Source organism: Streptomyces sp. NPDC006294 (assembly GCF_042870895.1).
Lineage (GTDB): Bacteria > Actinomycetota > Actinomycetes > Streptomycetales > Streptomycetaceae > Streptomyces.
In genome coordinates, this window is sequence record NZ_JBIAHV010000007.1 from 338,337 (window position 1) to 387,721 (window position 49,385).

General features: G+C 70.9%; 46 protein-coding genes and 3 pseudogenes (1 of these 49 only partly in view). 18 read left to right on the top strand and 31 right to left on the bottom strand.

What is annotated here, in order from left to right; genetic code table 11:
- From ACFYOP_RS15130 to ACFYOP_RS15140, 3 genes are all read left to right on the top strand, one after another.
- Positions 1-841: the 3' portion of a carbohydrate ABC transporter permease gene (locus tag ACFYOP_RS15130; protein WP_356892239.1), read on the top strand. Its footprint begins 74 nt before the window's first position; only the last 841 of its 915 coding nucleotides appear in the window; its start codon lies off the left edge, out of view; its stop codon occupies positions 839-841.
- Positions 842-850: 9 nt separating this feature from the next.
- Complete coding sequence (locus ACFYOP_RS15135; protein WP_356892237.1) at positions 851-2,410, top strand: glycoside hydrolase family 3 protein; 1,560 nt, start codon at positions 851-853, stop codon at positions 2,408-2,410.
- Between the two features lie 423 nt (positions 2,411-2,833).
- Positions 2,834-4,309 (top strand): PAS domain-containing sensor histidine kinase, encoded by a 1,476-nt coding sequence (locus ACFYOP_RS15140; protein WP_356892560.1) that lies wholly within the window; start codon positions 2,834-2,836, stop codon positions 4,307-4,309.
- 185 nt (positions 4,310-4,494) lie between these two features.
- Here ACFYOP_RS15140 and ACFYOP_RS15145 read toward each other — a convergent pair whose 3' ends face one another.
- The 6 genes from ACFYOP_RS15145 to ACFYOP_RS15170 all read right to left on the bottom strand — a co-directional run bounded on the left by ACFYOP_RS15145 (position 4,495) and on the right by ACFYOP_RS15170 (position 9,150).
- Positions 4,495-4,752, bottom strand: a complete 258-nt coding sequence (locus ACFYOP_RS15145; RefSeq protein WP_003953983.1) for a WhiB family transcriptional regulator — start codon at positions 4,750-4,752, stop codon at positions 4,495-4,497.
- Between the two features lie 319 nt (positions 4,753-5,071).
- Complete coding sequence (locus ACFYOP_RS15150) at positions 5,072-6,040, bottom strand: diacylglycerol kinase family protein (protein ID WP_356892235.1); 969 nt, start codon at positions 6,038-6,040, stop codon at positions 5,072-5,074.
- A 93-nt stretch (positions 6,041-6,133) separates the two neighbouring features.
- Complete coding sequence (locus ACFYOP_RS15155; RefSeq protein ID WP_356892233.1) at positions 6,134-6,559, bottom strand: hypothetical protein; 426 nt, start codon at positions 6,557-6,559, stop codon at positions 6,134-6,136.
- Between the two features lie 736 nt (positions 6,560-7,295).
- Positions 7,296-8,237 carry an RNA polymerase sigma factor SigF gene (locus tag ACFYOP_RS15160; protein WP_388451598.1) on the bottom strand — a complete coding sequence of 314 codons (942 nt, stop codon included), beginning with the start codon at positions 8,235-8,237 and terminating at the stop codon, positions 7,296-7,298.
- On the bottom strand, positions 8,234-8,647 hold the full coding sequence (locus ACFYOP_RS15165) for an anti-sigma regulatory factor (RefSeq protein WP_356892230.1): 414 nt from the start codon (positions 8,645-8,647) through the stop codon (positions 8,234-8,236). The genes ACFYOP_RS15160 and ACFYOP_RS15165 overlap by 4 nt, the downstream gene beginning before the upstream one ends.
- 242 nt (positions 8,648-8,889) lie before the next feature.
- Positions 8,890-9,150, bottom strand: a complete 261-nt coding sequence (locus tag ACFYOP_RS15170; RefSeq protein ID WP_356892228.1) for a UBP-type zinc finger domain-containing protein — start codon at positions 9,148-9,150, stop codon at positions 8,890-8,892.
- A gap of 40 nt (positions 9,151-9,190) precedes the next feature.
- Here ACFYOP_RS15170 and ACFYOP_RS15175 point away from each other — a divergent pair.
- Positions 9,191-10,788, top strand: a pseudogene (locus tag ACFYOP_RS15175) (Na+/H+ antiporter).
- A gap of 4 nt (positions 10,789-10,792) precedes the next feature.
- On the opposite strand, the gene ACFYOP_RS15180 reads toward ACFYOP_RS15175, so the two are convergent.
- On the bottom strand, positions 10,793-11,722 hold the full coding sequence (locus ACFYOP_RS15180) for a pyridoxal-phosphate dependent enzyme (RefSeq protein WP_356892226.1): 930 nt from the start codon (positions 11,720-11,722) through the stop codon (positions 10,793-10,795).
- Between the two features lie 148 nt (positions 11,723-11,870).
- Between ACFYOP_RS15180 and ACFYOP_RS15185 the strand changes: the two genes are divergently transcribed.
- The 5 genes from ACFYOP_RS15185 (at position 11,871) to ACFYOP_RS15205 (ending at position 16,007) form a co-directional block, all read left to right on the top strand.
- Positions 11,871-13,289, top strand: a complete 1,419-nt coding sequence (locus ACFYOP_RS15185; protein WP_356892224.1) for a family 2B encapsulin nanocompartment shell protein — start codon at positions 11,871-11,873, stop codon at positions 13,287-13,289.
- Between the two features lie 100 nt (positions 13,290-13,389).
- The gene (locus tag ACFYOP_RS15190) at positions 13,390-14,421 is read left to right on the top strand and encodes a family 2 encapsulin nanocompartment cargo protein polyprenyl transferase (RefSeq protein ID WP_356892556.1); all 1,032 of its coding nucleotides are present in this window, start codon (positions 13,390-13,392) and stop codon (positions 14,419-14,421) included.
- A 152-nt stretch (positions 14,422-14,573) separates the two neighbouring features.
- Complete coding sequence (locus ACFYOP_RS15195; protein ID WP_356892222.1) at positions 14,574-15,155, top strand: dihydrofolate reductase family protein; 582 nt, start codon at positions 14,574-14,576, stop codon at positions 15,153-15,155.
- A 49-nt stretch (positions 15,156-15,204) separates the two neighbouring features.
- Positions 15,205-15,456 carry a hypothetical protein gene (locus ACFYOP_RS15200; RefSeq protein WP_356892220.1) on the top strand — a complete coding sequence of 84 codons (252 nt, stop codon included), beginning with the start codon at positions 15,205-15,207 and terminating at the stop codon, positions 15,454-15,456.
- A 104-nt stretch (positions 15,457-15,560) separates the two neighbouring features.
- Positions 15,561-16,007 carry a DUF6304 family protein gene (locus tag ACFYOP_RS15205; protein WP_356892218.1) on the top strand — a complete coding sequence of 149 codons (447 nt, stop codon included), beginning with the start codon at positions 15,561-15,563 and terminating at the stop codon, positions 16,005-16,007.
- 132 nt (positions 16,008-16,139) lie between these two features.
- Here the strand turns inward: ACFYOP_RS15205 and snpA are convergent, their stop codons facing one another.
- A complete protein-coding gene (gene snpA / locus ACFYOP_RS15210) occupies positions 16,140-16,811 on the bottom strand; it encodes a snapalysin (RefSeq protein ID WP_356892216.1) in 672 nt (223 codons plus the stop codon).
- A 195-nt stretch (positions 16,812-17,006) separates the two neighbouring features.
- Between snpA and ACFYOP_RS15215 the strand changes: the two genes are divergently transcribed.
- The gene (locus tag ACFYOP_RS15215) at positions 17,007-17,987 is read left to right on the top strand and encodes a LysR family transcriptional regulator (protein ID WP_356892214.1); all 981 of its coding nucleotides are present in this window, start codon (positions 17,007-17,009) and stop codon (positions 17,985-17,987) included.
- Positions 17,988-18,011: 24 nt separating this feature from the next.
- On the opposite strand, the gene ACFYOP_RS15220 is transcribed toward ACFYOP_RS15215, so the two are convergent.
- Positions 18,012-19,511: a glycosyltransferase family 39 protein gene (locus ACFYOP_RS15220; protein WP_356892212.1), complete on the bottom strand. Its 1,500-nt coding sequence runs from the start codon at positions 19,509-19,511 to the stop codon at positions 18,012-18,014.
- Positions 19,512-19,679: 168 nt separating this feature from the next.
- The gene (gene sodN / locus ACFYOP_RS15225; RefSeq protein WP_100109020.1) at positions 19,680-20,075 is read right to left on the bottom strand and encodes a superoxide dismutase, Ni; all 396 of its coding nucleotides are present in this window, start codon (positions 20,073-20,075) and stop codon (positions 19,680-19,682) included.
- Between the two features lie 76 nt (positions 20,076-20,151).
- Here sodN and sodX point away from each other — a divergent pair, with 76 nt between their 5' ends.
- Positions 20,152-20,646, top strand: a complete 495-nt coding sequence (gene sodX / locus ACFYOP_RS15230; protein WP_356892210.1) for a nickel-type superoxide dismutase maturation protease — start codon at positions 20,152-20,154, stop codon at positions 20,644-20,646.
- On the opposite strand, the gene ACFYOP_RS15235 is transcribed toward sodX, so the two are convergent.
- Positions 20,550-21,179: a CGNR zinc finger domain-containing protein gene (locus ACFYOP_RS15235; RefSeq protein ID WP_356892208.1), complete on the bottom strand. Its 630-nt coding sequence runs from the start codon at positions 21,177-21,179 to the stop codon at positions 20,550-20,552. The two genes, sodX and ACFYOP_RS15235, sit on opposite strands and share 97 nt — an antisense overlap.
- A gap of 78 nt (positions 21,180-21,257) precedes the next feature.
- Here ACFYOP_RS15235 and ACFYOP_RS15240 point away from each other — a divergent pair, with 78 nt between their 5' ends.
- Positions 21,258-22,049, top strand: coding sequence for a class I SAM-dependent methyltransferase (locus tag ACFYOP_RS15240; RefSeq protein ID WP_388451603.1), 792 nt, complete (start codon positions 21,258-21,260; stop codon positions 22,047-22,049).
- 96 nt (positions 22,050-22,145) lie between these two features.
- Here the strand turns inward: ACFYOP_RS15240 and ACFYOP_RS15245 are convergent, their stop codons facing one another.
- Genes ACFYOP_RS15245 through ACFYOP_RS15255 form a run of 3 tightly spaced genes read right to left on the bottom strand, consistent with a single transcriptional unit; the run spans position 22,146 to position 24,891 of the window.
- On the bottom strand, positions 22,146-22,898 hold the full coding sequence (locus ACFYOP_RS15245) for an amino acid ABC transporter ATP-binding protein (RefSeq protein WP_356892552.1): 753 nt from the start codon (positions 22,896-22,898) through the stop codon (positions 22,146-22,148).
- Between the two features lie 20 nt (positions 22,899-22,918).
- Complete coding sequence (locus tag ACFYOP_RS15250; RefSeq protein WP_356892206.1) at positions 22,919-23,899, bottom strand: amino acid ABC transporter permease; 981 nt, start codon at positions 23,897-23,899, stop codon at positions 22,919-22,921.
- 44 nt (positions 23,900-23,943) lie between these two features.
- Positions 23,944-24,891 carry an ABC transporter substrate-binding protein gene (locus ACFYOP_RS15255; RefSeq protein WP_356892204.1) on the bottom strand — a complete coding sequence of 316 codons (948 nt, stop codon included), beginning with the start codon at positions 24,889-24,891 and terminating at the stop codon, positions 23,944-23,946.
- Between the two features lie 523 nt (positions 24,892-25,414).
- Between ACFYOP_RS15255 and ACFYOP_RS15260 the strand changes: the two genes are divergently transcribed.
- Together ACFYOP_RS15260 and ACFYOP_RS15265 are read left to right on the top strand one after the other, a co-directional pair.
- Positions 25,415-26,626, top strand: coding sequence for an NADP-dependent malic enzyme (locus tag ACFYOP_RS15260; RefSeq protein WP_356892202.1), 1,212 nt, complete (start codon positions 25,415-25,417; stop codon positions 26,624-26,626).
- Between the two features lie 126 nt (positions 26,627-26,752).
- A pseudogene (locus ACFYOP_RS15265) lies at positions 26,753-27,042 on the top strand (ATP-binding protein); the annotation flags it as partial.
- Between the two features lie 403 nt (positions 27,043-27,445).
- On the opposite strand, the gene ACFYOP_RS15270 reads toward ACFYOP_RS15265, so the two are convergent.
- The 4 genes from ACFYOP_RS15270 to ACFYOP_RS15285 are packed head-to-tail and all read right to left on the bottom strand — an operon-like array spanning position 27,446 to position 30,431.
- Entirely contained in the window at positions 27,446-28,003 is a 558-nt protein-coding gene (locus ACFYOP_RS15270; protein WP_356892200.1) for a hypothetical protein, read from the bottom strand.
- 29 nt (positions 28,004-28,032) lie between these two features.
- Positions 28,033-29,709, bottom strand: a complete 1,677-nt coding sequence (locus tag ACFYOP_RS15275) for an RNase A-like domain-containing protein (protein ID WP_356892198.1) — start codon at positions 29,707-29,709, stop codon at positions 28,033-28,035.
- Positions 29,709-30,014, bottom strand: coding sequence for a WXG100 family type VII secretion target (locus ACFYOP_RS15280; protein ID WP_356892196.1), 306 nt, complete (start codon positions 30,012-30,014; stop codon positions 29,709-29,711). Before ACFYOP_RS15280 ends, ACFYOP_RS15275 begins: the two co-directional genes overlap by 1 nt.
- Before the next feature lie 12 nt (positions 30,015-30,026).
- A complete protein-coding gene (locus tag ACFYOP_RS15285) occupies positions 30,027-30,431 on the bottom strand; it encodes a WXG100 family type VII secretion target (RefSeq protein ID WP_356892194.1) in 405 nt (134 codons plus the stop codon).
- Positions 30,432-30,692: 261 nt separating this feature from the next.
- Between ACFYOP_RS15285 and ACFYOP_RS15290 the strand changes: the two genes are divergently transcribed.
- The 3 genes from ACFYOP_RS15290 (at position 30,693) to ACFYOP_RS15300 (ending at position 33,655) form a co-directional block, all read left to right on the top strand.
- Positions 30,693-31,658, top strand: coding sequence for a zinc-binding dehydrogenase (locus ACFYOP_RS15290; protein WP_356892192.1), 966 nt, complete (start codon positions 30,693-30,695; stop codon positions 31,656-31,658).
- Between the two features lie 63 nt (positions 31,659-31,721).
- Positions 31,722-33,116, top strand: coding sequence for a cellulase family glycosylhydrolase (locus ACFYOP_RS15295; protein ID WP_356892188.1), 1,395 nt, complete (start codon positions 31,722-31,724; stop codon positions 33,114-33,116).
- 356 nt (positions 33,117-33,472) lie between these two features.
- Positions 33,473-33,655, top strand: coding sequence for a Clp protease N-terminal domain-containing protein (locus tag ACFYOP_RS15300; RefSeq protein WP_388451608.1), 183 nt, complete (start codon positions 33,473-33,475; stop codon positions 33,653-33,655).
- A gap of 46 nt (positions 33,656-33,701) precedes the next feature.
- On the opposite strand, the gene ACFYOP_RS15305 is transcribed toward ACFYOP_RS15300, so the two are convergent.
- A complete protein-coding gene (locus ACFYOP_RS15305) occupies positions 33,702-34,694 on the bottom strand; it encodes a helix-turn-helix transcriptional regulator (protein ID WP_356892186.1) in 993 nt (330 codons plus the stop codon).
- Between the two features lies 1 nt (position 34,695).
- Positions 34,696-35,568 carry a hypothetical protein gene (locus tag ACFYOP_RS15310; RefSeq protein ID WP_356892184.1) on the bottom strand — a complete coding sequence of 291 codons (873 nt, stop codon included), beginning with the start codon at positions 35,566-35,568 and terminating at the stop codon, positions 34,696-34,698.
- 172 nt (positions 35,569-35,740) lie between these two features.
- Here ACFYOP_RS15310 and ACFYOP_RS15315 point away from each other — a divergent pair, with 172 nt between their 5' ends.
- Positions 35,741-36,514: a hypothetical protein gene (locus ACFYOP_RS15315; protein WP_356892182.1), complete on the top strand. Its 774-nt coding sequence runs from the start codon at positions 35,741-35,743 to the stop codon at positions 36,512-36,514.
- A gap of 444 nt (positions 36,515-36,958) precedes the next feature.
- Here the strand turns inward: ACFYOP_RS15315 and ACFYOP_RS15320 are convergent, their stop codons facing one another.
- The 11 genes and pseudogenes from ACFYOP_RS15320 to ACFYOP_RS15370 form a co-directional block, all read right to left on the bottom strand.
- Positions 36,959-37,141 (bottom strand): DUF6104 family protein, encoded by a 183-nt coding sequence (locus ACFYOP_RS15320; RefSeq protein ID WP_356892180.1) that lies wholly within the window; start codon positions 37,139-37,141, stop codon positions 36,959-36,961.
- Positions 37,142-37,220: 79 nt separating this feature from the next.
- Positions 37,221-41,030 carry a multifunctional oxoglutarate decarboxylase/oxoglutarate dehydrogenase thiamine pyrophosphate-binding subunit/dihydrolipoyllysine-residue succinyltransferase subunit gene (locus tag ACFYOP_RS15325; RefSeq protein ID WP_356892178.1) on the bottom strand — a complete coding sequence of 1,270 codons (3,810 nt, stop codon included), beginning with the start codon at positions 41,028-41,030 and terminating at the stop codon, positions 37,221-37,223.
- A 323-nt stretch (positions 41,031-41,353) separates the two neighbouring features.
- Positions 41,354-42,460, bottom strand: coding sequence for a HAMP domain-containing sensor histidine kinase (locus tag ACFYOP_RS15330; RefSeq protein WP_356892176.1), 1,107 nt, complete (start codon positions 42,458-42,460; stop codon positions 41,354-41,356).
- Complete coding sequence (locus ACFYOP_RS15335; RefSeq protein ID WP_356892550.1) at positions 42,457-43,194, bottom strand: response regulator transcription factor; 738 nt, start codon at positions 43,192-43,194, stop codon at positions 42,457-42,459. The genes ACFYOP_RS15330 and ACFYOP_RS15335 overlap by 4 nt, the downstream gene beginning before the upstream one ends.
- Before the next feature lie 104 nt (positions 43,195-43,298).
- The gene (locus ACFYOP_RS15340; protein ID WP_356892174.1) at positions 43,299-43,994 is read right to left on the bottom strand and encodes a spermidine synthase; all 696 of its coding nucleotides are present in this window, start codon (positions 43,992-43,994) and stop codon (positions 43,299-43,301) included.
- Positions 43,995-44,109: 115 nt separating this feature from the next.
- A complete protein-coding gene (locus ACFYOP_RS15345; RefSeq protein WP_356892172.1) occupies positions 44,110-45,114 on the bottom strand; it encodes a DUF3626 domain-containing protein in 1,005 nt (334 codons plus the stop codon).
- Between the two features lie 56 nt (positions 45,115-45,170).
- Positions 45,171-45,815 (bottom strand): GNAT family N-acetyltransferase, encoded by a 645-nt coding sequence (locus tag ACFYOP_RS15350; RefSeq protein WP_356892170.1) that lies wholly within the window; start codon positions 45,813-45,815, stop codon positions 45,171-45,173.
- A gap of 120 nt (positions 45,816-45,935) precedes the next feature.
- Positions 45,936-46,742, bottom strand: coding sequence for a nucleotidyltransferase domain-containing protein (locus tag ACFYOP_RS15355; protein WP_356892168.1), 807 nt, complete (start codon positions 46,740-46,742; stop codon positions 45,936-45,938).
- A 181-nt stretch (positions 46,743-46,923) separates the two neighbouring features.
- Positions 46,924-47,508 (bottom strand): SMI1/KNR4 family protein, encoded by a 585-nt coding sequence (locus ACFYOP_RS15360; RefSeq protein ID WP_356892166.1) that lies wholly within the window; start codon positions 47,506-47,508, stop codon positions 46,924-46,926.
- A gap of 429 nt (positions 47,509-47,937) precedes the next feature.
- Complete coding sequence (locus ACFYOP_RS15365; RefSeq protein ID WP_388451632.1) at positions 47,938-49,092, bottom strand: TnsA-like heteromeric transposase endonuclease subunit; 1,155 nt, start codon at positions 49,090-49,092, stop codon at positions 47,938-47,940.
- A 48-nt stretch (positions 49,093-49,140) separates the two neighbouring features.
- Positions 49,141-49,385, bottom strand: a pseudogene (locus ACFYOP_RS15370) (hypothetical protein); the annotation flags it as partial.

Here is a 49,385-nt window from a genome sequence, read left to right on the forward strand (position 1 = left end):
ACAGGAACTGCGGCCCGACCGCAGACGCACCCGCTGGCACTACGACATCATCGGCCTGTTCGCCGCGGTGCTGATGGCCTTCCCGGTCTACTGGCTCGTCATCAGCTCCCTGCGCCCCAACCACGAGATCCGGTCCTACGACCAGACGCTGTGGCCCTCGTCGCTCACCTTCGACAACTTCGCCCGCGCGGTGGAGCAGGAGAACTTCGCGACCGCGGTCCAGTCGAGCCTCGTCGTGTCGGTCACCGCCGTCGTCGGCGGCATGATCATCGCGACCCTCGCGGCCCTCGCCATCGGCCGGTTCCGCTTCTTCGGCCGCAAGGCGCTGCTGATGGTGCTGATCCTGGTCCAGATGCTGCCGCCGACCGCGATGCTCATCCCCATCTACGCCCAGCTCAACGCCATCGGCGGACTGGACGAGTACTGGGGCCTCATCGTCGTCTACCTGGTGTCCACCCTGCCCTTCGCGGTCGTCATGATCCGCGGCTTCGTGGTGAACATCCCGGTGGAGCTCGAGGAGTCGGCGATGGTCGACGGTTGCACGCGGATGGGGGCCTTCCGCCGGGTGATCTTCCCGCTGCTCGCCCCGGGACTGGCCGCCGCGTCCATCTTCGCGCTGGTCAACGCGTGGAACGAGTACCTCTTCGCCTACATCCTGATCAACGACAACTCCAAGTACACGCTCAATGTGTGGCTGATGACCTTCACCACCGAGCGGGGTACGGACTACGGCGCGCTGATGGCCGCCTCCACCCTCATCGCCCTGCCCGTCGTGGTCTTCTTCATGATCATCCAGAAGAAGATGGCCGCGGGCCTCACCTCCGGCGCCGTGAAGGGATAACGCCACCTCATGACGACTCTGGTACGCGGAGCGGCAGGCACCCTGACCCGTGACGCGCTCACCGTCCTCCAGCCCGGTTTCGTCGGCACCAGCGCCCCGGACTGGGTGCTGAGGCGGATCGGCGAAGGGCTCTCGTCCGTCGGCCTGTTCGGCCGCAACATCACCTCGCCCGGCCAGCTGGCCGCCCTCACCGAGCGGTTGCGCGCGGAGAGGGACGACGTCCTCGTCGCCATCGACGAGGAGGGCGGTGACGTCACCCGGCTCGAAGTGACCCACGGCTCCTCGTTCCCCGGCAACTACGCGCTGGGCCGCGTGGACGACGTGGAGCTCACCCGCGCCGTGGCGAACGAAATGGGGCGCCGGCTCGCCGAGTGCGGGGTGGACCTCAACTGGGCGCCGTCCGCCGACGTCAACTCCAACCCGGACAACCCGGTCATCGGTGTCCGGTCGTTCGGCGCCGGCACCGCGCTCGCCGCCCGGCACACCGTCGCCTACGTCGAGGGCCTCCAGGCCGCCGGCGTCGCCGCCTGCACCAAGCACTTCCCCGGGCACGGCGACACCAATGTGGACTCGCACCACGCGCTGCCCCGCATCGATGTGGACCTGGACACACTGCACGCCCGTGAGCTGGCACCTTTCCGCGCCGCCATCGCCGCGGGTTCCAAAGCGGTCATGAGTGCGCATATTCTGCTGCCCGCGCTCGATCCCGACCGTCCCGCGACGCTGAGCCCGCAGATCCTCACCGGTCTGCTGCGCGAGGAGCTGGGCTATCAGGGACTGATCGTCACGGACGGCATGGAGATGCAGGCCATCTCGTCCACGTACGGCATCGAGCGCGGCTCGGTCCTCGCGATCGCCGCCGGAGCCGACGCCATCTGCGTCGGCGGCGGCCTGGCCGACGAGGAGACCGTACTGCGGCTGCGCGACGCGCTGGTCGATGCGGTGCGCGGTGGAGACCTGCCCGAGGAGCGGCTGGCCGACGCGGCGGCGCGGGTGCGCGCCCTCGCGGACTGGACGCGCCGGGCCAGGGGGGCTGCAGCAGAGCCGGGCGCGGCTTCACAGGAGGGGACCGCGCCCGGCTCCGACACGGAGATCGGCCTGGTCGCGGCGCGCCGCGCGGTGCGGGTCACCGTCGGTGACCGGCCGTACGAGCCGGTCACGAAGGCACCGTACGTCGCCACCTTCTCCGCGGCCGCCAACATCGCCGTCGGCGACGAGACGCCGTGGGGCGTGGCCGCGGAACTGGCCGCGCTGCTGCCCGGCACCGGGACCGGCACGTACGCCGACGGCGCCGGCACGCCCGGTCTGGTGTCCCGGGTGCTGGGGGCGGCGGGCGACCGCAGGATCGTCGCCGTGGTGCGCGACGTCCACCGCCACCCGTGGATGGCGAACGCCCTCGACGCGCTCCTCGCGGCGCGTCCCGACACGGTCGTCGTCGAGATGGGCCTGAACCGGGCGGCGCCCGCCGGAGCCCTGCACATCGCTACTCACGGCGCCGCCCGCGTCTGCGGGCGCGCCGCCGCGGAGGTCATCACCGGCGGAGCCACGGAGGCCGTGGCCGGGGGATGAGGCCAGGGCCCCGTCGCGGAGCGCCGCGCTCCGCTTCGGGGCCCGGAGTGCGGGCCGGACCGCGGGAACCGTGATCGCGACGGGCGGGTGTGATGAGGGGCCCGCCCGTCGTTCACGAACCGGTACCCGGGCCGGCTTCATACTTCGCCGATTCATAAGTATGGTGGCGGAACTAAACTCAGCCGAAGCATGGACAGCCCGAATGGTCTAGTCCACAATTGAGTTTGCACAAGCCTCCGCCCTCCCCGCACAGGAGGGTGGAACGAGGTCCCCGGCGCTCTCTGCCCTGACTGCGCCGAGACCTCCACGGCCGACCGGGACCGCACACCCTTCGGCCGCGCAACTCCGGGCTGCGGTGCCGGACGGGTCGAGGGTCCCGTCGCGGCGCCGCGGCCCGCGGGTACCCTCGCTGACGTGCCCTCCATGAACGAGCTCGTCCGCCAGCACACCGCTCTGAGTGAGTCCGACCTCGAGTGGCTCCACCTGCTGGTCTCGGAGTGGCAGCTGCTCTCCGACCTCTCCTTCGCCGACCTCGTGCTGTGGGTCCCCACCCGCGACGGCACGCGGTACGTCTCCGTCGCCCAGATGCGGCCCAACACGGGCCCCACCTCGTACCAGGACGACATGGTCGGCCACCTCGTCCCGCGCGGCCGGCGCCCGCTGCTGGACGCCGCGCTGGACGAGGGCCGGATCGTGCGCGAGGGCGACCCCGAGTGGCGCGAGGAGGTGCCCGTACGGGTCGAGTCCATCCCCGTGCGGCGGGAGGGCCGGGTGCTCGGCGTCATCGCTCGCAACACCAATCTGCTCACCGTGCGCACCCCGTCACGGCTGGAGCTCACCTATCTCCAGTCCGCCTCCGACCTCGCGCAGATGATCGCTGCCGGAACGTTTCCCTTCCCGGAGGAGCAGGTCGAGATGGACTCCTCCCCGCGCGCCGGGGACGGGCTCATCCGCCTCGACGCGGACGGCATCGTCCAGTACGCCAGCCCCAACGGCCTCTCCGCCTACCACCGGCTGGGCCTCGCCTCCGACCTGGTCGGCCAGCACCTGGGCCGACTCACCGCCGAACTCGCGCCCTCCCGCGGCCCGGTCGACGAGGCCCTGGCCAAGATCGCCAGCGGCTACGCGCCGCGCGAGACGGAGGTCGAGGGCAACGGCGGGGTCATCCAGCTCCGGGCGATCCCGCTCAAGCCCAAGGGCGTACGGATCGGTTCGCTGGTGCTGCTCCGGGACGTCACCGAACTGCGCCGCCGCGAGCGCGAGTTGATCACCAAGGACGCGACCATCCGGGAGATCCATCACCGGGTCAAGAACAACCTCCAGACGGTCGCAGCCCTGTTGCGCCTCCAGTCGCGCCGGATGGACTCCGTCCGCGGCCGTGAAGCCCTCAACGAGGCGGTCCGGCGCGTCGGTTCCATCGCCATCGTGCATGAGACGCTGTCCCAGAATCTGGACGAGCGGGTGGAGTTCGACGACATCGCGGACCGGGTGATCGCGATGGTGGCGGAGATCTCACCCGGCAAGGTCGACTGCCGGCGCACGGGCCGCTTCGGCATCCTCGACGCCGAGATCGCCACACCGCTGTCCATGGTCCTCACCGAGATCCTGCAGAACGCCCTCGAGCACGGCTTCGCCCAGGGGGAGTCGGGCTCGGTGGAGGTCGCGGCGGTCCGCGGCGAGACGCGCGCGCAGGGCTCCCGGCTGCTGATCACCGTCCAGGACGACGGGGCGGGCCTGCCGGAGGGCTTCGACCCGCAGCGGGCCGGCAATCTGGGGCTCCAGATCGTCAGGACCCTGGTCGAGGGGGAGTTGGGCGGCTCGTTCGACATGCTCCGGGTCCCGGCGCCGGGGCGCGGCACCCGGGTCGTGCTGGACGTCCCCGTACCCGAGAAGCGCTGACCCGGGCGGCGGGTCCTGCTCCTGTGCACAGCGAAGAGCCCCGGACCGTGTGGAACGGTCCGGGGCTCGAAGCTCACGTGCTCGCATGTGCGATGCGCATTGGGGGTACTGCGCGCTGCGGCTCGAAGGCGGTGAGTGCGTACTCGCTGTACGCGCCGCCGGCGGAGGCCGGTAGCGGGGTGGCGTCAGGCGCTGGCGTTACGCGCCCGGTTGCGAGCGGCGCGGCGCTTCATCGCGCGGCGCTCGTCCTCGCTGAGGCCACCCCAGACGCCGGAGTCCTGGCCGGACTCGAGCGCCCACTGCAGGCACTGCTCCATGACGGGGCAGCGACGGCAGACGGCCTTGGCTTCCTCGATCTGCAGCAGCGCAGGACCGGTGTTGCCGATGGGGAAGAACAGCTCGGGGTCTTCCTCGCGGCAAACGGCGTTGTGACGCCAGTCCATGGCTGCTACCTCTCCTTGGTATTACGTTCAGGTTGCTTGTGAATGTGAACGCTTTCACGAATCCCCCCGTGAGGGAAGGGCCGATCGCCAGTTGCCCGGCGTTGGGTCCTGGATTCGTGGAAGGGGTTCCGGCGGTCTGTGGGGCCGATGTTGCGGGCCGTCCCGATCGCCATGTAGAGATTCGCAAACCTCGGCGGCGGATACAACCCCTTCCGGAAAGTTTTTTTTGATTCCTCGGTGTCGACTAGGTCACAGCCGTACTTCTATGGGGTGGACCGCAGTCCATACGTTCGAGATAAAGGACTTTCGGTCCTTCTGGTCACACAATCACACGCAGTGCACGGCGTACGCCTGTGAACGCGACGCTCGTACGCAGCCCCAGGTGGTCGCCGTCCATCTGGAAGGGCAACGGGACCTTTGAATGCAAGGTGAAGTCGGTCTGGTCGTGAAGTGTAAGTGCGTGCTTTCCGCGCGGGCCGCGCTCCGGGCTCGAAGTCAGCAGCTGAGTCCCGTAACGGGCCACCGCGGGGGTCGACATCTTCGTCAGACCGAGCACGTCGAGAGCCGTGTCGAAGGAGGCCTTCGGGGACGCGTAGACCGGGCGATTGCCCAGGTAGGTCCAGGGGGAGGTGTTGCAGACTATGGACAGCACCAGGCCCGCCACGGGGTCCGCGCCGGGCCGCTCCAGGGTGATCGTTCCGTGGCGGCGGTGCGGGTCGTCGAGGAACTGGCGCAGCACCTGCCGGACGTAGAGCGAATGCGTCGAACGCTTTCCGCGTTCGCGGTGCTGTTCGACCCGGCCGACGACACCGGCGTCGAAGCCGAGCCCGGCGCAGAAGGTGAACCAGCGCGGCGGGACGCCCTCGTCCTCGGTCCCGGGCACGCCGGCCGCCAGCCCGAGACCGACCGTCTGCTCCGTCCGGTCGCGCAGCGCGTCCAGGATCGCGCCGGTCGCCTCGACGGCGTCGTTCGGCAGCCCGAGCGCACGGGCGAACACGTTCGTGGAGCCGCCCGGGACGACGGCGAGCCGGGGGAGCCGGTCGGGGTCCGGACCGTTGTGGAGCAGTCCGTTCACGACCTCGTTGACCGTGCCGTCGCCGCCGAGGGCGACGACGAGGTCGATGTCACTGGACTCCGCGGCGCGGCGGCCGAGGTCGCGGGCGTGGCCGCGGTACTCCGTCGTGACCGCCTCGATCTTCATCTCGCTCGCGAGCGCGTGGATCAGCACGTCGCGCGTGCGGGCACTGGTGGTGGTTGCTGCCGGATTGACCACGAGAAGTGCGCGCATGCGATGCAGCGTACCTACTGGGGGGTACCTGGCCCAGCCCGGGCCTTATGGGGCCGGCGCCGTCGGAACTGCGCGCGGCCGCGGATTGCGGGGCTAAGCGCGGCCGCGGATGCCGAGGGCTTCCGCCGTCGTCGGGTTCACCAGCAGCACCAGGCCCGTCACCGCGACCGCCGCCAGCACCACGCCCAGCGGGATCAGCCCGCCCGACGCGCGCAGCAGCGTCCATGCCGGGATCAGCGCGATGAGCTGCGTGATGATCGCCGGTCCGCGGCTCCAGCTGCGCTGCCGCAGCAGCCCGCGCGCGGCGGCGAGCGGGATCACGCCGAGCGCCATGAGCGTCAGGCCGCCCATCTCCGCCTGCGAGGCGCTGTCGGACCGCCCGAGCACCCCCATCACCAGCATGTACACGCCCCCGACCTCCAGCGCCAGCGCCTCGGCGGCGCACACCGCGGCGGCGGCGGTCAGGCGGGGTGGCCGGGAGGGGAGGTCGGGGTGGGATGTCTGGTCGTCACTGCTCACCCCTGCAGGGTAGCCGTCCCACGAGGGCACCCCGCGGGCCCCCGGCCTGGCCTGCGCCTGGTCCGGTCCGGCCCGGCGTGCGCCTGCGCCTGGTCCGGTCCGGCTCGGCCTGGTCCGGCTCGGCCTGGTCTGCCCGGCATGGCCCGGCCCGGCCCGGTCTGCGCGGGCGGCCGGCCCCGGGGCGGCGGCCTGGCTCTGCGGGTGGGTGGTGCGGGGGCCGGGGCCTCCGGAGGGGGGTGTCCGGAATGGCTGGCCTCACCGCGCTTCGCGCGAGCTGCGACGCTTTACTTCCGGACACCCCCTCCCGCGACCCCGACTCCCTCATGCCGGTCCTGCCCGTTTCGCCCGGTGGTCGCCCCACGGGGCCGGTGGCTCTTTCCCCGCCAGGGTCGGCCCACGCCGGTTTCCGTCCGACGGGGGTCCTCTCAAGGGCTGAGCCCGGCCCGGGTTCACAGCCCGCGGTGCAGTGGTGCGCGTCGGGGGGCGTGTGCCTGCGGGGTCCGGGGCGCAGCCCCGGTTCCGGGAAGGGGCGGGGTGGGGGCATCTCCCCACCCGCACCCATCCCACCGGTGGGGGGCGAAAACCGCCGCCCCGGGCCAGGGGATGCGCAGGGGGTGTTCGGGACGTGAGGCGTCGTTGGAACAGGGACCGGCAGGTACGGGAAAGCGGTCCCGGACGCCAGCACACAGGACCGGGCCGGGCCCGGGCACGTAACCGGGCCCGGCCCGGAAGCCGGTTACTCCTCGACGAGGAGGCGTTCGCGGAGTTGCGCCAGCGTCCGCGCCAGCAGCCGCGAGACGTGCATCTGCGAGATGCCGACCTCCTGCGCGATCTGGGACTGGGTCATGTTCCCGAAGAACCGCAGCAGCAGGATCCGCTTCTCACGCGGCGGCAGGTCCTCCAGCAGCGGCTTGAGGGACTCCCGGTACTCGACGCCCTCCAGCGCCTCGTCCTCCGCCCCCAGCGTGTCCGCCACGGCGGGGGACTCGTCGTCGGTGTCGGGGACGTCCAGGGACAGCGTGGAGTACGCGTTGGCGGACTCCAGGCCCTCCAGGACCTCTTCCTCCGAGATGCCGAGGCGCTCGGCGAGCTCGTGCACGGTCGGGGAACGGCCGTGCTGCTGGGAGAGCTCCGCGGTGGCCGTGGTCAGCGAGAGCCGCAGCTCCTGCAGGCGGCGCGGCACCCGCACCGCCCACCCCTTGTCGCGGAAGTGGCGCTTGATCTCGCCGACCACGGTCGGTGTCGCGTACGTCGAGAACTCGACGCCGCGGTCCGGGTCGAACCGGTCCACCGACTTGATCAGACCGATCGTCGCGACCTGCGTGAGGTCGTCCAGCGGTTCGCCGCGGTTGCGGAAACGCCGCGCCAGGTGCTCGACCAGCGGCAGATGCATCCGGACCAGCTGGTTGCGCAGCTCCGCCCGCTCGGGCGACCCGTCGGGCAGGGTCCGCAGGGCGATGAACATCGCCCGCGCGCCGCTGCGGTCATGGGGGTCCGGGTGCTGCTGGTGCTCGCTCATACGGTCCGCCCGCTCTGCCGAGGCCGTACGGCCCTCAGGTTCGTCCACCACCGGGTGCGGCCGCGCCTGTTGCTCCGGGATGCCGGCAGACGTGCTCAGCGCCCTGGGGCTCCGCTCCTCGTCCTCCCGCATCGAACCGTCCCCGTTTCCGCTGCTCACGCCGGCCCGGGTCCCGCGCCGCGCTGTTTGTACAGGCTGATGGCCACCGTACGGTCCTCGGCGACCGTGGAGTCGACCTTGCCGGCCAGTGCCGAGAGCACCGTCCAGGCGAACGTGTCGCGCTCAGGCGCCCGGCCGTCGGTGGTGGGTGCGGAGACCGTCACCTCCAGTGAGTCGTCGACGAGCCGGAACACACAGCTCAGAACGGATCCGGGGACGGCTTGCTGCAGCAGGATCGCGCACGCCTCGTCCACCGCGATCCGCAGGTCCTCGATCTCGTCGAGGGTGAAGTCCAAGCGCGCTGCGAGGCCGGCGGTGGCCGTTCGCAGCACGGACAGGTAGGCACCCGCAGCGGGCAGCCGGACTTCCACGAAGTCCTGGGTCCCGGGCTCGCCTGCGATATGGGACACCCTCACCTCCAAGGTGGCACAAGCTCTCTCCGGGCCGGGGGCGATGGCCCGCGGCCGTGCGTTACGTGGTCGATCACGCAGCCAGGTCTGGCCTGGCGACGCTATCGCGATCCATGGTGCCGTGTCGCCAGGACCCCATGGTGATGGCTGTCACTCAATGTAAACCGATGAACACACACAGTGGCTAGTGGTCTGCGCCTGCCAATTGCGCGGATGCGGGGGATGGTTGACGTACCCAGGCGTTACACGATCGAACCGTCCACGAAGCACCATCGCCACGGCTGTCCCGGCTCGAAACTGCGCATCACCGGGTGTGCGGTCTCCCGGAAGTGCGCGCTCGCGTGCTGCCACGGCGAGGAGTCGCAGCAGCCGACGTGACCGCACTCCAGGCAGAGCCGCAGTTGGACGGGGTGGCTGCCGGTCGCCAGGCACTCCGTACAGGTCTCGGTCAGCGGCGGCGGCTCGGGGCGCGGCAGTTCGGCTACGTGCGGGCACTCGCTCATGATTGCCAGATTACGACGTAGCCGGAGCGAGGTCGGTGTGGTGGAAGCATTGCCGCTGGTGGGGCTGATCGCCGTGAGCGCCGCGGTGGCCGGGGCGGCCCGCAGGACCCCGGTGCCGGCCCCGCTGCTGCTGGTGGCGGCGGGGCTGGTCGCCTCGTACGTACCGGGCGTCCCCGACTACCACCTCGACCCGCACATCGTGCTGCCCCTCGTGCTGCCGCCGCTGCTGCACATGGCCGCCCTGGAGAGCTCGTACCTCGACCTGCGGGCCAACATCCGTCCCGTCGCGCTGCTCTCGGTCGGCTATGTCCTGTTCGCGACGGTCGCGGTCGGCTGCCTCGCGTACCTCCTGGTGCCCGATCTGCCGCTGCCCACCGCCCTGGTGCTCGGCGCGGTGATCGCGCCCCCGGACGCCGTCGCCGCCACGGCCATCGCGCGGCGGCTCGGGCTGCCCGGCCGGATCACCACGATCCTCCAGGGCGAATCCCTGGTGAACGACGCCACCGCGATCACCGCCTACAAGGTGGCGCTGGCGGCCGCCGTCGGCGCCGGCGCGAGCTGGGGCAGCGGTCTCGAGGAGTTCGCGCTCGCCGCGCTCGGCGGTGTGGGCGTCGGCCTGGCGCTGATGCTGCCCATCCACTGGCTGCGCAGACATCTGAAGGAGGCGCTGCTGCAGAACACGCTGTCGCTGCTCATTCCGTTCATCGCCTACGCCGCCGCGGAGCAGGTCCACGCGTCCGGGGTGCTCGCGGTGGTCGTCGTCGCGCTGTACCTGGGCCATCACTCCTGGCAGGTCGACTTCGCGACCAGGCTCCAGGAGGAGGCGGTCTGGAAGATGGTCGCCTTCGTCCTGGAGTCCGCCGTCTTCGCGCTGATCGGCCTGCAACTGGCGTTCGTGGTGGAGGGACTGGGGGACTACGGCGTCGGCGAGGCGCTGCTGTACGCGGCCGGGGTGTTCGCCGCCGTGGTCGTCGTGCGGTTCGTCTGGGTGTATCCGGCGACGTTTCTGCCGCGCATGGTGTCCCGGCGGATCAGGGAACGTGAGCCGGACACCGGCTGGACCGCTCCGCTGATCGTCGGCTGGGCCGGGATGCGCGGCGTCGTGTCCCTCGCCATCGCCTTCTCCATCCCTTTGTCGACACCGGACGGCGACGCCTTCCCCGCCCGCAATCTGGTCCTGTTCCTCACCTTCACGACGGTCATCGGGACGCTGGTGGTGCAGGGACTGACACTGCCGTCGCTGATCCGCGCGCTCAGGATTCCGGGACGGGACGTCCACGCGGAGACGCTGGCCGAGGCGCAGGCCCAGAGCAAGGCGTCCGCGGCGGCCGAGCAGCGGCTGGACGAACTGCTCGACGACGAACGCAACAGGCTGCCGGAGCCGCTGGCGGACCGGCTGCGGGCGGTGCTGGCGCGCCGCAGGAACGCCGTCTGGGAAGCCTCGGCACGGTCGACGCCGCGACGGGGGAGAGCGCGGACGACACGTACCGGCGGCTGGCCAGGGAGATGATCTCCACGGAGCGCGACGTCTTCGTCGAACTGCGCGACCGGCGGGAGATCGACGACGAGATGATGCGGACCCTGCTGCGCCGGCTCGACCTGGAGGAGGCCGCCGCGTACCGGGAGGAGACGGCCTGATCCGTCACCCGGTGCGGTCGGGGGCCGATCCGTCCTCCTGGCCGGTGACGACCGCCGCGACGGCCGTACCGGGCGCGAAGGCGCCCTTCGCGGCGAGCTCCACCAGTCCGTAGAGCATCTTGGCGACGTAGACGCGCTCCACGGGCAGCCCGTGGCGGGCCCGGAAGTCCGCCGCGAACCGGTCGAGCGCCGGAGTCGTACGGGCGTATCCGCCGAAGTGGAACCGCTCGTCCAGCGACCAGTCGCCGGCCGGGCCTGCGAAGGCCGCGTCCTGGAGGGTGCGCACCGCCCCGGCCAGGAAGCCGCCCCTCAGGACCGGGAAGCCGACGGCCCGCTGTCCGTCGTCCAGGCCGGCGGCCAGCCCTGCGAGGGTGCCGCCCGTGCCGCAGGCGACGGCCACCACGTCGGCGCGGCCGCGCAGTTCGCGGCCGAGTTCGGCGCAGCCGGTGGCGGCGAGCGTGTTGCTGCCCCCCTCGGGGACCACGTACACGTCGTCCGTCGCCGCCCGCCCGAGTATCCGGGCCAGTGTTCGGGGGTCGTCCTTGGCGCGGTAGGTCGTGCGGTCCACGAACAGCAGCCGCATACCGTCGGCGGCGCACCGGGCCAGGGAGGGGTTCAGGGGGCGCGTGGCGAGTTCGTCGCCCCGTACGACGCCGATGGTGGGGAAGCCGAGGAGCCGGCCCGCGGCGGCCGTCGCGCGCAGATGGTTGGAGTAGGCGCCGCCGAACGTCAGCACCGGCCGGCCGGCGGCGGCCCGCAGATTCGGGGCCAGCTTCCGCCACTTGTTGCCCGGCAGGTCCGGGTGGATCAGGTCGTCGCGCTTGAGGAGCAGCCGCACCCCGTGCCGCGAGAAACGATCGTCCTCGACCGGCTGCAGCGGTGACGGCAGCCGGGGCCGCAGCACGGCGGCGGGCTCGGGCGGTCTGTGCGGCATGGAGTCATTCTGGCCGGACAGGCGAACGAGTCCCACTGCTGCCCAGGTCCACGGTGATTCAGTCACACTCATTTGTGTAATGGCGTACTTACAGACCGCGATGACAGGCTCTCTTCTGCAGGTCAGCACATGATCGAGAGGGAGTCTCATGACGGTTGGTCCGGTCGTTTCCGTAGGCGAGGACGTGCGTGACCCGTCACCCCAGCAGAGTCTCGGCACCGCCGCGGCACGGAATCTCGCAACCACCACCAAGTCCGTCCCGCAGATGCAGGAGATCAGCTCGCGGTGGCTGCTGCGGATGCTGCCGTGGGTGCAGGTCCAGGGCGGCACCTACCGGGTGAACCGCCGCCTCAGCTATGCGGTCGGCGACGGGCGGGTCACCTTCGTCCAGACCGGGGACCGGGTCCAGGTGATCCCCGCGGAGCTCGGGGAGCTGCCCGCGCTGCGGCACTTCGACGACGAGGCGGCGCTCGCCGAGCTCGCGCAGCGGTGCGAGCAGCGGGAGTTCGAGGCGGGGCAGGTTCTGGCGACCGGCGGGGAGGCGGCGGACAAGGTCTTCCTCCTCGCCCACGGCAGGGTGGAGAAGGTCGGCGAGGGGCCCTACGGGGACGAGGCGGTGGTCGAAGTCCTCGCCGACGGTTCCTACTTCGGCGATCAGGCGCTGCTGGACGGCGACGCTGTCTGGCAGTACACCGCACGTGCCGCGACCGCGTGTACGGCCCTGGTCCTGACCAGGGCCGACGTGCTCAACCTCGCGGAGCGGGCGGAGTCGCTGCGCACCCATCTGGCGCACCTGGCCTCGATCCCCCACCAGCGGACGAACAAGTACGGCGAGGCGGAGATCGACCTGTCGGCCGGCCATGTCGGCGAAGCCGTCGTGCCGCACACCTACGTGGACTACGAGGCGGCGCCGCGGGAGTACGAACTGAGCGTCGCCCAGACCGTGCTGAAGGTGCACAGCCGGGTCGCGGACCTCTACAACCAGCCGATGAACCAGACGGAGCAGCAGCTGCGGCTGACCGTCGAGGCACTGCGCGAGCGGCAGGAGCACGAGCTGGTCAACAACCGCGAGTTCGGCCTGCTCAACAACTGCGACTACGGGCAGCGGCTGCAGCCGCACGACGGTGTGCCCAGCCCCGACGACATGGACGAACTGCTCTCGCGGCGCCGCGGTTCGAAGCTCTTCCTCGCCCACCCGCGCGCCATCGCCGCCTTCGGCCGCGAGTGCAACAGGCGCGGACTGGTCCCCGAGAGCGTGGACGTCGGGGGTACCAAGGTGCCCGCCTGGCGCGGTGTGCCGATCTTCCCGTGCAACAAGATCCCGGTCTCCGACGCCCGGACGACCTCGATCATCTGCATGCGTACGGGTGAGGAGGAGCAGGGTGTCGTCGGGCTCCAGCAGAGCGGCATCCCGGACGAGATCGAGCCGAGCCTGTCGGTGCGCTTCATGGGCATCGACGAGCAGGCGATCATCTCGTACCTGGTCACGGCCTACTACTCGGCGGCCGTGCTCGTCCCGGACGCGCTCGGCGTCCTGGAGAACGTGGAGGTGAGCCGCTGGCAGTGACGTGCCCGCCACGACGTGACCTCCGGGGGCGCGGCCACGCCGCCGCGTTCCCGCCCGCGAGGAGCGGAGCCGCCATCGCGAAAGGACTGCCCAGTTGACCATGCCGGACACCGTCGAGGGCCGTGACGCCGCCGACCTCCTCGAGCGCAGCCGCAGTGCCGTCGACCCCCGACTCCGCTCCGCCGTCGCGTCGCTGCCCGCGTCCCTGCGGCGGGTCGCGAGCTACCACTTCGGCTGGGAGCTGGCCGACGGCACCCCGGCCACCGGGCCCGCCGGCAAGGCCGTCAGGCCGGCGCTGGTGTTCGCCGCCGGCCGGGCACTCGGCGGTGACCCGCGACAGGCGGTGGGGGCGGCCGCCGCCGTGGAGCTCGTGCACAACTTCAGCCTGCTGCACGACGACGTGATCGACGAGGACCCCAGTCGCAGGCACCGGCCCACCGCGTGGAGCGTCTTCGGCGTCCCCGACGCCATCGTCGCCGGGGACGCCATGTCGGCGCTCGCGCTCGGACTGCTCGCCGGCGACGGGCACCCGGCCGCCGCGGCGGCCTCGGTGCGGCTGAGCGCGTGCGTCATCGAACTGTGCGCGGGGCAGCAGGCCGACTGCGCCTTCGAGGAGCGCCTGCCGCAGGAGGTCACGCTGGAGGAGTGCCTGGCGATGGCGACGGCCAAGACCGGGGCCCTGCTCGGCTGCGCCTGTGCGCTCGGCGCGCTGTACGCGGGCGCGGGGGACGAGGAGGCCGCGGCGATGGACGCCTTCGGCCGGGAGGCGGGCCTGGCCTTCCAGCTCATCGACGATCTCATCGGAATCTGGGGGGACCCGGAGCGGACGGGCAAACCGGCCGGCGCGGATCTCGCCGCGCACAAGAAGTCCCTCCCGGTCGTCGCTGCCCTGACCTCGGGCACCGCGGCCGGCGCCGAGCTGGCCGAGCTGTACCGGGGCCCGATGAACGCGTCGGCGGTCCGCCGCGCCGCCGAAGCCGTGGAGCGGGCCGGCGGCCGGGACTGGGCCCAGCTGCAGGCCGGGGACCGGATGTCCAGGGCGGTCGGTGAGCTGGCACGGGCGGTGCCCGACCTGGCGGCGGCGGGGGACCTGTTGTCGCTGGCCGAGTTCGTCACCCGCCGGGACCGCTGAGGAGTCGCCGGACCTCCGTGTTCCTCCGCGGTCCTCCGCGCAAAACCACTTGCGTGACGACTGCAGCCGAAGCACTATGACCGAAGTGGTCAGCGCCCGGTTCGCAGGGCCGTCGACCGCCTCATCGGTATCCCGACGGACAGAGGATCAGAGTGCGAAAGCTCAGCTACTTCATGGCGGCCTCCATCGACGGCTTCATCGGGGCGCCCGACGGTGAGGCGGACTTCTTCACCCGGCTCGCGACCGGCGACTTCCTGGAGTACCTCAGGAGCGAGTGCCCCGACACTCTGCCCACCGCGGCCCGCCGCGCCCTGGGTGTCGACGACGTTCCCAACAGCAGGTACGACACGGTCATCCAGGGGCGCGCCAGCTACGACCTGGCGCTGAAGGCCGGCATAGCCAGCCCGTACGCGCACCTGCGTGAATATGTGGCGTCGGCCTCCATCCAGGAGTCGCCGGACCCCAACGTGCGCATCGTCTCCGGCGATGTGGTGGACGCGGTCCGCGAGCTCAAGAAGGAGGAGGGTCTCGACATCTACCTCTGCGGGGGCGCCAGCCTCGCGGGTCAGCTCATCGGTGAGGTCGACGAGCTCGTCATCAAGACCTACCCGGTCGTGCTCGGGTCCGGCATGCCCATGTTCGCGTCGCCGTTCCAGATCGCCGACTTCTCGCTGGACTCGGTGCGGGCCTTCGACAACGGCGTGATCGTCAGGCAGTACGGCCGGAAGGGCTGACGGGCGGGCCGCGCCGCCGGAGCGGAGCGTACGGGCATATTCTGGACTTATGGGCAGCAAGAAAGCACCTGAACCGTCTGGTACCAGTCATGACCCCGAGCACTTGTACAAGTGCCCCGAATGCGGTCAGCCGGTGGTCGCGGTGGCGAAGCGGCACAAGACGCTGGGGACGTATGTCCCGGTGTGGAAGCCGGGCCCCTGCCGCAACCCCGACTGCCCGCGCTATGTGCCGCCGGAGGCCGGCGACGCGTCCTCCGGAAACCCGGGCGACCCGGCCGGCCGGGAGTCGGGAACATCCTGAAGGCGTGTCCGGCCGGTGGGCGACGCAACGTCCGGAGAGCCTGACAAGCGACTGAGGGGGCACCTGGGGCGCGGCCCGCGCGGCCGTACCGCTACAGTCCGCGCATGTCATCGGAGTCTACGGAAGCCTGGGCGGGCTGGTACCGCGACCGGCAGGGCGCGGAATCGGTCACCATATCGGCGAGCGCCGGCCAACTGCGCACAAGCATCAGGGGTGTTGATTACGAAGGGGCGACCTTCGCCGCTCTCACGGCGGTGGGCGCGTCCGACGTGTTGGCCTCGTGTGTCCTGGAGTGGGACATGCCGCTGCCCGTCCGCACCACGGACGGCGCGGTCCAGCAGGCCACGCTCAGCTGCCTGCTGACACTGGGTGAGCCCACCGCGGGCGACCCGCCCCTCGACCGGGCGGACCTCAACCTCACGCTGCACTACGGCGGCGCCGCGTACGAGGCGGGCGTCGGGGACGGAGACTTCAACGACGCGCTCAGCCGCATCGGCCGCCAACTGCCGCCCGGCGCCCGTATGGGGCAGCGCGAGCCGGCGGGAACCTGACCGGGGCCGGTACCCCGCAATCCCGGTCCGGCCCAGCACGCGCCCTTGAGCCGCGAGCCGGGCGGCACCTGGACGCGACGGAGCGCCCCGCCGTGCACTGCGGGGCGCCCCCGGACCGCGGCCCGGCCGGTGTCAGGAGACCTTGGCGATCGCGGCCGCGAGCCCGTTGGCCCACAGCTGGTTCACCCGGGAACGCTCCTGGGAGTCCGGGTAGGCGTTCTGGCAGGACGTGCCGGGGCCGCCGCCCGACATCAGCTCGCTGCACGGACCCGAGTAATGGTCCGGCAGCCCGAGCACGTGCCCGGTCTCATGGGCCGTGACGCGGGTGGAGTTGTACTGCTGGTTCTGCCGGTAGTCCAGGAAGATGTAGCCGCGGCCGTGCCCGTCGGTGCTGGCGTACGAGCCGCGTGAGTCGTTGCCCTCGTAGTAGGCGAAGTCGGCGCCCGAGCCCTCGACCAGCCGGACATTGCTGACCGAGCTGTTCCAGATCTGGGTGCTGCGCGATATCTGGGTGCGGAAGCTGGGCGCGTTCCTCGCGTTGTAGACGACGGTCACTGCCTGCGCGCCCGACGGCTTGGCGGCGCGCTTCTCGGCGACCGACTTCACGACGGCGTCGAAGAAGGCCCGGGTGGCCCTCGCGTCCTCCGCGGAGCCTTCGTACGCGGCGTACGAGGCGGGCGCGGAGTGCGAGGAGGATGTCACCGCGGCCGCGGGGGAGTTGGCGGCGGTGGCGGGTGCGGTGCCGAGGGCGGCGGCAAGGCCGAGGCCGAGGGCGGCGGAGATCAACGCTCTGGGGTGACGCATGGGGGGCTCCTACTCGTCCGTTGAACGAACTTCGGTAGCCCAGAGTCTTGGGGCGGGTGTGCCCCCGGCGGATGATGCCAGTGGCCGATAGCGCGAGCGCATCCCCCACGGCGACACGGCCTGTCCCGATCCGCCCCGTCCTGCCCCGACTAGGGTGTCTGGTGTGGCAGTTGATGCGGCCCTACGCTCGGCTGCATGGAGCTCGAGGTGAGGCATCTGCGCGCGCTGTGCGCCATCGCCGACACCGGCAGCGTGCACAAGGCAGCCCGGCAGCTCGGCGTCAGTCAGCCGTCCTTGACGACCCAGCTGCGCCGTATCGAGAACTTCCTGGGCGCCGCGCTGTTCGCCCGGGAGCGCACCGGCTGCCGGCCGACGCCGCTCGGCCGTGCCGTACTGAGCCGGGCCCGGCCGCTCGTCGCGGAGATGAGCGCCCTCGTCGTGGAGGCGAAGGCCGCCGCGGCGGGGGAGGGTGGCCCGCTGCTGCGCATCGGCTCGACCGCGAGCCGGGCGCTCGCCGGCTGGCTGCGCCGGCTGCGCCAGCGGCTGCCGGGCACCGACATCTCGCTCCACGTGGACGTGTCCGCCAACGCGCTGCTGCGGATGGTCGCCGCCGGCCAGCTCGACGTCGCCTTCGTGCACGAGGTGGAGGGGTACCCCCTGCTGGTGCCCGACGGGCTGGTGTTACGCGTACTCGTCGAGCGCGAACCGCAGTTCGTCTGCCTGGCGCGCGACCACCCGGCCGCCGCGGCCGCCGTCGTGGACGTCACCGACTTGGCGCGCGACCGCTGGATGGTCGATCCGACCGTGGACGGCGAGTGGGACGGGCTGCGCCGGGTGCTGTGCGCCGCGGACATCGATCCGCCCGTCCTGCACGGCGATTACCACACCGCGGCCTCGCTGATCGCCGTCGGCGAGGCGGTCGCTCTCTGCCAGCCGACGTCCCTGCCGCGCGACGACACGGCCGTCCGCCCGCTGCGCGGCGACCCCATCGCCGTACGGCTGCTGCTGTACTCCAGACCGGGGCCGTCCGCCGAGCTGTACGAGGCGGTGTACGCGGACCTGACCGCCGCGTACCGCGAGGCGGCGCTGCGGGCGGCCGCGTACCGGCAGTGGCTGCTGCGGCACAAGAGCCCGCTCCTCGCGGCGACGGCGTCCGCCCCGATACCGGCCGCGTGACCCGCGGGGCACGGCGCGGGTCGACTACCCGACCGGGCAGGTCCCCGACCGGACGTAGAGCGTGACCTGAGCACCCTTCAGCAGGGTTCGCGAGCACGCCCGGAACCGGGTGCGCAGCACCTCGCGTTTGACCGCCTCCTGCTCGACGGCGTCCTCCGGCTGGTCCGGGGGATCGCTCAGCACCACGATCCGGTCCATGGACTGCATACGGCGGCGGATCTCCGCGGCCGGCAGCTCCTCGCCCTGGAGCGAAGCCGAGGCGGTGGGTCCGGACTTCAGGGCGAGATCCACCAGGCCCGCGTACTCGGCGGGGTAGGACAGCCGCCACTCGCGCCGGCGTGAGGGGGTGAAGACGACGCCGTCACCCGGCGCGGAGACCCGTTCCACCTCCTCGGCGACGGCCGTCACGTCGTCCTTCCGGCTGTCCGGTGTGCGCATCTGCAGCGTCACCGGGGTGAGCGCGACCAGAACCGCGGCCGCCACCGCGCCGACTGCCGCGGCGCGCGGAAGCCGGCGGCGCAGCGGCGCGAGGGCCGACACCCGCGTGCGGAGCCGGCTGATCGCGGCGCCGACGAGCAGGGAGACGCCGACCTGGGTGAAGAGGACGTACCGGTCGACGTACAGGGGCTCGTGGACGGCGGCCAGCAGGAGCAGGCCCGTCGGCAGGACCGCCAGGGGCAGCGCCAGCCGGTGCACGGTCCCCGGACCGGGGCCGGAGCCCCGGGGGTCGGTGCCTGCGCCGGAGGCGGTGTGCTTGGCGCACAGGACGGCGAGGAGGGCCACGCCCGTGATCTCCAGCCACTCCCGGGGCTTGGGCCCGCCGATCCAGGACACCTGGCCGGACTGGCCCGCGCTCCACACGACGAGCGGCGCCACACCGATCGCCACGGCCCCGGCCGCCCCCGCCCACCAGCGCCTGATCCGCGGGCTGGTACGGGCCGACGCCACGGTCACCCCGTGCGCCAGCAGCGCGAGCACGGCGAACTCGTGCAGCCAGGCCGCCCCGAGAAGGGCGAGCGGGTACACGATCCGGCCGGGCCGCCCGGACGATCCGGTCAGCGCGCGGGCGAGGAGATACGTGGCGAGCGCGACCAGGGCGCAGACCATCGCGTAGGAGCGCCCCTCCTGCGCGTACATCTGCACCTCCGGGGTGAGCGCGAACACCAGCCCGCTGACCACCCCCGCCCGGCGTCCGGCGATCCGGGACGCCGTCAGCCCGACCAGCCCGGCGGCCGCCGCCACGGCCAGGACCGACGGCAGCCGGAGCGTGACGAGCCCGCCCTCCCAGACGGAGTAGAGGGCGTGCATGACGAAGTAGTAGAGCCCGTGCACCGCGTCGGCGTTGCCCAGTAGCGCCCAGATCTCGGCCGGGCCGCGATGGGCGACCTGGTAGGTGACGGACTCGTCGCGCCACATCGTGCCCTGCCGGGTGATGCCCCACAGCCCGAGCGCCAGGGCGAGCACGGCCGGGGCGAGAAAGGCCGCCGCCCCGCCCCGCCTCTCCGGTCCGGCCGGCGGCGCCACCGCCGACCGGCCCCCGACCGGGACCTGCTCCTGAAGCTCGATGGCTCCTCCTCCACCGCCCCGGCACCGGAGTGCGCACGTCCCGTTGTTGCCCCATACGACCGCACCCGGCCCGCAGGGACTCCGGTGAGGAGTCTCGCGGGCCGGGTGCGGGAAGCCGACGTGGTGTCAGGCCTTCTTGGTCTCCCAGAAGATCTTGTCGATCTGGGCGATGTAGTCCAGAGCCTTCTGGCCGGTCGCCGGGTCGGTCGACCCCTTGGCGGCCGAGAGCGCCTTCAGCGTGTCGTTGATGAGCTGGTGCAGCTCGGGGTACTTCTCGAAGTGCGGCGGCTTGAAGTAGTCGCTCCACAGCACCGAGACGTGGTGCTTGGCGAGCTCCGCGCGCTGCTCCTTGATGACCGTGGCGCGGGCGCGGAAGTGCGGGTCCTCGTTGGCCTGGTACTTCTCCTGGACGGCCTTGACCGACTCCGCCTCGATGCGGGCCTGGGCCGGGTCGTACACACCGCAGGGCAGGTCGCAGTGGGCGCTGACCTTCACCTTGGGGGCAAACAGGCGGGAGAGCATTGAGCTGTCCTTCCTCGTGATCGTCTTCTCAGGTGGGACATTACTCCGTAGGGGACCGGTTTTGGCGGGTGCCCCCATGGGCTTAGGTCAAAAGTCCGGGGTCCGTGTCGGGCGGGTGGCCGAACATACAGTGGGGAGCCGGAGGTGGCTGATGACTGAGCAGTGGCAGGAGCCGAGGGCGCGATTCGGGTTCGCCGAGGTGACGGGGCCCTCGATGGTGCCGACGCTGGTGCACGGGGACCAGCTGCTGGTCGACTACCGCGCCGCGTTCCGCGCGGGCGACGTCGCGGTGCTCCGCCACCCGCTCCAGCAGGATCTCCTCATCGTCAAGCGGCTGGCCGAGCGGCGCGACGAGGGCTGGTGGGTGCTCGGCGACAACCCCGGCGCGGACGGTGACAGCCGGGTGTTCGGAGTGGTGCCGCCCGAGCTGCTGCTCGGGCGGGTGCGCAGCCGGTTCCGGCCGCTCGGCCCGGATCAGCGGTCGGTGCTCGGCGTCGTCGTCTGGCTGGCGTCGGCCGTGCGGCCCGTGCTCGCCGACCGCTCGGTCTCCAGGCGTTTGCGCGCGCGGTAGGCGGCCACGTTGGCACGGGTCGCGCAGCGGTCGGAGCAGTAGCGGCGCGAGCGGTTGGTGGACGTGTCGAGGTAGGCGTTGCGGCAGGGGGTCGCCTCGCACAGGCCGAGGCGGTCGACGCCGTACTCGGTGAGGTGGAAGGCGAGTCCCATCGCGGCGATCGCGGCGTACCCCGCCGTCGCGTTGGAGGGGTGGTCGGCGAGGTGCATGTGCCACTTGGGCCGGCCGTCGTCGTCGCGGTAGTCGTGCCCGGAGATCTGCGGGCTGACGGGGAACTCCAGCAGCAGCGAGTTGAGCAGGTCGACGGCCTGGGTCTCCTCGCCCGCGTCCGCCGCGGCGAAGACCGCGCGCAGCCGGCCGCGTACCGACCGGAAGCGGGTGACGTCGGAGTCGCCTACGCGGCGTGCGGCCTGGGTCGACTCGCCGAAGAGCTCGCGGACGGACTCGACCGAGGTGAGGGAGTCCTTGTTGCGAGCCGGCTCCTCGGTGTTGACCAGGCGCACGGCGTAGTCCGAGTAATAGGCCAGTTCCACTTGTAGTCCTTACCGCAGACATTCTAGGCTGGTAACGGCTGCTTTTGCTTCGAGGGTATTACGGACGGGAGGGTTCCGGTGAGTACGACCGAGACGGGAACGGGTGCTGGGGCGGATGCCGCGGCCGGCGCCGACTGGGCGGCCTGGCAGCAGAGCTGGGACCGCCAGCAGGAGTGGTACATGCCCGACCGCGAGGAGCGGTTCCGGGTGATGCTCGACATGATCGGGGCCACGGTCGGCCCCGAGCCGCGGGTGCTGGACCTCGCCTGCGGTACGGGAAGTATCACGGACCGGCTGCTGAGGCGGTTCCCGAAGGCCACGAGCACCGGGGTGGACCTCGACCCCGCGCTGCTGACCATCGCCCGGGGCCACTTCGCCGGGGACGAGCGCGTCACCTTCGTCACCGCCGACCTCAAGGACCCGGCCTGGACGGCGACCCTGCCGCACGCCGAGTACGACGCGGTGCTCACCGCCACCGCCCTGCACTGGCTGCACAGCGAACCGCTCGCCGTCCTCTACGGGCAGCTCGCCGCCCTGGTGCGTGACGGCGGCGTCTTCATGAACGCCGACCACATGAAGGACGAGTCCACACCGCGCATCAACGCCGCCGAGCGCGCCCACCGGCACGACGGCATGGAGCGGGCGAAGGCGGCCGGCGCCCTCGACTGGGCCGAATGGTGGGCGCTCGCCGCCGAGGACCCGGCCCTCGCGGAGCCCACCGCGGAACGGTTCCGCATCTACGGCGAGCACGCCGACGGCGACACCCCCTCCGCCCGGTGGCACGCCGAGACCCTGCGCGCGGCCGGCTTCGACGAGGCCCGCCCGGTGTGGGCGTCGCCGAGCGACGCGCTGGTGCTGGCGCTGAAGTAGCCCGCCGCAGCGGACGGCAGGGCGGGAACGGAAGAAGGGGCGGTACGGACATGAGATCCGTACCGCCCCTTCACCGTCACCCGCGGCGCCTCGTGCCTACAGCACCTTCGACAGGAACGACTTCGTCCGCTCGTGCTGCGGGTTGCCGAGCACGTCCCGCGGGTGGCCGGACTCGACCACCACGCCGTCGTCCATGAAGACGAGCGCGTCACCGACCTCGCGGGCGAAGCCCATCTCGTGGGTCACGACGATCATCGTCATGCCGTCCTCCGCCAGGCCGCGCATCACATCGAGGACCTCGCCCACCAGCTCGGGGTCGAGGGCCGACGTCGGCTCGTCGAAGAGCATCAGCTTCGGCTCCATCGCCAGCGCACGGGCGATGGCGACACGCTGCTGCTGGCCGCCGGAGAGCTGGGTCGGGTAGTTCCCGGCCTTGTCGGCCAGGCCCACCCGGTCCAGCAGCTTGAGCGCACGCTCGCGCGCGACGGCCCTGGACTCGCCCTTGACCTGGACCGGAGCCTCCATGACGTTCGCGAGAGCCGTCATGTGCGGGAAGAGGTTGAAGCGCTGGAAGACCATGCCGATGTCCCTGCGCTGCGCCGCGACCTCCCGCTCCTTCAGCTCGTAGAGCTTGTCGCCCTTCTCGCGGTAGCCCACCAGCTGCCCGTCGACCGAGAGCCGGCCGCCGTTGATCTGCTCCAGGTGGTTGATGCACCGCAGGAAGGTGGACTTGCCGGAACCGGACGGGCCGACCAGGCAGAACACCTCACGGTGCGCGACCTCGAGATCGATGCCCTTGAGCACCTTCAGATGGCCGAACGACTTGTGGACGTTCTCGGCCTGCACCATCGGCTGCGTCGACTGGGACTTCATACCTTCACGCCTCCGACGTTGCTCTGCACACGGAACGAGGACAGCTGCTTGCGCAGACGCTGCAGCGGCGTCGGCGGAAGCGAGCGGCTCGAACCGCGGGCGTAATGCCGCTCCAGGTAGTACTGGCCGATGCTGAACACGGTCGTCAGCGCCAGGTACCAGAGCGAGATCACGATGTAGCCCTCCATGATGGCGAGCGTCCGGGAGCCGAATTCACGGCCCCGCAGGAACAGCTCGCCGTACCCGATGGCGAACGCCAGCGAGGAGGTCTTGAGCATGTTGATGAACTCGTTGCCGGTCGGCGGGATGATCACCCGCATGGCCTGCGGCAGCACGATGCGGCGCATCGTCTTGCCGCCCTTCATGCCCAGCGCCTGCGCCGCCTCGGTCTGACCCGAGTCGACCGACTGGATGCCGGCGCGGCAGATCTCGGCCATGTACGCGGCCTCGTTCAGGCCGAGGGCCAGCAACGCCGCCACGAACGGCGTCATCACCTGGTTCATCTCGTCCTTGTAGATGAAACCGAGGTCGAGATAGCCGAAGACCAGCGAGAGGTTGAACCACAGCAGGATCTGCACCAGCACCGGAGTGCCGCGGAAGAACCAGATGTAGCCATAGGCCACGCCGGCGAGCACCGGGTTCGGGGAGAGCCTCATCACCGCGAGGATCGCGCCGAGGACCACACCGATCACCATCGAGTAGACGGTGATCTTCAGGGTCTCCCAGGCGCCCCAGGCGAACGTGCCGTTGGTGATCTGGTCACCGACCACGCTCCACTGGATCTCGGCGTCCGCGAACGCGCGCACCAGCAGGGCGAGGAGGCCCAGCACCACGACGGCGCCGATCCAGCGTCCGTAGTGGCGTACGGGGACGGCCTTGATGGGTCCCGGGTGAGCGGCGGGGACCTTACGGGGGGAGCCGCCCTGGCCGCCGTCCGGTGGAACGTCGGCCGGCGCCTTGTCGAGGGGGTCAGTCACAGGGTTGCTGCCTTACATGGGGAGGTGGTGGCGAGGAGTGGCCGTCACTTGCCGGCGTTGATCGTGGCCTTCTCGATGGCGCCGCTCTCGGCCTTCCACTCCTTCAGCACCTCGGCGTACGAGCCGTCGTCGATGATCTTCTGGACGGCGGCCTGGAGAGCGTCGCGCAGCTCCGGGTTCTTCTTGCTGACCGCGATGCCGTACGGCGCGGCGTCGATCTGCTCGCCCACGACCTCGAAGAGCTTGCCGCCACCGGCGTTCAGCTCGTTGTAGAGGGCGACCGGGAAGTCGGTGATCACGGCGTCGGCACGCTTGGTCTGGAGCTGCGTGATCGAGTCGCTGTCCTGGTCGGAGACGAACGGCTTGATCTTGTCGGCGCCGCACTTCTTCTGCGTCTGGTTCAGCAGCGTCTCGTTGGCCGTGCCGCGCTGGGCGGCGACCGTCAGGCCGCACAGGTCGTCCAGCGTGGTGATCTTCTCGGGGTTGCCCTTCTGGACCAGGATCGCCGAGCCGGCGCGGAAGTAGTTCACGAAGTCGGCGCCGCCCTTGGCGTCGTCCGTCGCGCCCTGCTGACGCTCCTTGGTGTCCGTCATCGAGGACATGACGATGTCGGTGCGGCCGTTGTTCATACCCAGCACGAGCTGGTCGAACGTGGCGTTCTCGAACTTGAACTCGACGCCCAGGACCTTGCCCAGCGCCTTGGCGATGTCGATGTCGACACCGGCCGGCTTGTTGTTCTCGTCCATGAACTCCATCGGCGCGTACGCGATGTCGGAGCCGACGTTTACGACGCCCTTGTCACGGATGTTCTTGGGGAGCTTGTCGTGGAGCGGCGCGGTGGACGCGTTGCCCTTGGTCTCCGACTCCTTGGATCCGCTTTCCGTCTGGTCGCCACAGGCGGTCAGCAGCATGGCGCCGGCGACCGCGATGGCGCTGACCGCCGCGATCCGGGACTTCACGGCGGTCGTACGGCGCGTGGTGCTTGCGGTCATGATCGGAGTCCTCCGGCGGGTGAGGTGGGTGTTACCAGGTCGTATGCGCTCGTCTTCGAGTGTCGCCGACCTTGCGTGTTTTCGGCATCTTGCCATTCGGACGAGCCCATTCAGGGGGCCACGCATGTCAAAATCGGGTAACGGGTCACCCCCGAACCCCCGCGGGCCGGTACACCAGGGCCGGACCATTCGCGGGAAAGCCTTCTTCCCGCCGGAAGATCTTCGGCCGTCTCGGCTTCTGGACGGGTACCACCGCAGCTGGTGGGCTTGTCCGGGTTTGTGGCTATGAGCCGTGTCACCGCGCGCATATGGACTCGTCCGCGGTGCGGTCGGTCCGGTAAGAAGGACCCTTACACCCCTCATCCGGGGCTCAGGGCGCGTGTGCGGCGCGCCCGCGCGTACGTACCTCCCCTGCCGGTGGCGGGCCAACCGCCTGGTGCAGGAACGGACGCGGTGCCCGCCCACCCCTCCTCAACCAGGAGTGGCCACCCTCAACCTTGAAGACTTAAGGGGTCAACGAAAAATGGCAGCGGAGATCGTCAATCCTCACAGCGACAGCGCCGACACGGAGAGCGCCGACGAGCCCTTCGATCCGGCGTTCGCGCTGCACCGCGGCGGCAAGATGGCCGTCCAGGCCACCGTGCCGGTGCGGAACAAGGACGACCTGTCCCTCGCTTACACACCCGGTGTCGCCAAGGTGTGCACCGCCATCGCCGAGAATCCCGAGCTCGTCCACGACTACACATGGAAGTCGCAGGTCGTCGCCGTCGTCACCGACGGCACGGCGGTGCTCGGCCTCGGTGACATCGGACCGGAGGCGTCGCTCCCGGTCATGGAGGGGAAGGCGATCCTCTTCAAGCAGTTCGGCGGCGTCGACGCGGTCCCGATCGCCCTCGCGACGACCGACGCCGACGAGATCGTCGAGACCGTCGTGCGGCTGGCGCCGTCCTTCGGCGGCGTGAACCTCGAGGACATCTCGGCGCCCCGGTGCTTCGAGATCGAGCGCAAGCTCCAGGAGCGCCTCGACATCCCCGTCTTCCACGACGACCAGCACGGCACCGCCGTCGTGACCCTCGCCGCCCTGCGCAACGCCGCGAAGCTGACCGGGCGCACGCTGGGTGACCTGCGCGCCGTCATCTCCGGCGCCGGCGCGGCCGGTGTGGCCATCGCGAAGTTCCTGCTGGAGGCCGGTCTCGGTGACGTGGCCGTCGCCGACCGCAAGGGCATCGTCAGCCGTGACCGCGAGGACCTGACCCCGGTCAAGCGCGAGCTCGCCGAGCTCACCAACCGGGCCGGGCTTTCCGGATCCCTGGAGACCGCGCTCGCCGGCGCGGACGTCTTCATCGGCGTTTCCGGCGGCACGGTGGCAGAGGCGGCCGTCGCGTCGATGGCGCCGGGCGCGTTCGTCTTCGCCATGGCGAACCCGAACCCCGAGGTCCACCCCGACATCGCGCACAAGTACGCGGCGGTCGTGGCCACCGGCCGTTCGGACTACCCCAACCAGATCAACAACGTCCTCGCCTTCCCGGGCATCTTCGCGGGCGCCCTCCAGGTGCGGGCCTCCCGCATCACCGAGGGCATGAAGATCGCGGCGGCGGACGCGCTGGCGGACGTCGTCGGCGACGCGCTCTCGGCGGACTACGTGATCCCGTCGCCCTTCGACGAGCGGGTCGCCCCCGCGGTCACCGCGGCCGTCGCCGCGGCGGCGCGGGCGGAGGGCGTGGCCCGGCGCTGATCCGCCGCGGTTCCCTGACGGGCCGCGCTGTCCCCGTGCGGGGGGCGGCGCGGCCCGTTCGCGTTGCGGGCGAGGGCGTGGCTGCGGGGCGGGGGTAGGCTCGTCAAGGTCGAAACCGCCGTCGGGCTCGCCGCCGAGTTCCCCCCGGAGCTCCAGGCCCGGACCGTCCTGACGGCCATCGGCAGCGGTGAGCGCACCTCCACAACATCGCCCGCCCGGCAGGACCTGTCCGGTACCTTGCTCCAGCGATCACTGTCCTCACTGACCGAGAGGCGGCTGGTTGCCGCCGATCTCCCGCTGTCCCCCGCCCTTCGAAGGACGGGCGCTCCTGGGTCGTCGACCCGTACCTGCGCTTCTGGCTGAAGCTGCTCGGCCCCGCCCTGCCGGAGATCGAACGTCGCCGCGGCCGCCTGACGGCCCCGGCCCGGGTCTGACCCTCACGTGCGGGCGGCGCGCACCCGGGGACCGCTCGCCGGGTGTGCTGCGGTATGCCTTCGTACCCACCCGGACCGCTGTGCAGGAGGCGTGTGTCACTGATCCTTGCCGTACTCGGGCCTTGCTGCGGCCAGGTGATCGGCCACCCACTCGAGCCCAGCGGCCGACCGAGAACGCAGCGGGCGGTTCCACCTTCATGCCGAGTTCGGCGACACCGATCGCGTAATCGTGCTCCTCGAGGTCCAGCGCCAGCAACTCGCGGCGCGTTTTCTGGGCCAGCCAGCGGTGAACACCCTGCTCGTTGCGGGTGATGACCTGCTGGGTGCACCACTGTGCGGTCGCGCGGTCGGGATAGGTGGCGGAACGGGTACGCACGGGAAATCCTCAGTCGATCGTGAAGCCCCAGAAGATGCCGACTTCCGTGGCGGAGACAGCGATTACACCACAGTCCATTACGTGGCCGGTGAAACCCTCATAAACACCCTCTCGGCGAAACATGTCGGCGTGGGGATCCTCGCGCGCCGTCGCCGCGTTGGTGAAGAACAGTGCGTCGGCTCCGAACCTTTTCAGGATCACGTGCGCGTGGGAGGTGAGTTCCGCCTCTCGCGCAGCAAAATCGGGGATATCCTCCACCTGGAACCAATCCCCCTGGAGTGTTACCAGAATTTGTTCCGCCCCCGCGCGGGACACGGGGAAAGCTCCGTTGAAGTCGCCCGGCGTGACAGCGCTGAACGAATTCTCCGGTCCGGTTCCGTAGTCACCTGTTTCCGACGCCACGGCAAGCCTCGGCCAGCCACGTGGATCGTCCGTCCGCAACTGCATGACGTCGAGGGCGTCCATGCGCCAGTCAGCGTGCCGCCGCCCGCCCACGGCCGCGAACATGTCGTCCCCGAACAGCGCCCGCAGGGAACGGCTCCACGAGGCTTTGTCGATCTGATTCACGGGCTGTGTCCCCATGTCCAAAGAGTGCACTACGGGTGTTGGGTCTTATCAGTAGGCATCGAGGTGAGTACCACGAACGGCGGCGTGTTCCCCGGGTTGGGCCGCAGGACGACCCACACGTTGGTCACATCACGCGCTACGGTGTCGCCCCGGTCCCAGGACCGCCCCACGGTGTCGTTCGTCGTCAGGAGAAGTGAGCGCGACGAGTTCGGCCCGGGATTGCCCGAGAGCCAATTGTCGATCTTCCTTTGATTCGACGGTTCGTCCAGAGCCGCCTGAGTCCACCGCTGGGCGTCCGCGAGGTTCCCGAAGGACGAAACGGCCTCGGGCCGGATTCCGTTGGGTCTGACGATCTGCTGGTCCCTCAGCCGCTGCTCCAATTGCTCGTCCGTCTTGCCCACGTGCTTGTCCACGACGTGCGACCCGGCCATGCCCTCCTGATTCGCGAGGTCGATCGGGTATTTGTGATTGCTTTCGTCGTCCCCGGCCACGGTGTAAAGGGGATGGTCCGTGAATTCTGTCAGGGCTCGCGCGCCGAAGGACTCTGCCCGTGCCGACTCCGCGTTGAAGGTGGGAGCGCTGAGATACGCCTCATCCAGGGCGGCATGCAGCTTGTTGAGCTCGGTGACCTGTCGGTGGACCCGATTGTTGTACGCTTCGACCGCAGCGTTCATCGCTGCCTGGTCGACCTCCAGAGCGAACCCCTTGGCGAAGCCCTTCCCGATATTGAGTAGGCCCTTGCCGATGCTCTTGAGGTCTTTCATACCGAGACCGTCGCTGGTGTCGATGTGCGGTAGCGCTTTGATGACGGCTTCGTAGAAGAGCCGACGAAGATCGTCCCGTACGTCCTTTGCGGCGGCTGCCCAAGCGCGCAGAGCATCGCTCACGACATCACAGGTCTTGAGTAGTACGTCCATGACGGGGTGGTCGATGCGTCGATTGGGCTGAGCCGTGTCGTGTCGCCAGCCGTAACCCTCGCGGTCGTTGCCCCAGGCACTCGTGCCCCAGACCGCGCTGCAGAACTTGCGCATCGCCACGTGCCACTCGCCGTTGGACCGGTCGGTGTAGTTGTGGAGTGCGCTGCTGAGGTTGCCATCGGTACTGCTGACCGCCATGCCTGCCTGAACCCACCCGATCGAGATGTTGTCCAGGCCGTGGTAGTCAGGCAGCGGTACGATCTCCGCAGCCTTGCCGAACCGGAAGGCGTCCTCGAGCAGCGGCCTGATGATGGACAGAAGGCCGGCCTCCACCGCTTCCAGCGCCACTTGGAAGATGTCCTGGCTCTGGTCGATGTCCGACCACTTCAGGTCTGTGACGGGCCGGTAGTTCGGCGGGGTGTCGATGACGGCCGGCGGCGACTGGGTCTGTGCGGGGGCGCCCGAGGGGTCCGTGGCGGCATCGGCGGTGACGTAGTTGTTGGCGGTCATCGTGAAGCCGACGGCGGCGCCCCCGACACTCGCGACCGACTTGGCCCACACCTCGATGAAACGGTCGCCGACCTTCTTGTAGGCAGCGGCGAATTCCCAGGCGGCGGTCCCGTACCCCCCGCAGTCCGGATACCGGCCGATTTCGTCGAGGAACTGGTTGGCTTCCTTGTGAAGCGCGTCCTGGAGGTGTGCGACGTAGCCGGAAAGTGTGTAGAGCGCAGTCGGAGTGACGTCGATCTCGCCGTCCTTCATGGGCGGCGGCGGTGGCGGCGTGGTCATCAGGACCCTCCCCAGCCCCGCAGTACAGCGGCGTGAGCGGCCGCGTAGTTGGTGTGGCCCGTTGTGACGATGCCGTGGAGCCAGGCCTGTGTCGCTTGAAGGTCCTGAGCGGCTCTGTCCCACTCGTCAAGCTTGTCGATGAACGCTTCACGCGTCTCGCCTTCCCAGGTGAGAACCACCTTCTCGACGCGGCCGTGCAGAGCGTGGACCTTCTCGTTCAGTGTCTTGAGGATGTCCTCCAGCTGCCCTGACAGAAGCTGAAGGGTGGCAAAGTCGACCGCTATGTGGTCGTCGCTGTCAGTCACGTGTTCCTGCTGTCAGAGTCCGAGAATGCGACTGGCACGGGGGCCGGCGAGATCTGTAGCGGTATTGGGGGTCGACAGTTCGGCAGCTTCCTTGCCCACATCCACAGCCACTTGGATCCGCTTGAAGGCGGCGAGCGTGTCGAGCTCCTGCTCGGTGAACCCGTCGCGGCTCATCCGGACGGCCGCTTCGATCAGCTTCATGAGCTCGCGGATGCGAACCGCGTCCTTGGCTGCTTCGCGATGCTGTCGGCGGTAGGCCTTGGCCGCGGGCCCCCGCCAGCGGGCCTCGATCGCATCGACGACGGTGTCCATGCGTTTGACCTGTTCGTCCAGGTAGCGCTGCATGTCGTCGAGATCGTTGGCGAGCTTGGTCAAGGTCTCGCCGCTGGCCGCCAGATCGGGATCGGTTGTTGTCATGTCGCCCACCCCCATAAGCGATTGTCGATCAGTTGTGATCGCCGCGATGACTCTAACAAGCGGGTACGACAGGTAGCAGGTGCAACAGCGCCAGTCGTAGTGGCGCTTTCTGCCGAGGCTGACGTCCTTTCCGCCACCACCGGCTCGTACGAGGACCCCGCGACGAAGAACTCGCCCGCCCAGTGGCGGAGGGAGTAGCGGGACGCGTGTCACACCGGTGCGTGGTTCCGCCACGCACCGGCCCGGCCTAATCTCATGGTCATGTTCGCCGCCTATGCCGCCCGCATCGACCGTGACCAGCCGCTGAACGGCCTCGAACTGGGCGAACGCCCGGCGCCCGAGGCGCGACCGGGCTGGACGACCGTGACCGTCAGGGCCGCCTCGCTCAACCACCACGACCTCTGGTCGCTGCGCGGTGTCGGTCTCGCAGAGGACAAGCTGCCGATGATCCTCGGCTGCGACGCCGCGGGCGTCGACCAGGACGGGAACGAGGTGGTGCTGCACTCCGTCATCGGCCAGAGCGGCCACGGTGTCGGCCCCGACGAGCCCCGCTCCATCCTCACCGAGCGCTACCAGGGCACCTTCGCCGAGCAGGTCAGCGTCCCCACGTGGAACGTGCTGCCGAAGCCGAAGGAGCTCACTTTCGAGCAGGCCGCCTGCCTGCCGACCGCCTGGCTGACGGCCTACCGGATGCTGTTCACCAACGCCGGGGTCCGCCCGGGCGATTCGGTCCTGGTCCAGGGTGCCGGCGGCGGTGTGGCAACCGCCGCCATCGTGCTGGGCAAGGCCGCCGGCCTGCGGATGTACGCCACCAGCCGGGACGAGGCCAAGCGCCGGCGCGCCGTCGAGCTGGGCGCGGAGGAGGCGTACGAGCCGGGGGCGCGGCTGCCGCGGCGGGTGGACGCCGTCATCGAGACGGTCGGGGCGGCCACCTGGTCGCACTCGGTCAAGTCGCTGCGCCCGGGCGGCACCCTGGTCATCTCCGGCGCGACCAGCGGCGACCGGCCCTCGCACGCCGAGCTGACCCGGATCTTCTTCCTCGAACTCAAGGTCGTCGGCTCCACGATGGGCTCGAAGGACGAACTGGAGGACCTGCTCTCGTTCTGCGCGGCCACGGGTGTGCGGCCGGTGATCGACGAGGTGCTGCCGCTGGACCGGGCCCGGGAGGGCTTCGAGAAGATCGCCTCGGGTGAGCTGTTCGGAAAGATTGTCCTGACGCACTCTTGATGGGCCGTCAGTTCTGCTGATGGGATCTCCGGCACCGCGTCCACGACCGTGCCGGAGGTCTTCATGCACCGCCGACTGCTCGCCGTCCTCGTCTGCGCCGCCCTGCTGCTCTGCGCCGCGCCAGCCCGAGCGCACGCCGGTGAAGCGCCGGACGGCATCCCCCGGCTGACCGACGACCGCGGCCGGGTCCTCACCCTGCGCGGCTGGAACGTCGAGGACAAGACCCACCGCGGCGAGGCCGCCCTCTCCGCGATCACCGAGCGGCACTTCCGTGAGCTGCGCGCCCACGGCTTCAACTTCGCCCGGCTGCTCGTCTTCTGGGACGACCTCGAGCCGGTGCGCGGCCGCTACAGCGAGCGGTATCTGCGCAAGATCGAGCAGGTGCTGGACTGGGCGCACACCCATCGCGTCCATGTGCTGATCGACGCCCACCAGGACGTCTTCGGCCCGGCCTTCGGCCACCGCGGCATCCCCGAGTGGGCGACCAGGACCGACGGGCTGCCGTTCACCCCGCACCCCGACGACTGGTTCTCCGAGTACTTCGAGCCCGCCGTCCAGCGCGCCTTCACCCATCTCTACGAGGACCCCGATCTGCGGCTCGCCCAGGCGCGGATGTGGCGGGTGCTGGCCGACCGCTTCGAGGACCATCCCGCTGTCATCGGCTACGACCTGGTCAACGAGCCGATGGGGGAGATCCGGGACGACGAGGACCTGGCGACCGCGGCCCGGCGCATCGAGGCCGAGCAGCTCACGCCGATGTACAACCGGCTGGCGGACGCGGTCCGCTCGGTGGACCGGGACGCCTGGCTCTTCGTCGAGCCGACGCCGATCGTCGGCGAGGGAGTGCCGACCGGGCTGGGCGGGATCGAGGACCCGAAAGCCGTCTACGCCCCGCACTTCTACAACACCGCCATGGAGGCGGGCGCCGACTACGACCCGTCGGCGGGCTGGATCGAGGCGTACGAGCGGGCCGTGACCGAGTATCCCGCGCGCCACCGGATGCCCGTCGTGGTCGGCGAGTGGGGCCCGCTCAACAACTCCCTGCCGAACATGGGCCGCTTCTACCGTGAGGCGCTCGCCTCCCTGAACCGCTACAGCTCCGGCTGGGCCGGATACGTCTGGTGCTACGGCGGCGGGTACTGCGCCGTCGACGCGGAGGGCCGGTTCCGCACCAACAAGGAGCAGACGGCCGCCCCGTACGCGCCGGCCGTGGCGGGCAGGGTGGCGGCGGAGGGGTACGAACCGGACAGCGGGACGTACCGGCTGGCGTACCGATCGGCGCGCGGCGTCAGCGAGATCTCGGTGCCGCCCTCCGCGAGCGGCTGGCGGATCGAGGTGACCGGCCGGGCCCGCCCGCAGACCCGTACCGTCGCGCCCGGCCGGACGGCCACGGTCCGCGTCCACGCCCGGCCGGGCGAGCACGTCACGGTCGCCGTCAGTCCTCGTACACCACGATGAAGTCACCGCTCGGGCCCTGACGGCGGGCGAGCACGTCGCGCAGCCGGCGCAGACGGTCCGGCGCCAGCTCGAGCGGCCCCTCGTCCGGCTGATGGGTCGTGCCGCGCGGGGTAGTCCTGGTCGGGGGTGCGGGTCATCTCGATGTGGCAGCCGAGGACCCCGGGTCACCGGGGCCGTCCCGCAGAACGCCAGCAGGCGGTGGACCGTGGCGGTGAAGGCGGGCACGTCGCTGACGTAGAGGCGGCCCGGGTGGAGCGGCTCCTGGGGGAGCCGGCGCGCGACTCGCGCGACTGCCCGAAGGCCGCCGTACTCGGCGGCGACGACGTCACCAACGCGCTGACGGAGGAGCACCGTCCGTGGGAGGTGTTCGCCGGGCTGGCAGGCGCGACCGGACCATCGGCGCCGAGCACATCCTGCTGGCGCTGACCGCCGTGCCCGGCGTGGTCGCCGAGACCCTGGCCGACCACGGCGCGACCTACGCGGCGCTGGAGCGGGCCATGTTCGGCGACGTGGGCGGCGCTACGGCGAAGGCCGGCTGAGCCCGGCGGGCAGGGCGGCCGGGGGCCTCGCGGCCCCCGGCCCCCGTCACTCCTTGGGGGTGCGCAGCAGGGCGGTGATGTGGGCCGCCGCCGTCGACAGATGGCGCCGGGCCTCGCCCAACTGGTCCGCTGTCACGCCGTGGTCGCGCGCCGTGTCCCGTACGTCGTCGCGGAAGCGGTCCAGCAGCCGCTCCAGATCACGCGCCGGGTCGGCGGAAGCGCCCGCCTCGACGGTGTCCTTCGCCCAGTCCGGGTCGGCGTCCGCCGCGTCCGGCTTCACGTACGGCGGCCATGCCGTGCCCCGTGCCAGCCCGCCGAGCTGGGTGGTCAGCTCCGACAGGCCCTCGCGGACGCCGGTCGGCCAGTCGCCGCGGGTGAAGTGGTCCTGGACCTGCTCCTGCACCTGCCGGGCGATGCGCTGCATCTCGGCGCGGGCGTTCTCGCGCGCCTCCTGCGCCTGGCGGCGCGCCTGCTGGGCGTCCTCGCGGGCCCGCCGCGACTCGTCCTTCGCGCGGCGCGTCTGCTCCTTCCACTCCTGCTTGGCGCGCTTGAACTCCTCCTTCGCGGCGCGCCACGACTCCGTGTCCGTGAAGTCGCCCAGGTCCCCGAAGCCCAGCGGGCCGGGGCCCCGGTCGCCGGCGGCGGAATCCTTGCGGGTCCGGCCGGCCGCGGCGCGCATCTCGCTGCGCAGCTTGCCCGCCGCGCCTCGGACGTCGTCGCGGATCTCGGCGGCCAGTTCGGAGACGGACTCGCGGATCTCCAGCTCAAGGTCGGCCAGTTCACCGCTGCGTCCGGCGAGCTCCGCACGGCCCGCGTCGGTGATCGAGTACACCTTGCGGCCACCCTCGGTGGCGTGGGTGACGAGGCCCTCGGCCTCCAGCTTGGCCAGTCGCGGGTAGACGGTGCCGGCGCTCGGGGCGTACAGGCCCTGGAAGCGCTCCTCGAGGAGGCGGATCACCTCGTAGCCGTGGCGCGGGGCCTCGTCGAGCAGCTTCAGCAGATACAGGCGCAGCCGGCCGTGGGCGAAGACGGGGGGCATGTCAGAGCACCTTCCCACTCGGGTTGTCCGCGGGTGATTCCTCGTACGGGTCGTCCTCCGCGGGTGGCCGGCGCAGCAGGGCGATGGCCCCGGAGACGGTGGTCGCCTTGAGGCTGCCGGTGCCCGCGCCGAGGGTTCCGGTGATGCGCTTCGCGCCCCACTGGCCGCCGACCCGCAGGTCGTCGAAGGCGTTGGACACGGCGCCGCCGGCGGTGTTCGCGTCGACCCGGGCGTCCGCCGGGTGCGGGAGCCGGACGGCGACCTCGCCGGAGACCGTGGTCAGCCGGATGTCCGTCGGCCTTCCCCCGCCAGGACCGAGGTCGACGACCATGTCGCCGCTGACGGAGTCGGCCTTCACCGAGGCGCCCGCGCCGTCGATCACGGTCAGGTCGCCGGAGACCGAGTGGTACGTCAGATCGCCGGTCACCGACTGGGCCTCCAGGCTGCCGGTGACGGTGTCCGCGCGGACGTCGCCCGACAGGCCGACGAGCGTGGTGTCCCCGCTGACGCCGCGCACCACGGTCGCGCCCCGTACGCCGGACACGACCGCGCCGGCGCTGACGACGCCGACCTCGACGGCCGCCGCCGCCGGCACCGCGACGGACACGACGGCGCTGCGCCGGGGGCCCTTGGGGCCGAGCCACTCGAGGAAGCCCTGCCAGGGCAGGTCCTCGTAGGCGACGGTCAGCGTCGACCCCTTTCTGGTGACGACGAGGGGCGGGCCGTCGATCTCGGAGATCTCCAGCCGGGTGGAACCTTCGTCCGTGCCCACGACGTTGACCGTTCCACCGACGATCCGGACGTTGAGCGTGGTCAGGGGATCGTCGAAGGTGAGCTTCTGGGGCTCGGCGACTTCCCACGTCGTCACTGCCATGGTGCTGACCTCCCGGGCCGGCCACGACGCAACATATCGCGTCTCGTGGAGAACACGATATATCGCGGTGATGGGTTGTCAAGGGAGGCGCCGGCTCGTCGGTACGGGCCGGGTGCCGGGCGACGCGCCGCATTGGCGGCGATTACGGGGCGAATTGCCCTAGCGTGGGGACATGAACGCGACACCCGCGGGAGCCGTGCTGCTCTGCCGGGCCGACCCGGCGGCCGTACGGACCCCGGCCGCGCATCTGCTGCCCGAACGGACGCTCCTCGCCCCGGCCGGCGACGGCTGGAGCCTGCTCGTCCCCGAGGGCGGGCCGTGGCTGGACGGCGGCGAACCGGTCGACGCGGTGCTGGGCGGCTGGGCCGCGGCCCTCTCGATCGGCGCGGGCCGGCCGGTCCTCGCCCTGTGGTGGGACGACGACGGGTCCGGCCTCACCCTGGCCTCCGGCTACCGCCGCCCGGTCGGATACGTCTGGCTGGCCGACGGCACCCCGGCGGGCGAGGACGAGGCGATGCGGACGTTCGCCGCGCGGCTGGGGCTCGACCCGGTCCTCGACGTGCAGGCTCTGGAACCCTTGACGACGCCGGACCCCGACTCGGACGCCCGCGCCAGGCTGGTCGGCCTGACGGCCGTCCTCGCCCGCACGGGCCTCGCCCTCCCGGCGGGCCTGACTCCGGGCGCGCCGGCGCGCGGCCTGCGCACCGCCGCGCGGGCGGCGTCCGCCGAGGAACTCACCCCCGCCGACGACCGCCACGGCGCGCCCGCCCCGGAGCCACCGCCCCGCCCCTCCTGGCTCCGCGCGGCGGCCACGGCCGAACTGGCGGCGGGCCTGGCCCTCCTGGCCTGGAGCCTGCACCGGCGCAGCGGAGCCTGGCTGACAGCGGGAGCGATCCTCACCGCCCACGGCCTGACCCCCCTGGCCCGCCCGCACCTGCACCCATAGCCCCCGCGACGCCGGGCCGCGCTCGCCGAGGCCACGCTCCAGCGCGGCGCGGCGCGGTGCCGCCCGGGCCGCGCCCCCTGCCCGACGAGGTCCGAAGGCTCTCCCCGCCCCCGTGGCCGGACTTCGCACGGTCGTGTGCCCGGAGGCGCGTGGTTTGCCCTCGGTGCGCCGGCGGCGCACTCGGCGCGGTGCCGCGCTGCGCTCGGGAGTTGACCGTGTCCTGCGGTTGCGCGCTGCGCCCCGAACGCGTTGGGCGTCGCTCGTCGCAGGGAGGCGCGACTGCGCCGGCCGTGCCCACGGGGCTGGGGGCGTGCCCCGCAGTCGTGCGCGGTGTTCCGCCGGTGCGAGGCTCGGCAGCGAGCCGTTCCCACAGGCCGCCCCTGTGGCCGTGCGACGCGGGCGGCTCCCAGGGACCCCCGGAGCCGCCCCCGCCGCGCGATCCGGCTAGTCGTCCTCGTCCTCGTCGTCCAGGCGGGCCAGCCACGTGGCCAGGCGTTCGACGGGGACCTCGAAGTCCGGGTTGAGGTCGACGAAGGTGCGGAGCTGGTCGGCGAGCCACTCGAAGGTGACTTCCTCCTCGCCGCGTCGCTTCTCCAGCTCCTCGATACCGCGATCGGTGAAGTACATATGGACAGAATATGGCCCGGCCTCGCGATCGGATCGCGGGGCCGGGCCCGGTGCTACGTCACGCGGCGGCGCAGCCGCCTCACGCGTCGAAGACCTCGTTGACCAGCGCCTGCTGCTCCGCCTGGTGGCGCTTCGCGGAGCCCACTGCCGGGGACGAGCTGTGCGGGCGCGAGATGCGCCGCAGGCGCTCGCCGTGCGGGATGTCCGCGCCGACGGCCAGGTCGAGGTGGTCGATCAGGTTGAGCGCGATGAACGGCCAGGCGCCCTGGTTCGCCGGCTCCTCCTGCGTCCACAGGTACTTCGCCGCGTTCGGGTACTTGGCGATCTCGGCCTGGATCTCCTTGCCCGGCAGCGGGTAGAGCCGCTCGAGGCGGATGATCGCCGTTTCCTTGTCGCCGCGCTTCTGACGCTCGGCGTCCAGGTCGTAGTAGACCTTGCCGGTGCAGAAGACGACCTTGCGGACGGCCGCCGGGTCGACGGAGTCGTCGCCGATCACCGGGCGGAAGCCGCCGGTGGTGAACTCCTCCGCCTTCGACGCCGCGGCCTTCAGGCGCAGCATCGACTTCGGGGTGAAGACGATCAGCGGCTTGTGGTGCGGGTTGTGGACCTGCCAGCGCAGCAGGTGGAAGTAGTTCGACGGCAGGGTCGGCATGGCGACCGTCATGTTGTCCTGCGCGCACATCTGCAGGAACCGCTCGGGACGCGCGGACGAGTGGTCCGGGCCCTGGCCCTCGTAGCCGTGCGGCAGGAGCAGCGTGACGCCGGAGTGCTGGCCCCACTTCTGCTCGGCGGAGGAGATGAACTCGTCGACGACGGTCTGCGCGCCGTTGACGAAGTCACCGAACTGCGCCTCCCACATGACCAGCGCGTTCGGGCGGGCCAGCGAGTAGCCGTACTCGAAGCCCATCGCCGCGTACTCGCTGAGCAGCGAGTCGTAGACGTTGTAGCGGGCCTGGTCCTCGGACAGGTAGAGCAGCGGGGTGTAGTCCTCGTTGGTCTCCTGGTCCACCAGCACCGCGTGGCGCTGGCCGAACGTGCCGCGGCGGGTGTCCTGGCCCGAGAGACGGACCGGGGTGCCCTCCATCAGCAGGGAGCCGATGGCGAGGGTCTCGCCCATGCCCCAGTCGATGGTCCCGTCCTCCACCGAGGCCGCGCGGCGCTGCATCTGCGGCATCAGGCGCGGGTGCACGGTGATGTGGTCGGGGATGTTGACCTGGGACTCGGCGATCCGCTTGACGACCTCCTGGGAGACCGCGGTGCTGATCGCGACCGGGAACTCGGCCTCGACGTCCGGGACATGGGCCGGGGCCGGGTGGCTGGTGGCCTCGCGGACCTCCGCGAACACCTTCTCGAGCTGGCCCTGGAAGTCCTGGAGCGCCTGCTCGGCCTCTTCCAGCGTGATGTCGCCGCGACCGATGAGCGACTCGGTGTAGAGCTTGCGCACCGAGCGCTTCTTGTCGATCAGGCTCACCATCTGCGGGTTGGTGAACTGCGGGTTGTCGCCCTCGTTGTGACCGCGGCGGCGGTAGCAGATGAGGTCGATCACGACGTCCTTGTTGAACGCCTGGCGGAACTCGAAGGCGAGCCGCGCCACGCGGACGCACGCCTCCGGGTCGTCGCCGTTCACGTGGAAGATCGGGGCCTCGATCATGCGGGCCACGTCGGTCGCGTACATCGAGGAACGCGAGGACTCCGGCGCCGCCGTGAAGCCGACCTGGTTGTTGATGACGACGTGGACCGTGCCGCCGGTGCGGTAGCCGCGCAGCTGCGACATGTTCAGCGTCTCGGCGACGACACCCTGGCCGGCGAAGGCCGCGTCACCGTGCAGGGCGATCGGCAGGACCGTGAAGTCCGTGCCGCCCTTGTTGATGACGTCCTGCTTGGCGCGGGCGACACCCTCGAGAACCGGGTCGACGGCCTCCAGGTGGGACGGGTTGGCGACCAGCGAGACCTTGATCTGCTCGCCGTCGAGACCGGTGAAGGTCCCCTCGGCGCCCAGGTGGTACTTCACGTCGCCGGAGCCGTGCATCGACTTCGGGTCGAGGTTGCCCTCGAACTCGCGGAAGATCTGCGCGTACGACTTGCCGACGATGTTCGCCAGCACGTTCAGCCGGCCGCGGTGGGCCATGCCGATGACGACCTCGTCGAGGCGCGACTCGGCGGCCGAGTCGATGACCGCGTCGAGCAGCGGGATGACGGACTCGCCGCCCTCCAGCGAGAAGCGCTTCTGGCCGACGTACTTGGTCTGCAGGAAGGTCTCGAAGGCCTCCGCCGCGTTCAGCCGGCGCAGGATGCGCAGCTGCTCCTCGCGCTCCGGCTTGGTGGCGGCGCGCTCGACCCGGTCCTGCAGCCACTTGCGCTGCTTCGGGTCCTGGATGTGCATGAACTCGATGCCGGTGGTGCGGCAGTACGACTCGCGCAGCACGCCCAGGATGTCGCGCAGCTTCATCATCGACTTGCCGGCGAAGCCGCCGACGGCGAACTCGCGCTCCAGGTCCCAGAGCGTGAGGCCGTGCTCGGTGATGTCCAGGTCGGGATGCTTGCGCTGGCGGTACTCCAGCGGGTCGGTGTCGGCCATGACGTGGCCGCGGACCCGGTAGGAGTGGATCAGCTCGAAGACCCGCGCGGCCTTGGTGACGTCGTCGTCGTGCGAGGCGTCGATGTCCTTGAGCCAGCGGACCGGCTCGTAGGGAATGCGCAGCGACTCGAAGATCTCGTCGTAGAAGTTCTCCTCGCCGAGGAGGAGGTTCGCCACGATCCGCAGGAACTCGCCGGAGGCGGCGCCCTGGATGACGCGGTGGTCGTACGTCGAGGTGAGGGTCATCACCTTGGAGATGCCCAGCTTGTTCAGGGTGTCCTGCGAGGTGCCCTGGAACTCGGCCGGGTAGTCCATGGAGCCGACGCCCATGATGACCGACTGCCCGGGCATCAGCCGCGGCACGGAGTGCACGGTGCCGAGGCCGCCGGGGTTGGTCAGCGAGACGGTGACGCCGGTGAAGTCGTCCATCGTCAGCTTGTTGTTGCGGGCGCGGCGGACGATGTCCTCGTAGGCCTGCCAGAACTCGAAGAAGTTCAGCGTCTCGGCCTTCTTGATGCCCGCGACGACCAGCTGGCGGTCGCCGTTCGGCTTCACCAGGTCGATGGCCAGACCGAAGTTCACGTGGTCGGGCTTGACCAGGGTCGGCTTGCCGTCCTTCTCCGCGAAGGACCAGTTCATCGACGGCATGGCCTTGATGGCCTGCACCATCGCGTACCCGATGAGGTGGGTGAAGGAGATCTTCCCGCCACGGGCGCGCTTGAGGTGGTTGTTGATGACGATGCGGTTGTCGAAGAGCAGCTTCACCGGGACGGCGCGCACGGACGTGGCCGTGGGCAGTTCGAGCGAGGCGTTCATGTTCTTCGCGACCGCGGCGGCCGGGCCGCGCAGCGTCACGAACGCGGGGCCGTCGGCCGGCTGGGCGTCGGCCTTGGCGGCCGGGGCCGGCTTGGCTGCGGCGGGCTTGGCCGGGGCGGGCTGCGCCGGCGCGGCCGCGGGGGCCGCCTGGGCGGGAGCCGGAGCCGCGGCCGGGGCCTGGGCGGCGGGGGCGGTGGTCTGCGCGGGAGCGGCGGGCTGCGCCGGCGCGGGGGCCGGGGCAGGGGCCGCGGGGGCTCCGGCGTCCTGAGTCTGCTTCGCTCCGGCGGCGGGGGCGTCCGCGGTGGCGGCCGCGCCCGGCTTGTAGTCGGCGAAGAAGTCCCACCAGGCACGGTCGACCGAATTCGGATCCTGGAGGTACTGCTGGTAGATCTCGTCGACGAGCCACTCATTGGCGCCGAACGCGGCGGCAGGGTTCTGACCCTGCCCGGTTTGGTCGGTCGAGAGACTCGAGTTACTGGGGGACTGAGACGACACGGCGAGAACCGCCCTCTTCCGCTTCGCAAGGTGATGGACAGCGGAAATAAAGGCTACGCCTCCCTGGCCGGGAGGTGCAGGCCGGGCCGGTCAACGTCGTGCAAGTCACACCGAACAGCGCGTTTCGGGGTTGGGAATGGCGGGAAACAAGCATGGTTCGCCCGGCCCGGGGTACGCCTCTCGGCGGTCACGGGCCCTTGGCACGCGTCCCTGACGGAACCCCGGCAATGTTCTGACCGGCGGTTTTCCGTGGCACGGCAGATCGGCTTCCCGTGTCTCGACCTCTTACACGGGGAATCCGCACATCCGGTTCGAACCCTACGTCAAGCGCGTGCCGACCTGGCCCCCGGAAGAGTGACCCGGATGCGGCAGCCGTGTGCGGATTCGGCCACCCCGATCCGCCCGCCGTGCAGATCGACCGCCCAGCGCGCGATCGCCAGCCCCAGCCCCGTGCCGCCGTCGCTGCCCGGCCCGTGCGGGGCGGGGACGCCACCCCGGTTGAACCGCTCGAAGACCCGGTGCCGCTCCTGCTCGGGGATGCCCGGACCCTCGTCCAGCACCTCCAGGTCGAGCGACTCCGGGTACGGCCCGCGCCTGGCCCGTACCGTGACCCGGCCGTGCGGCGGGGAGTGCTTCACCGCGTTGTCGATGAGGTTCGCCACGACCTGGTGCAGCCGCTCGGCGTCCGCGTGCGCGGTCAGCTCCGGCGGCTGCACGTCCAGGTGCAGATGGACGTCGGTACGGGTGTGGTGGCCGGACCCGGACGCGAGGCCGCGCCGGGAAGAGACCAGGTTGGCCTCCTTCAGCACCCCGGACAGATAGGGCCACACCTCGAAACGCGAGGCCCGCAGCGGCAGCACGCCGTTGTCGAGACGGGACAGGTCGAGCAGTGTCTCGACCAGCCGGCCCAGCCGCTCGGTCTGCTTCAGCGCCGTGCGCATCATCTCCGGGTCGGCGGCGGACACCCCGTCGACGACGTTCTCCAGCACCGCGCGCAGCGCGGCGATCGGGGTGCGCAGCTCGTGGGAGACATTGGCGACCAGCTCCTTGCGGTGCCGGTCGACGGCCTCCAGGTCGTCCGCCATGCGGTTGATCGTGGAGGCCAGGTCGCCGAGCTCGTCGCGCCGGTCGGCGCCGCGCACCCGGCGCGTGTAGTCGCCGTGCGATATGCCCTTGGCGACGGTGTTCATCTCGTCCAGCGGCGCGGTCAGGCCGTGCGCCACGAACTGGGTGATCAGCAGCGTGGCGATGATCGTGAAGACCGTGATGAACCGCACCTCGGTCTTGCTGTGGAACGCCATCAGCATCAGACCGGTGGTGATGAGGACCGAGACCACGACGAGCGTGCTGAGCTTGGTCTTGATCGATATCGTGATGGACGCGGTACTCAGCCGCTTCCCCGGCCCACCGGCCTGCCGACCCGCTCTCATGGCGCCGGCGTCTCCAAGGCGTAGCCGACGCCGTGGACGGTACGGATGCGCTCCGCGCCGATCTTGCGGCGCAGCGCCTTGATGTGGCTGTCGACCGTGCGCGTGCCGGAGGCGTCCGCCCAGTCCCACACCTCCGCGAGCAGCTGCTCGCGGGAGAGGACCGCGCGGGGCGTGTTCGCCAGGCACACCAGCAGGTCGAACTCGGTCGGTGTCAGATGGACGTCGTCTGCCCGGACCCGCACCCGGCGCTGCGCGTGGTCGATCTCCAGCTCGCCGAGGCGCAGGATCCCGCTGCGCGGCGTCACCGCGGCGAGGGCCGCCCGCTCCACCCGGCGCAGCAGGACATGCACCCGGGCCGCCAGCTCCCGCATGGAGAACGGCTTGGTCATGTAGTCGTCCGCGCCGACGCCGAGCCCGACGAGCATGTCCGTCTCGTCGTCACGCGCGGTCAGCATCAGCACCGGCACGGGGCGCTGCGCCTGGACCCGGCGGCAGACCTCGAGTCCGTCGAAGCCGGGCAGCATGACGTCGAGGACCATCAGGTCCGGCTGCCACGCGTCCGCCGCGTCGACGGCGGCCGGGCCGTCGAGGGCTGTCTGCACCAGGAAGCCCTCCGCCCGCAGCCGCGCCGCGATGGCGTCGACGATCGTGGCGTCGTCCTCGACCACCAGCACCCGGCGCTGGGCGCCGGGAGTGGCCGCGACGCCGCCTTGCGTGGTGTGTGTCTGCTCCATCGCCCCGCCCTTGTACGCGTTCTCTGCGAGCTGCATGTGGTTCTGCTTCGAAGGTGGATCCCGCTGTGTAGTCCAGCAGCGTAAAGGCAGCGCCTGTGTCCCGGCTACGCAGGGCGAACGGCGAGGTGGACGACGTCCGGTACGCCCCGGGCAAGGTGGATCTCTTCGGTTCTTACCCCGCTGAATCCGGCATTCCGCAACGCTTCCTCGAAGGCGGCCGACGGCTGCGCGGACCATACGGCGAGCACTCCGCCGGGCTCCAGCGCCGCCGCGCACGCGGCGAGTCCGGCCGGGGAGTAGAGCTCCCCGTTGTCCTCGGTGACGGTCCAGTCGGGCCCGTTGTCGATGTCCAGGCACAGGGTGTCGTAACGGTCCGCGGTCGACGCCAGGTGCTTCAGCAGGTCGGTGTGCAGGATCACGCAGCGCGGATCGGCGAGTGCCTGCCCGGAGATCGCGGCGAGCGGCCCGCCGCGGTGCCAGTCGATGATCGCCTGCTCGCGCTCGACCACGGCGATCTGCCGCCACGACGGCATGGCGGCGGCATGGGCGAGCGAGAAGCCGACCCCCAGACCGCCGATGAGCAGGCGCGGAGCGGTGTTGCCGGTGCCGAGGGCCTCGTACGCGGCGTCGACGAGCAGCCGCTCGGACCGGCCGTCGGAGGTGTCCATCAGGAAGCACCCGTTGGCGATGATCTCGTGCACCTTCTCGTCGCCGTCACCCCGCCTGCGCAGCACCACTTCTCCGTAGGGCCCCTCACGCCGGTCGAGAGTGACGGGGGCGTCGGTGGCGGGGAACGGCATGAGATGACCTCCGGGTGGCCGGCAGGTGACGACGGTGATCGTCCCCATTCTGGCGGGACGGCGCGCGGCGGGCCAAACCCGGTGGCGGGCCGTCCCGTGGTGCACGGCGCGACGGTCAGCTCGTGCGGTACGGGCGCCCGTACCGCACGAGCACGTGCCACAGCTGCTTCAGGTACTGCAGCGTCTCGTCCCGGGTGCCCCACCGTGACCAGGCCGCGGGCTCACGGACGGCATGGGAGGCGGCGCGGCCGACGGCAGCCGCGTCCAGGGTGCCGTCCGGGGAGTGGCGGCGGCCGACGAGGGCCGCGAGCGGCACCATCGCCGGGCCGCGGAACTCGGCGTCCACCTCGTGCGGGGCCAGTACGAAACCGGGGTGCCAGTCCAGGGCGATGCCGGCCTGCTCAGCGGTGTCCGCCAGCAGGCGGCCCGTCTCGGTTTCGCGGAACGACGGGTCGACGACCAGCGCTTCCGCGTCAACCGACAGGTCGATGCCGCCGTGGACCTGCGCCTCGACGTAGGAGTCGAGGGAGCGGCCGGGGACTTCGCCGTACAAGGGCGCGCAGGGAAGCTTCTCGATCACCTCGGCCGTCTGCGGGTCCTCCTCCCACAGGCCGGTCAGGACCCGGCCGAGGGCGTCGACGGTGCCGACGCGGGTCGGGCCGAGGTGGCTGTCGCCGCAGCAGAAGGTGGCCCGCGCGTTCACGGCGGGCCGCAGCCGGACATGGCAGGAACCGAAGCGCGGGGCGGCCCCGTCGGGATGCCCCCGGAGGTTGAGCGCTCCGTACTTGGGCCGGTCCGCGGCCCGTACGCCGGCGGCGTGGTACGCGCCGCCGAACAGGCTCCGCTCCCAGTCGTCCCGCAGGCCTCCCGGGAAGGCCGTGCGGCTGCCGTTGGACAGCCCGGTCTCGTACTGGCCGCGGTACCGGCCGTCGCGCGCCAGCGACTCCGCGATCGTCAGCCCGGTCGCGAGCAGCCGGTCCGGGTGGAAGTTGAGCGTGATGCGGGCGTGGTCGCGCAGCAACGCGGCCTGTCCGGCCGCCCGGTCGGTCAGGGGGACGGTGAGGCCGGCCGCACGCACATGGGCGAGTGCGGCCGACTGGGCGGTGGTCAGCGGCGTCACCGCCGCAGTATCGCGTCGGAGGAAGGCGGCGTGCAGGTGGATTTCGCCGCCGCCGCTCAGGTGGCCGGCCGGTGGAAGAGGCTCACCAGCGGGGCGTGCGTCCGCCAGCCCAGGGACTCGTAGAGGCCCCGGCCGCCCGGGGTGCCGCCCAGCACGCCGATGGTGGCGCCTTGATCGAGGGCGGCGTTGTGGAGGGTGTGCATCACGAGCCGGCCGAGGCCCTTGCGGCGGTGCTCGGGGGCCGTCTCCACCTGGTCGACGACGGCCGTGCGTCCCGTCGGGGCGATCTGGGCGCGGGCCGCGAACGAGCCGTCGGGGGCGACGACCAGGGCCCGGACGACACCGCCGCGGGTCCAGGTGCGCAGGGTGTAACCGTCCGGGACCACCGTCGGGGTGCGGCGCAGTTCGGCGGACATCAGCCAGCCCGGTTCGTCGACGGCCCAGTCGGGGCCCGCCCACTCGACGACCGCGTCCGGGTCGGCGAAGACCTTCAGCCACACCGTCGGCGCGGCCACCTCGGCGGCGACCTTCCGCACGGTGGCCTCGTCGTCCGCGGTCAGGACGTGGCGGGTGGCGTGCGTGACCTGGCCGACGTCGACGGTGAAGCCCCAGGGCCGGCGCACCGGGTCCGCCGCGCCGCGTGAGACGACCCAGCCGTGGACCCAGGCGTGGACGGCCTCGGCGGTTGATTCGAAGGACATGCCGCTCCTCGAAGCGCAGGGGGAGTAATAGACGCAGACGCAAGTGACTATTACACAGCGAGGACTCGGCAGGGCGCGACCGAATTTTCGGAGGTGACACACGTCACGGTCGCGGACCGTTCACGGGCGGGGCGCCTTTTCGCCGTGCACCGCCGTGTACTCGGCCGCCAGCCAGGGGCCCAGGTCCTCCACGAGGGTGCGGAGCAGGGTCGCGTCCGGCGTCGGCGTGCGGGCCGCGGCGGCGGCCAGGCGCATCTGGGCCGCCCGCTCCGGGTAGTGGCGGGCGAACAGCTCCGCCGACTCGGACAGATCGCTCGTCCAGCCGCCCCAGCGGGGCATGACCAGCGTGAACCCCGACCGGACGACGCGCCGCGCGACCCGGCGGCACAGGGCGCGCAGCTCGGCGTCCGACCCGGCACCGCGCAGCCGCTCCCGCCAGCGCGGCAGCACGAGAGCCAGGTCGCCGTTGGTCTCGCGGGCCAGCAGCGACGTGGGGTGCTGCGGCGGCAGGCGGGCGGCCAGATCCTCGCCCAGCAGCGGCGTGCACAGGCAGGAGACGAAGAAGCCCAGGTCGTACCGCTCGAGGTCGCTCAGCGCCGCTCCGACGCCGACGAGCAGGATGCCGGCGCCGTCGATCACGTCGAACGATCCGTCGAGCACGGCCTCGGCGGCGTCGGCGTCCGCCCGGTCCCGGGCGGCCGGCTCGTCGTGCAGCACGAGCAGCAGGTCGAGGTCGGAGGCTCCGGGCACGGCAGTGCCGCGCGGGATGCTGCCGTAGAGATACGCGCCGTTCAGCCGGCCGTCACCGAACCGGCCGGCGATCTCCGCCCGGGCCGCGGCGACCACCGGTGCGAAGCGGGCGGTCACGCGGTCGAGCGAGCCCTCGCGGGCGATGGTCCCGTCGGTGTTCAGTCCTCTCTCTCCCATCGGCCCACTGTCGCGCGCCTGGACCGCGTCGCCCACCGGATTTGTCCCATGAGATTTATCTCTGCATTCAGAAGGGGCTTCGACCTCGGGAACGCAAAGTGATTGGACCTGTGAGGAGGGTGTTCTGTGCAGACTTACTCTGCGTTTTCCTTGCCCATGGGGATCGCCGTGTGGGTCACGCTCAGTTGCTGACGTCCTTCTTGATCTGCACCAGCGCCTCGTCCCACACGTCCCCTCCATTCGCCCAGGTCCACAGCCATTGGCGCAGAGACGGTGCTGCGTAGCGCAGGCCATCGTGAGGGTTCTGGCCCCAGTCTGGTTCCCAACCGTCGGCGTCCCAGAGAAGCACCGGGTTGTCGATCGCTATCAGGGAGACGTGCCACTCCATGGTGCAGCCGCCACCCGTCAGGAAGAACCACGAGGCCGGTGGCCCCCATCCTGGCCGCCGGTCGTGGACGGTGGTTGCGCAGTGCCAGTCCGGGACGTGCCAGTGCGGAATGCTGCGCGGTATCAGTGATGCGAGGCCGCCATCCGGCCCGAACCCTCCGTCACCGATCTCGGTGTAGATGCGCCGGAGCAATTCGGGCAGCCGATAACCGAGCTTCTGTTCCGCGTGCTCGACTTGGGCGAACGTGACAGGCGGGAAGGGCTTGTCGGGGAGGCTTCCGCGGGAGGGGATCGCGCCTCCGGCGCCCCATGCGAGTGCGTGCAGTTTCTCCAGAAGCGCGTCGTCGTCCGCAGCAGTGCGGTGGGTGGCATCGGTCACGAGCCGGAACTGTAGTGGGGATGGGTTGCTGCTTCGGAGGCTCGGCGCTTCTTCGCGACTTCTTCGCGCATGAGGTCGTCGGTGCGTGTGCTGTGCCAGATGGTTCCTTCCCACTTTTCGTACTGGGGATCGGGGTCACGTAGGAGGACGGACTTGAGGTGGCCGTGGAAGAGCATTGCGCGGCCCTGTTCCCGCCGGGTGCGGTTGAACCACGTTGCGCTCTTTTCGTGCCGGGCGAGGCGGTTCGCTGCGAGGCCGGGGAGGGTGCCGCGCATCCGGCCGGGTGTGTAGGTCGTCAAGGGGCGGCTCGGTGGGCGCCATGAGTCGGCGAAGGACCAGTGTGCGATGGCGTCGCCGCGGCGATCGACGGGCTTGTAGGGGTAGGTGACGCGGTCGCCGAGCTCCGCGAAGAACCGGGCTTGCTCTGCCTCAGTGCCGTCGGCCAATTGCCGCCAGTGTGGTGAGGCGATCAGCGGTGCCATGGCGACAGCCTCGGGGTAGATCGCCGCGAACAACCGCGAGGTGCTGTAGCTGGGGTGGGTGCGCGTCTCCCGGCTGAACGGGATGAGGAGGTCGATGCGGTCTTCCCAGGTGTCCCAGGTGCCGAACACGGCGCTGGAGGGACGTCCGTCCACGGACCAGATGTGTGCGCAGAGCATGAGGGCGCTGAGCACGGCGTCGTAGGTGGCTGCCCAGCCGTAGCGGCTGAGAAGGCGCAAGTGCTTGCGCTGGGCGTCGACAATTTCGGGGAGCCGGGTGAGATCGACGGCGGGGTGGTCGATGTCGGGCGGGCCGATCCACGTGCGGTGGCGCAAGCAGACGTAGCGGTGATGGGGCAGGAGCCGGGTCACCTTGCCGCCGGGGTGCCGGGCGTCGCAGCGGTGACAGCCGGTCTGTGGCTGGTGCCGGAACATTGCCCAGTCGGGCGGGGGGCTCCGGAGTTCGGGCATCGCGCCGGCGAGGGCATGGGCGGTGCGGCCGGTGAGCGCGGCGAGGCGTTCGGGGACGACGACGCGGCGCATGCCACCGGACTTCTCGCGTTCGGTGACCTGGGTCCAGAGGTCGTTGATGTCGAGGCCGTGGAGCGTGGCCAGACGGCTGATGTAGGAAGCGGGGATCTCGTGCTGGGCGGGCGGGGCAGGATCGGGAAGTCGGCGGATGAGCATCAGGCCACGCGCCTCCGCCGGGCAAGAATGCCACCAGCAACTCGCAGACCACCGGCTCCAGCCGATATCGGGGGTGCCGGTATCCGGCCAGCCAGCGCACATTGCGCACGAAGATCGCGTCTGGGTTTCCCACCAGCCGGAACTCCCACCCCACCCGTGTGCAGGCCGCTCGCGTCGCCTCGAACTTCGCCACGTCCCTCGGCCTGCGACGGTCCGCCGGTCGGCAGTCGACCACCACCGCAGTGCCGTCCTCCAGGCGGGCGAAGTAGTCCGGCGCGTGCGAGACGCCCTTGCCCGCCTCCGACTGCCAGAACAGCCAGAACGGCTGCGAGGAGATCCCCACGACCAACGGATCGAAGTCCAGCAGCATCACATGATCGCGCTCCAGCCAGGACTCGTACCCGATGTGACCGCCCACCGTCGCCGACCACCACAGGCCCGGCAGATGGCGCTGTCCCTTGTACGACTAGAACGCGCGTACCGGCACTACGTCCTCGAACCGCACCGCCTGGGCGTCGGACAGCGGCAGGCGGAACTCCGACCCGCACCGGTCGGCGTACGCGATCTCGAACCCCTCCGCCGGCGGCCCGGAGACACCACCCGGCAGAACCTCTAACCTCGCCGTTTCGCTTGGTGTGGGACCGGTTTCTGTGCGGCAACACGAAAGTGCCTTCTGAGCTGGGACGATGAACCTTGTCGAGGGGTTCTGTC

What these genes read in the sequence shown, in the direction of transcription:
- ACFYOP_RS15140 (WP_356892560.1), top strand. Translation starts at nt 2,834, where the DNA reads ATGAACGAGCTCGTCCGCCAGCACACCGCTCTGAGTGAGTCCGACCTC.
- ACFYOP_RS15215 (WP_356892214.1), top strand. Translation starts at nt 17,007, where the DNA reads ATGGAGCTCGAGGTGAGGCATCTGCGCGCGCTGTGCGCCATCGCCGAC.
- ACFYOP_RS15260 (WP_356892202.1), top strand. Translation starts at nt 25,415, where the DNA reads ATGGCAGCGGAGATCGTCAATCCTCACAGCGACAGCGCCGACACGGAG.
- snpA (WP_356892216.1), bottom strand. Translation starts at nt 16,811, where the DNA reads ATGCGTCACCCCAGAGCGTTGATCTCCGCCGCCCTCGGCCTCGGCCTT.
- ACFYOP_RS15145 (WP_003953983.1), bottom strand. Translation starts at nt 4,752, where the DNA reads ATGGACTGGCGTCACAACGCCGTTTGCCGCGAGGAAGACCCCGAGCTG.
- ACFYOP_RS15320 (WP_356892180.1), bottom strand. Translation starts at nt 37,141, where the DNA reads ATGTACTTCACCGATCGCGGTATCGAGGAGCTGGAGAAGCGACGCGGC.
- ACFYOP_RS15180 (WP_356892226.1), bottom strand. Translation starts at nt 11,722, where the DNA reads ATGCCGCACAGACCGCCCGAGCCCGCCGCCGTGCTGCGGCCCCGGCTG.
- ACFYOP_RS15315 (WP_356892182.1), top strand. Translation starts at nt 35,741, where the DNA reads ATGAACGCGACACCCGCGGGAGCCGTGCTGCTCTGCCGGGCCGACCCG.
- ACFYOP_RS15190 (WP_356892556.1), top strand. Translation starts at nt 13,390, where the DNA reads ATGCCGGACACCGTCGAGGGCCGTGACGCCGCCGACCTCCTCGAGCGC.
- ACFYOP_RS15285 (WP_356892194.1), bottom strand. Translation starts at nt 30,431, where the DNA reads ATGACAACAACCGATCCCGATCTGGCGGCCAGCGGCGAGACCTTGACC.
- ACFYOP_RS15255 (WP_356892204.1), bottom strand. Translation starts at nt 24,891, where the DNA reads ATGACCGCAAGCACCACGCGCCGTACGACCGCCGTGAAGTCCCGGATC.
- sodX (WP_356892210.1), top strand. Translation starts at nt 20,152, where the DNA reads ATGGGCTTAGGTCAAAAGTCCGGGGTCCGTGTCGGGCGGGTGGCCGAA.
- ACFYOP_RS15135 (WP_356892237.1), top strand. Translation starts at nt 851, where the DNA reads ATGACGACTCTGGTACGCGGAGCGGCAGGCACCCTGACCCGTGACGCG.
- ACFYOP_RS15245 (WP_356892552.1), bottom strand. Translation starts at nt 22,898, where the DNA reads ATGGTGCAGGCCGAGAACGTCCACAAGTCGTTCGGCCATCTGAAGGTG.
- ACFYOP_RS15335 (WP_356892550.1), bottom strand. Translation starts at nt 43,194, where the DNA reads ATGGAGCAGACACACACCACGCAAGGCGGCGTCGCGGCCACTCCCGGC.
- ACFYOP_RS15150 (WP_356892235.1), bottom strand. Translation starts at nt 6,040, where the DNA reads ATGCGCGCACTTCTCGTGGTCAATCCGGCAGCAACCACCACCAGTGCC.
- ACFYOP_RS15205 (WP_356892218.1), top strand. Translation starts at nt 15,561, where the DNA reads ATGTCATCGGAGTCTACGGAAGCCTGGGCGGGCTGGTACCGCGACCGG.
- sodN (WP_100109020.1), bottom strand. Translation starts at nt 20,075, where the DNA reads ATGCTCTCCCGCCTGTTTGCCCCCAAGGTGAAGGTCAGCGCCCACTGC.
- ACFYOP_RS15275 (WP_356892198.1), bottom strand. Translation starts at nt 29,709, where the DNA reads ATGACCACGCCGCCACCGCCGCCGCCCATGAAGGACGGCGAGATCGAC.
- ACFYOP_RS15310 (WP_356892184.1), bottom strand. Translation starts at nt 35,568, where the DNA reads ATGGCAGTGACGACGTGGGAAGTCGCCGAGCCCCAGAAGCTCACCTTC.
- ACFYOP_RS15170 (WP_356892228.1), bottom strand. Translation starts at nt 9,150, where the DNA reads ATGAGCGAGTGCCCGCACGTAGCCGAACTGCCGCGCCCCGAGCCGCCG.
- ACFYOP_RS15305 (WP_356892186.1), bottom strand. Translation starts at nt 34,694, where the DNA reads ATGCCCCCCGTCTTCGCCCACGGCCGGCTGCGCCTGTATCTGCTGAAG.
- ACFYOP_RS15355 (WP_356892168.1), bottom strand. Translation starts at nt 46,742, where the DNA reads ATGGGAGAGAGAGGACTGAACACCGACGGGACCATCGCCCGCGAGGGC.
- ACFYOP_RS15350 (WP_356892170.1), bottom strand. Translation starts at nt 45,815, where the DNA reads ATGTCCTTCGAATCAACCGCCGAGGCCGTCCACGCCTGGGTCCACGGC.
- ACFYOP_RS15200 (WP_356892220.1), top strand. Translation starts at nt 15,205, where the DNA reads ATGGGCAGCAAGAAAGCACCTGAACCGTCTGGTACCAGTCATGACCCC.
- ACFYOP_RS15295 (WP_356892188.1), top strand. Translation starts at nt 31,722, where the DNA reads ATGCACCGCCGACTGCTCGCCGTCCTCGTCTGCGCCGCCCTGCTGCTC.
- ACFYOP_RS15340 (WP_356892174.1), bottom strand. Translation starts at nt 43,994, where the DNA reads ATGCCGTTCCCCGCCACCGACGCCCCCGTCACTCTCGACCGGCGTGAG.
- ACFYOP_RS15330 (WP_356892176.1), bottom strand. Translation starts at nt 42,460, where the DNA reads ATGAGAGCGGGTCGGCAGGCCGGTGGGCCGGGGAAGCGGCTGAGTACC.
- ACFYOP_RS15290 (WP_356892192.1), top strand. Translation starts at nt 30,693, where the DNA reads ATGTTCGCCGCCTATGCCGCCCGCATCGACCGTGACCAGCCGCTGAAC.
- ACFYOP_RS15185 (WP_356892224.1), top strand. Translation starts at nt 11,871, where the DNA reads ATGACGGTTGGTCCGGTCGTTTCCGTAGGCGAGGACGTGCGTGACCCG.